The 57,671-nt window shown below is 49.4% G+C and carries 56 protein-coding genes (2 of these 56 cut by a window edge); 22 read left to right on the forward strand and 34 right to left on the reverse strand.

Annotated features, from left to right (window positions below; all coding sequences use genetic code 11):
- Nucleotides 1–510, forward strand: partial view of a Tex family protein gene (locus ABD852_RS10900; RefSeq protein ID WP_345028612.1) — the end only. The gene continues 1,608 nt to the left of window position 1, outside the view; only the last 510 of its 2,118 coding nucleotides appear in the window; the start codon falls outside the window, past its left edge; its stop codon occupies nt 508–510.
- A gap of 10 nt (nt 511–520) precedes the next feature.
- Nucleotides 521–928, forward strand: a complete 408-nt coding sequence (locus tag ABD852_RS10905) for a hypothetical protein (protein WP_345028613.1) — start codon at nt 521–523, stop codon at nt 926–928.
- Nucleotides 929–945: 17 nt separating this feature from the next.
- On the opposite strand, the gene ABD852_RS10910 is transcribed toward ABD852_RS10905, so the two are convergent.
- Both ABD852_RS10910 and ABD852_RS10915 read right to left on the reverse strand, forming a co-directional pair.
- The gene (locus tag ABD852_RS10910) at nt 946–1,782 is read right to left on the reverse strand and encodes an SDR family NAD(P)-dependent oxidoreductase (protein ID WP_345028614.1); all 837 of its coding nucleotides are present in this window, start codon (nt 1,780–1,782) and stop codon (nt 946–948) included.
- Nucleotides 1,783–1,904: 122 nt separating this feature from the next.
- Nucleotides 1,905–2,543, reverse strand: coding sequence for a 3-keto-disaccharide hydrolase (locus tag ABD852_RS10915; protein WP_345028615.1), 639 nt, complete (start codon nt 2,541–2,543; stop codon nt 1,905–1,907).
- A 353-nt stretch (nt 2,544–2,896) separates the two neighbouring features.
- Here ABD852_RS10915 and def point away from each other — a divergent pair, with 353 nt between their 5' ends.
- Together def and ABD852_RS10925 are read left to right on the forward strand one after the other, a co-directional pair.
- A complete protein-coding gene (gene def, locus ABD852_RS10920) occupies nt 2,897–3,493 on the forward strand; it encodes a peptide deformylase (RefSeq protein WP_345028617.1) in 597 nt (198 codons plus the stop codon).
- Between the two features lie 26 nt (nt 3,494–3,519).
- Complete coding sequence (locus tag ABD852_RS10925) at nt 3,520–4,314, forward strand: amidohydrolase (RefSeq protein ID WP_345028618.1); 795 nt, start codon at nt 3,520–3,522, stop codon at nt 4,312–4,314.
- Here the strand turns inward: ABD852_RS10925 and thiL are convergent.
- The gene (thiL, locus tag ABD852_RS10930; RefSeq protein ID WP_345028619.1) at nt 4,311–5,342 is read right to left on the reverse strand and encodes a thiamine-phosphate kinase; all 1,032 of its coding nucleotides are present in this window, start codon (nt 5,340–5,342) and stop codon (nt 4,311–4,313) included. The two genes, ABD852_RS10925 and thiL, sit on opposite strands and share 4 nt — an antisense overlap.
- Nucleotides 5,343–5,671: 329 nt before the next feature.
- Between thiL and ABD852_RS10935 the strand changes: the two genes are divergently transcribed.
- The 4 genes from ABD852_RS10935 to pgl all read left to right on the forward strand — a co-directional run bounded on the left by ABD852_RS10935 (nt 5,672) and on the right by pgl (nt 11,164).
- Nucleotides 5,672–7,171, forward strand: coding sequence for a tagaturonate reductase (locus ABD852_RS10935; RefSeq protein WP_345028622.1), 1,500 nt, complete (start codon nt 5,672–5,674; stop codon nt 7,169–7,171).
- Nucleotides 7,172–7,388: 217 nt separating this feature from the next.
- Nucleotides 7,389–8,801: an NADP-dependent phosphogluconate dehydrogenase gene (gene gndA, locus ABD852_RS10940; protein ID WP_345028623.1), complete on the forward strand. Its 1,413-nt coding sequence runs from the start codon at nt 7,389–7,391 to the stop codon at nt 8,799–8,801.
- Between the two features lie 11 nt (nt 8,802–8,812).
- Nucleotides 8,813–10,321, forward strand: a complete 1,509-nt coding sequence (gene zwf / locus ABD852_RS10945) for a glucose-6-phosphate dehydrogenase (RefSeq protein WP_345028625.1) — start codon at nt 8,813–8,815, stop codon at nt 10,319–10,321.
- 111 nt (nt 10,322–10,432) lie between these two features.
- On the forward strand, nt 10,433–11,164 hold the full coding sequence (gene pgl, locus ABD852_RS10950) for a 6-phosphogluconolactonase (RefSeq protein ID WP_345028627.1): 732 nt from the start codon (nt 10,433–10,435) through the stop codon (nt 11,162–11,164).
- Between the two features lie 157 nt (nt 11,165–11,321).
- Here the strand turns inward: pgl and ABD852_RS10955 are convergent, their stop codons facing one another.
- The 6 genes from ABD852_RS10955 to ABD852_RS10980 all read right to left on the reverse strand — a co-directional run bounded on the left by ABD852_RS10955 (nt 11,322) and on the right by ABD852_RS10980 (nt 14,832).
- Entirely contained in the window at nt 11,322–11,453 is a 132-nt protein-coding gene (locus ABD852_RS10955) for a hypothetical protein (RefSeq protein ID WP_345028630.1), read from the reverse strand.
- 37 nt (nt 11,454–11,490) lie between these two features.
- Entirely contained in the window at nt 11,491–11,625 is a 135-nt protein-coding gene (locus tag ABD852_RS10960; protein ID WP_345028632.1) for a hypothetical protein, read from the reverse strand.
- Between the two features lie 77 nt (nt 11,626–11,702).
- Nucleotides 11,703–11,834 carry a hypothetical protein gene (locus tag ABD852_RS10965; protein ID WP_345028634.1) on the reverse strand — a complete coding sequence of 44 codons (132 nt, stop codon included), beginning with the start codon at nt 11,832–11,834 and terminating at the stop codon, nt 11,703–11,705.
- Nucleotides 11,835–11,966: 132 nt separating this feature from the next.
- A complete protein-coding gene (locus ABD852_RS10970; RefSeq protein ID WP_345028636.1) occupies nt 11,967–13,214 on the reverse strand; it encodes a cation:proton antiporter in 1,248 nt (415 codons plus the stop codon).
- Nucleotides 13,215–13,364: 150 nt separating this feature from the next.
- Nucleotides 13,365–14,009 carry an OmpH/Skp family outer membrane protein gene (locus tag ABD852_RS10975; protein ID WP_345028638.1) on the reverse strand — a complete coding sequence of 215 codons (645 nt, stop codon included), beginning with the start codon at nt 14,007–14,009 and terminating at the stop codon, nt 13,365–13,367.
- 88 nt (nt 14,010–14,097) lie between these two features.
- A complete protein-coding gene (locus tag ABD852_RS10980; protein ID WP_345028639.1) occupies nt 14,098–14,832 on the reverse strand; it encodes a copper homeostasis protein CutC in 735 nt (244 codons plus the stop codon).
- A gap of 172 nt (nt 14,833–15,004) precedes the next feature.
- Here ABD852_RS10980 and ABD852_RS10985 point away from each other — a divergent pair, with 172 nt between their 5' ends.
- A complete protein-coding gene (locus ABD852_RS10985) occupies nt 15,005–15,226 on the forward strand; it encodes a DUF2795 domain-containing protein (protein ID WP_013927448.1) in 222 nt (73 codons plus the stop codon).
- Between the two features lie 151 nt (nt 15,227–15,377).
- On the opposite strand, the gene ABD852_RS10990 is transcribed toward ABD852_RS10985, so the two are convergent.
- A complete protein-coding gene (locus ABD852_RS10990) occupies nt 15,378–15,596 on the reverse strand; it encodes a hypothetical protein (RefSeq protein WP_345028646.1) in 219 nt (72 codons plus the stop codon).
- 366 nt (nt 15,597–15,962) lie between these two features.
- Here ABD852_RS10990 and ABD852_RS10995 point away from each other — a divergent pair, with 366 nt between their 5' ends.
- From ABD852_RS10995 to panB, 4 genes are read left to right on the forward strand one after another with little or no spacing between them, the layout of a single operon-like run.
- Complete coding sequence (locus tag ABD852_RS10995; RefSeq protein WP_345028647.1) at nt 15,963–17,747, forward strand: tetratricopeptide repeat protein; 1,785 nt, start codon at nt 15,963–15,965, stop codon at nt 17,745–17,747.
- Nucleotides 17,740–18,540 (forward strand): lipoprotein insertase outer membrane protein LolB1, encoded by an 801-nt coding sequence (gene lolB1 / locus ABD852_RS11000; protein WP_345028648.1) that lies wholly within the window; start codon nt 17,740–17,742, stop codon nt 18,538–18,540. The genes ABD852_RS10995 and lolB1 overlap by 8 nt, the downstream gene beginning before the upstream one ends.
- Before the next feature lie 19 nt (nt 18,541–18,559).
- The gene (locus ABD852_RS11005) at nt 18,560–19,888 is read left to right on the forward strand and encodes a murein hydrolase activator EnvC family protein (protein ID WP_345028649.1); all 1,329 of its coding nucleotides are present in this window, start codon (nt 18,560–18,562) and stop codon (nt 19,886–19,888) included.
- A gap of 58 nt (nt 19,889–19,946) precedes the next feature.
- Nucleotides 19,947–20,765: a 3-methyl-2-oxobutanoate hydroxymethyltransferase gene (panB, locus tag ABD852_RS11010; protein ID WP_345028650.1), complete on the forward strand. Its 819-nt coding sequence runs from the start codon at nt 19,947–19,949 to the stop codon at nt 20,763–20,765.
- Between the two features lie 8 nt (nt 20,766–20,773).
- Here the strand turns inward: panB and ABD852_RS11015 are convergent, their stop codons facing one another.
- Entirely contained in the window at nt 20,774–21,568 is a 795-nt protein-coding gene (locus ABD852_RS11015; RefSeq protein ID WP_345028651.1) for a queuosine precursor transporter, read from the reverse strand.
- Between the two features lie 38 nt (nt 21,569–21,606).
- Nucleotides 21,607–22,851, reverse strand: a complete 1,245-nt coding sequence (locus tag ABD852_RS11020) for a pyridoxal phosphate-dependent aminotransferase (protein ID WP_345028744.1) — start codon at nt 22,849–22,851, stop codon at nt 21,607–21,609.
- Between the two features lie 99 nt (nt 22,852–22,950).
- Here ABD852_RS11020 and ABD852_RS11025 point away from each other — a divergent pair, with 99 nt between their 5' ends.
- Entirely contained in the window at nt 22,951–23,370 is a 420-nt protein-coding gene (locus ABD852_RS11025) for an OsmC family protein (protein ID WP_345028652.1), read from the forward strand.
- A 79-nt stretch (nt 23,371–23,449) separates the two neighbouring features.
- Here the strand turns inward: ABD852_RS11025 and ABD852_RS11030 are convergent, their stop codons facing one another.
- From ABD852_RS11030 to ABD852_RS11065, 8 genes are all read right to left on the reverse strand, one after another.
- Nucleotides 23,450–23,923: a Spy/CpxP family protein refolding chaperone gene (locus ABD852_RS11030; protein WP_345028654.1), complete on the reverse strand. Its 474-nt coding sequence runs from the start codon at nt 23,921–23,923 to the stop codon at nt 23,450–23,452.
- On the reverse strand, nt 23,907–24,380 hold the full coding sequence (locus ABD852_RS11035; RefSeq protein ID WP_345028656.1) for a hypothetical protein: 474 nt from the start codon (nt 24,378–24,380) through the stop codon (nt 23,907–23,909). The genes ABD852_RS11030 and ABD852_RS11035 overlap by 17 nt, the downstream gene beginning before the upstream one ends.
- Before the next feature lie 98 nt (nt 24,381–24,478).
- On the reverse strand, nt 24,479–25,021 hold the full coding sequence (locus ABD852_RS11040; RefSeq protein ID WP_345028659.1) for an RNA polymerase sigma factor: 543 nt from the start codon (nt 25,019–25,021) through the stop codon (nt 24,479–24,481).
- Nucleotides 25,022–25,125: 104 nt separating this feature from the next.
- Entirely contained in the window at nt 25,126–26,082 is a 957-nt protein-coding gene (locus ABD852_RS11045) for a transketolase family protein (protein WP_345028661.1), read from the reverse strand.
- Nucleotides 26,083–26,162: 80 nt separating this feature from the next.
- Nucleotides 26,163–27,020 (reverse strand): transketolase, encoded by an 858-nt coding sequence (locus ABD852_RS11050; RefSeq protein ID WP_345028662.1) that lies wholly within the window; start codon nt 27,018–27,020, stop codon nt 26,163–26,165.
- 106 nt (nt 27,021–27,126) lie between these two features.
- On the reverse strand, nt 27,127–27,576 hold the full coding sequence (gene bcp / locus ABD852_RS11055; RefSeq protein ID WP_345028663.1) for a thioredoxin-dependent thiol peroxidase: 450 nt from the start codon (nt 27,574–27,576) through the stop codon (nt 27,127–27,129).
- A 69-nt stretch (nt 27,577–27,645) separates the two neighbouring features.
- On the reverse strand, nt 27,646–29,610 hold the full coding sequence (locus tag ABD852_RS11060; protein ID WP_345028664.1) for a M23 family metallopeptidase: 1,965 nt from the start codon (nt 29,608–29,610) through the stop codon (nt 27,646–27,648).
- Nucleotides 29,611–30,222: a fumarylacetoacetate hydrolase family protein gene (locus tag ABD852_RS11065; RefSeq protein WP_345028665.1), complete on the reverse strand. Its 612-nt coding sequence runs from the start codon at nt 30,220–30,222 to the stop codon at nt 29,611–29,613.
- Nucleotides 30,223–30,394: 172 nt separating this feature from the next.
- Here ABD852_RS11065 and ABD852_RS11070 point away from each other — a divergent pair, with 172 nt between their 5' ends.
- Nucleotides 30,395–31,093 (forward strand): C40 family peptidase, encoded by a 699-nt coding sequence (locus tag ABD852_RS11070; protein ID WP_345028666.1) that lies wholly within the window; start codon nt 30,395–30,397, stop codon nt 31,091–31,093.
- A gap of 74 nt (nt 31,094–31,167) precedes the next feature.
- Here ABD852_RS11070 and ABD852_RS11075 read toward each other — a convergent pair whose 3' ends face one another.
- Nucleotides 31,168–32,130 (reverse strand): electron transfer flavoprotein subunit alpha/FixB family protein, encoded by a 963-nt coding sequence (locus tag ABD852_RS11075; RefSeq protein WP_345028667.1) that lies wholly within the window; start codon nt 32,128–32,130, stop codon nt 31,168–31,170.
- Between the two features lie 114 nt (nt 32,131–32,244).
- Nucleotides 32,245–32,982 carry an electron transfer flavoprotein subunit beta/FixA family protein gene (locus ABD852_RS11080; protein WP_345028668.1) on the reverse strand — a complete coding sequence of 246 codons (738 nt, stop codon included), beginning with the start codon at nt 32,980–32,982 and terminating at the stop codon, nt 32,245–32,247.
- Nucleotides 32,983–33,074: 92 nt separating this feature from the next.
- Here ABD852_RS11080 and ABD852_RS11085 point away from each other — a divergent pair, with 92 nt between their 5' ends.
- Together ABD852_RS11085 and ABD852_RS11090 are read left to right on the forward strand one after the other, a co-directional pair.
- Nucleotides 33,075–33,404 (forward strand): tetratricopeptide repeat protein, encoded by a 330-nt coding sequence (locus ABD852_RS11085; RefSeq protein ID WP_345028669.1) that lies wholly within the window; start codon nt 33,075–33,077, stop codon nt 33,402–33,404.
- Between the two features lie 84 nt (nt 33,405–33,488).
- Nucleotides 33,489–34,253, forward strand: a complete 765-nt coding sequence (locus ABD852_RS11090) for a sulfite exporter TauE/SafE family protein (RefSeq protein ID WP_345028671.1) — start codon at nt 33,489–33,491, stop codon at nt 34,251–34,253.
- A gap of 14 nt (nt 34,254–34,267) precedes the next feature.
- Here ABD852_RS11090 and gatC read toward each other — a convergent pair whose 3' ends face one another.
- A complete protein-coding gene (gene gatC, locus ABD852_RS11095; protein ID WP_345028672.1) occupies nt 34,268–34,555 on the reverse strand; it encodes an Asp-tRNA(Asn)/Glu-tRNA(Gln) amidotransferase subunit GatC in 288 nt (95 codons plus the stop codon).
- Nucleotides 34,556–34,700: 145 nt separating this feature from the next.
- On the opposite strand from gatC, the gene gatB reads away from it, so the two are divergent.
- The 3 genes from gatB to proC are packed head-to-tail and all read left to right on the forward strand — an operon-like array spanning nt 34,701 to nt 38,152.
- The gene (gatB, locus tag ABD852_RS11100; RefSeq protein ID WP_345028674.1) at nt 34,701–36,179 is read left to right on the forward strand and encodes an Asp-tRNA(Asn)/Glu-tRNA(Gln) amidotransferase subunit GatB; all 1,479 of its coding nucleotides are present in this window, start codon (nt 34,701–34,703) and stop codon (nt 36,177–36,179) included.
- A gap of 3 nt (nt 36,180–36,182) precedes the next feature.
- Nucleotides 36,183–37,328, forward strand: a complete 1,146-nt coding sequence (locus ABD852_RS11105; protein WP_345028675.1) for a redoxin domain-containing protein — start codon at nt 36,183–36,185, stop codon at nt 37,326–37,328.
- Nucleotides 37,329–37,345: 17 nt separating this feature from the next.
- Complete coding sequence (proC, locus tag ABD852_RS11110) at nt 37,346–38,152, forward strand: pyrroline-5-carboxylate reductase (protein WP_345028677.1); 807 nt, start codon at nt 37,346–37,348, stop codon at nt 38,150–38,152.
- Nucleotides 38,153–38,154: 2 nt separating this feature from the next.
- Here proC and ABD852_RS11115 read toward each other — a convergent pair whose 3' ends face one another.
- The 10 genes from ABD852_RS11115 to ABD852_RS11160 form a co-directional block, all read right to left on the reverse strand.
- On the reverse strand, nt 38,155–39,993 hold the full coding sequence (locus ABD852_RS11115) for a BamA/TamA family outer membrane protein (RefSeq protein WP_345028679.1): 1,839 nt from the start codon (nt 39,991–39,993) through the stop codon (nt 38,155–38,157).
- 169 nt (nt 39,994–40,162) lie between these two features.
- Nucleotides 40,163–41,497, reverse strand: a complete 1,335-nt coding sequence (locus ABD852_RS11120) for a Gfo/Idh/MocA family protein (protein ID WP_345028680.1) — start codon at nt 41,495–41,497, stop codon at nt 40,163–40,165.
- 201 nt (nt 41,498–41,698) lie between these two features.
- Entirely contained in the window at nt 41,699–43,474 is a 1,776-nt protein-coding gene (locus ABD852_RS11125) for a hypothetical protein (RefSeq protein ID WP_345028682.1), read from the reverse strand.
- A 108-nt stretch (nt 43,475–43,582) separates the two neighbouring features.
- Nucleotides 43,583–44,134, reverse strand: coding sequence for a hypothetical protein (locus tag ABD852_RS11130; RefSeq protein ID WP_345028683.1), 552 nt, complete (start codon nt 44,132–44,134; stop codon nt 43,583–43,585).
- Between the two features lie 7 nt (nt 44,135–44,141).
- Nucleotides 44,142–50,324 carry an FG-GAP-like repeat-containing protein gene (locus ABD852_RS11135; RefSeq protein ID WP_345028684.1) on the reverse strand — a complete coding sequence of 2,061 codons (6,183 nt, stop codon included), beginning with the start codon at nt 50,322–50,324 and terminating at the stop codon, nt 44,142–44,144.
- 46 nt (nt 50,325–50,370) lie between these two features.
- Nucleotides 50,371–51,012: a T9SS type A sorting domain-containing protein gene (locus tag ABD852_RS11140; protein ID WP_345028685.1), complete on the reverse strand. Its 642-nt coding sequence runs from the start codon at nt 51,010–51,012 to the stop codon at nt 50,371–50,373.
- Between the two features lie 536 nt (nt 51,013–51,548).
- Nucleotides 51,549–51,896, reverse strand: coding sequence for a helix-turn-helix domain-containing protein (locus tag ABD852_RS11145; RefSeq protein WP_345028686.1), 348 nt, complete (start codon nt 51,894–51,896; stop codon nt 51,549–51,551).
- A gap of 788 nt (nt 51,897–52,684) precedes the next feature.
- A complete protein-coding gene (locus ABD852_RS11150; RefSeq protein ID WP_345028687.1) occupies nt 52,685–53,929 on the reverse strand; it encodes a hypothetical protein in 1,245 nt (414 codons plus the stop codon).
- A gap of 154 nt (nt 53,930–54,083) precedes the next feature.
- Nucleotides 54,084–54,764: a tetratricopeptide repeat protein gene (locus tag ABD852_RS11155; protein WP_345028688.1), complete on the reverse strand. Its 681-nt coding sequence runs from the start codon at nt 54,762–54,764 to the stop codon at nt 54,084–54,086.
- Between the two features lie 31 nt (nt 54,765–54,795).
- Nucleotides 54,796–55,377: an RNA polymerase sigma factor gene (locus ABD852_RS11160; RefSeq protein ID WP_345028689.1), complete on the reverse strand. Its 582-nt coding sequence runs from the start codon at nt 55,375–55,377 to the stop codon at nt 54,796–54,798.
- Nucleotides 55,378–55,541: 164 nt separating this feature from the next.
- Here ABD852_RS11160 and ABD852_RS11165 point away from each other — a divergent pair, with 164 nt between their 5' ends.
- Together ABD852_RS11165 and ABD852_RS11170 are read left to right on the forward strand one after the other, a co-directional pair.
- Nucleotides 55,542–55,685, forward strand: coding sequence for a hypothetical protein (locus ABD852_RS11165; protein ID WP_345028690.1), 144 nt, complete (start codon nt 55,542–55,544; stop codon nt 55,683–55,685).
- 248 nt (nt 55,686–55,933) lie between these two features.
- Nucleotides 55,934–56,077 (forward strand): hypothetical protein, encoded by a 144-nt coding sequence (locus ABD852_RS11170; RefSeq protein ID WP_345028691.1) that lies wholly within the window; start codon nt 55,934–55,936, stop codon nt 56,075–56,077.
- Nucleotides 56,078–56,330: 253 nt separating this feature from the next.
- On the opposite strand, the gene ABD852_RS11175 is transcribed toward ABD852_RS11170, so the two are convergent.
- Nucleotides 56,331–57,671, reverse strand: partial view of a CHAT domain-containing protein gene (locus ABD852_RS11175; protein WP_345028692.1) — the 3' portion only. Its footprint extends 1,272 nt past the window's final position; the window shows 1,341 of its 2,613 coding nt (coding positions 1,273–2,613); its start codon lies beyond the right edge, outside the window; it ends in the stop codon at nt 56,331–56,333.

Genomic DNA, 57,671 nt, shown 5'->3' on the forward strand with positions numbered 1-57,671 from the left:
TTCCTGAGGATAGAAAATGCCGAAAACCCGCTTGACAACAGCGCCGTTCACCCGGAAAGCTATGAAATTGTCACGGCCATGGCAAAAGACTGCAAAGCCTCGGTCGGGATGCTCATACAGGATGCCGGCTTGCGGAAAAGCATCAACCTCAACCGCTATGTTTCGGAAACGACTGGCCTCCCCACGCTGGAAGACATTCTCCGTGAACTGGAAAAACCATCCCGGGACCCCCGCGAACAAATGAAACAATTTGAATTTGACGATAAAGTAAGAAAGCCCGAAGACCTGAAAGAAGGAATGATCCTGGACGGCATCGTGACCAATATCACTGCGTTCGGAGCTTTCGTGGACATCGGCGTGAAACAGGACGGGCTCGTCCATGTTTCCCAATTGGCAGACCGCTTCGTAAAAGACCCTAATGAGGTGGTAAAGCTGCGTCAGATTGTAAAAGTGAAGGTGACCGAAGTAGACCTTTCCAGGAAACGCATCGCCCTGTCTATGAAACTGTAGCAAAACACCTATGAATATCCGGAAGCTCATTATAGGACTGGTGGCGATCGCCGGCATCTACTTTTTGTACGACGCGCTTTCTCAACCCAACCCGTCGGACCTGGAAGGTAATTTCAGGGAAACGGCAACCTACAGGAACGCGAACAACACCGGCCCGGTTGTACGTATATACGCCGTAACCGCAGACGACACCCTCTGGAACGAAGCACGGCTTTACGGTGACATGATGCCTTATACCAAATATGGAACCACCACAGTCTACTATTTTAACGGCAACCGGGCGCCGCAAACGCTTTCACCCCAGCCTCCTTTTTTTGATGCTGCTTTCGCCCCGGCCTGTTTCGCCAAATATCACAAAGACGCCATGGGTTTTGTGAGCGTGCAGCGATTTCCTTTCGGAAAATCGGTAGCAGAATAATCGCAGCAACCGGAAGGTCAGGCGCGGTAATGCCTGACAAGGCTTTCGCTCAACTCCCAGAGTTTTAACGCATTTTCCTTATTTTGTGCTGCCCGCGAAGCGCTGACCAGCTTCTGGTTTTCATAGTAGCCGCCGGTCTTGCCCCTCACGTCAGCAGAGGTCGCCAGGTAAAGACTCGTCAGCGCGCCCTGCTCTACATTTTTGAAAAAAGGCTTCCCCAGGTTCACGAACCACTTGACCAAGCCCCGGGAAGCGCCCCCGAAGCCGCTTGAGATCGTGCCCGGATGCAGGGCATTGGACGTAATCCCGTCACCCCTGTAGCGCTCCGCAAGCTCATTAGAAAACAGTACATTTGCCAGCTTTGAATTGGCATACACAATAAAATGAAGATACCGCGGCGGATTGACCAGCTCTTCTGCCTTAAAACGCGCAAAACGGTGTGCTTCTGAGGAAACATGCACAATCCGGGCATCTTCGCTTACCCTGAGTAAATCGATCAACTCAGTAGTAAGCAGAAAATGCCCGAGATGGTTACTGGCAAATGTCAATTCAATCCCGTTGACTGAAAAAACTTTTTCATCCACGATTAACCCGGCATTGTTCACGAGCAAATCGATTTGGTTACAGTGTTGCCGGATCATTTTTACAGTCTCCTTCACCGATTGTAAATCGGACAGATCCGTTTTCAGAAAAACGGCATCGGAAGGGTTACCTATTTCCCCGAGCAGGGCCTTGGCCTTGTCTTCGTTCCTTGCTACCAAAACAAGTCGAAAACCCAGCTGCGCCAGGGCCAGCGTAGTTACCTTTCCGATACCGGATGTTGGGCCGGTTATTACGGCTATCTTAGTTTTCATTCCAAAAGGGTTATAAAAAGGCGTCAGCCATCAGAAATCAGCCGCATCCCTCCCGAAATTCACTACTACGCCGTAATACCGGATCAAACCCGGAAACTATGCCGTCGGGCACGCCGCTGCCGCTATTTCAGCAGCTTCACTTGTATGTCTTTCAGATAGACAACGCTTTTGGGATCATGCCCCTGTATTGCAAACGTGCCGGGCTTAATCACCCTGGTTTTTCTTTCTTCCGTTACGCGGAGCGGGTTTTCGGGTTGGGTATAATCAACCACCACAATGTCGTTGATCTTAATAATAACGTGATTTCCCCTGACAATAATATGTTCGGTGAACCATTCGTCATCTTTTACGTATACTTCCCGCACATCGACCACCTCGTACAGGCTGCCTGTTTTTATATAATCCCCGTGGGTGTTGTTGATCTGAACCTCAAACCCGTGCAGGGGCCACCCCTTTTCCTGGTACAGGGTATGAAAGTAGATGCCCGAGTTGGACCCCTTGGTGGTTTTCACCCGCGCCTTGAATTCGAAATTCTTAAATTCGTGGTTGCTGACCGGCCCCATATAATACAAATGCGCCTTCGGACCGGCCACTTTAATCGCGCCGTCTTCAATGGAAAAAGTGGAGGCGTTGTCCCCTACTTTCCAGCCGTCAAGCGATTTCCCGTCAAAAAGAGAGATCCAACCCTTTTGCGCATGAGCCGCTCCCAGCGTCAGGACCATTAATAAAACAAATACCGGGCTTAGTTTTCTGCTTTTCATTTTTTTTAGCTTTGAGCCTTGAGTTGTGAGGGATTAGGCGGGTGGTCAGACTACCGGTTCACTGGTTAGGATGACTACGGTCTGTCTGCCGCTAAGACCTTACGACGCATGGCTATTTCGTTTTTTAATACTTCACTTGATTGATTAAGGTAAAATAGCGCCACGCTATTATTGTTATTAGTATACTGCAATTACCGGGTCAGGGACCACCTTCACGCAGCAAGTTATTTTCAATTTCAACACGGGAATCGGCCTCACCTTTCCGGTGCCAGGTAATAGTAATTCGGTAAAACCTTCGTTCTTTTTAAACATAATGTCGAAATTTGCAGCCAGAGATTCAATATATAGTCAAAATGATTTACCCGATTATCGCCTACGGCGATCCCATTCTCAGGAAAGTTACCCGCCCTGTCGAGCAAGGTGAGGCTGATATCAAGGCCATAGCCGAGAATATGTTTGAAACCATGTACAATGCTTCCGGTGTCGGGCTTGCAGCCCCGCAGGTGGGATTGGATATCCGCATTTTTGTTGTGGACGGCAGCCCGATGGCAGGCGATGACGAGGAGGAGGGCGACGACGATGAGCCATTGGAACACCCGGAGTTGGTCGGCTTTAAAAAGGTTTTTATCAATCCGCAGATCCTGGAAGAATCGGGCGAGCCATGGGCATTTGAAGAGGGATGCCTGAGCATACCGGGTCTCAGGGCCGACGTGCTGAGGCCCGCTGAGGTTAAAATCAGGTACCAGGACACCGATTTCAATACTTATGAAGAGGTGTTCACCGGCATTGCAGCCCGCATTATCCAGCACGAGTACGATCACCTGGAAGGAAAGCTCTTTGTCGATTACCTGCCGGCCCTCAAGAAACAGATGATCAAAAAAAGATTGACCAACATTTCGAAGGGAATTGTCGATGCAGATTACAAAATGAAATTTCATCTCCGAAAATAATCCCGGCCCCTGTAAATTCAGCATAAATGGAAACCGGCAACCACCTTCGCCTTGCGCTCGTTCAAACTGATTTGTTTTGGGAGGACATCCCGGCTAATCTGGCCGCGCTCGAAGAAAAAATTGCCGCGCACGAAACAGGCGCAGACGTTATTATTCTGCCCGAAATGTTTTCCACAGGCTTTTCAATGGAGCCTGAAAAACTTGCAGAACCGCTCAACCTCGTTACTACGCGCTGGATGCGGCAGGTCGCGCTTAACACCGGGGCACTGACGATCGGGAGCTTTATCGCGCGCGACGGCGCCCGGTTTTTCAATCGCCTGATGGCAGTGGCGCCGGACGGGCAATATCAATACTACGACAAACGCCATTTGTTCCGGATGAGCGGAGAAAACGATATCTATACCGCCGGCAACGAGCTGATCACGGTGGAATGGAAAGGATGGAAAATCCGGCCGCTGGTATGTTACGACCTGCGTTTCCCTGTGTGGAGCCGCAACAGCGGAACAGACCCGTACGACTTGCTCATTTACGTAGCAAACTGGCCGGCAGCCCGCTCCTTCGCCTGGGATACTTTACTGAAAGCCAGGTCAATAGAAAACCTCAGCTACGTAGCAGGCGTCAACCGGGTAGGATTCGACAACAAAGGGACCGGTCACGCCGGCGGTTCTGTGGTGCTGGATTTTCTGGGTCAGGAAATGCTGAATCTTAAAGGAGATTCGCGCATCGATACTGTGGACCTGTCGCTTCAGTCTCTTCAGGATTACCGCGCACGCTTCCCGGCCTATCTGGATGCCGATCAGTTTGAGATCACCAATCTCTAACTCAGGTGTTGCCAGCCCTGCGCCTGCATGGGCAGCACGGTTCCGCTTTTGGTCCGTAGCAGGATTTTGCCTTTGTCCGCAGTCAGATAGCCTATGAAGGTAATTTTCGGATTATTTTTCAATTTGGGGTGATCCTCCGGCTTAATGGTAAAAAGCAGCTCATAATCTTCGCCGCCGTTGGTTGCCGCCGTAATGGGCCCGAGATTAAGCGCTGACGCCTCATAAACAGTCTGGTCATCTATCGGCACATTTTCCTCAAATACCACAGCGCCGGTTCCCGACTGGACGCAAATATGATGGATCTCGGAGGAAAGTCCGTCTGAAACATCAATCATCGCCGTCGGCACTACCCCCGCCTCGGCAAGTTCGTACACCACATCCATTCTTGCTTCAGGCTTTAACTGGCGTTGAAGTACATACTCCTTGCCTTCAAAATCGGGTTGCATGTTGCTGTCTGCCTGGAAAACCTGCTTCTCGCGAGCGAGGATCTGCAGGCCGATATAAGCGCCGCCAAGATCGCCGGTTACACAAAGAATGTCATTGGCACCGGCGGTGCTTCTGTAGGTAATCTTGTCCTTCGCCACTCTCCCGAAAACGCTGACAGAAATAATCAACCCGCTTTTTGATGCGGTGGTATCCCCCCCTACGAGGTCAACCTTGTAATCGTCACAGGCCGACCTGATACCCTTATAAAGTTCTTCTACAGCCTCTACCGAAAACCGGTTGCTCAAGCCCAGTGAAACAACCACCTGCTGCGGGGTTCCGTTCATGGCGGCAATGTCGGATACATTGACGGCAATGGCCTTGTAGCCCAGGTGCCGGAGCGGGTGAAACGTGAGGTCAAAATGGATGCCCTCCGCCAGCATATCGGTGGTCAGTAACCCGTAATCTTCGCCCAGGTCTATAACCGCTGCGTCGTCGCCTATCCCTTTTACCGTACTGGAAAGCTGGTTGGAAAATGAGGCGGCCAGTCGGTTGATCAGTCCAAATTCTCCCAATTCGGCTATTTCTGTTCTATTTTCGGCCATTTTCTTGTTTAGTCAAATTGAAGCACCCTTCGTCAGGCGGAAGTTTTATACCTCCGCGCCATCCCGCAGCTTTACGCCCGACGTTTTTGCGCAAAGGCCAAAATTAACACTAAAGCGCGGAAGGCGCCCCAACCTGTCGGGCCAAAATTTCAGGTCGGCGGGACGTAGCCCGGCTTTTTATGCCGGGAACAAAAAACCCCGGCATAAAAAATGAGTATACGCGCACTTCATCCCGATAATTTTAAGTCAAGGCGACAGATTGGCGCCGGTTTCGCTAAGGGTAAAGCCCCCGAATTGACGTCCTTATCAATAAAAATTTCAATCAAGTCATGAGTTTACCATTGCTATCTCCGGAATTGTTGCAAAAAGACCCCGGGTTACTGCCTGAGTATGAACAGATCAGCCGTCTTCCGGAAAAAGTAATCCAATTTGGCACAGGCGTGCTTTTGCGGGGACTACCTGACTATTTTATCGATAAAGCGAATCGGAACGGCGTTTTCAATGGCCGCATTGTAGTCGTAAAGTCTACTCAAGCTGCCGGCGGCGATGCCTTCAAAGAGCAGCAAAGCTTGTATACCCACGCCATCCGTGGTATTGAAAACGGTCAACCGGTCAGTGAAACGCTGATCAATTCGGCTATCAGCCGTACGCTTTTCGCCGCTACGGAATGGGACCAGTTGCTTGCGGTGGCGGCGAGCCCCGACCTGGAAGTGATCATTTCCAATACTACCGAAGTGGGTATCCAATTGGTGGAAGACCAGTTAACGGCCAACCCGCCGGCCTCATTCCCCGGCAAACTTACCGCGCTCCTTTACAAACGTTTCGAGGTTTTCGGAAATGATCCTGAAAAAGGGGTGGTAATTATCCCCACCGAGCTACTCCCGGACAATGGAAAACTCCTGAAAAGCATTGTGCTGGAACATGCCCGCCGGGCAGAGCTGGGCGCCGGTTTTATTGACTGGCTGGAAACGGGCAACCATTTCTGCAGCTCACTGGTCGACCGGATTGTCCCCGGGAAACCGTCAGAAGAAGTACGCGCCTCGATAGCCACCGTGCAGGGCTATGACGACAACCTGCTCATCATGTCTGAACCCTACAGGCTGTGGGCAATTGAGGGGGGTGAGCATGTTAAGTCCAAGCTAACCTTTGCCCGGACCGACAATGGCGTCATCATAGCACCCAACATTGACATTTACCGGGAATTAAAGCTGCGGCTCCTGAATGGTACGCATACACTGAGTGTGGGACTGTTTTACCTCTTCGGGAAGAACACGGTTCGCGAAAGCATGGAAGCTCCCGCGCTGGAGAACTTCACGACCCGGCTTATGCTCGACGAAATAGGCCCGGCAATTCCTTATGACGTAGACGCAGCCCAATATATCCCGTTCGGCAACCAGGTACTCGACCGCTTCCGCAATCCATTTATCCGGCACCTTTTGCTGGACATTACGGTGCAATACACCGCAAAAATGAAAATGCGGAATATCCCGACGCTCGTGGAACACTACCGGGAAAACCGGTCGGTCCCGGCCAGGTTTGCGATCGGGTTCGCGGCCTATCTCGTTTTTATGCGGGCGACCAGTCAGCAGGACGGCCGGTATTTCGGTCTGCGAAACGGTGAAGAATACCAGATCAGGTGCGATTCCGCCCCTTATTTCTATGAAAAATGGCAAACATGGAGCACTGACCCGGCCGGACTGGTCAACTCGGTATTGTCCGACTCCGGTCTTTGGGGTATAGACCTTTGCGCCTTTCCCGGGTTTGAAGCGGCAGTAGCCGGGCATGTAGCCGCCATTCTAACTAATGGAGTTTCCCCTTTACTGGATTGATCCACCGGCTTTTCGAAGCGCTGTCAGTATTCCGATTTTAACAAAGGCGTTTTTTTCCGCCCGGATGCCCGCCCTATGGCGGGCATTTTAACGACAAAAAAATGGAGTTTTTAGGATTTCACTCCAATTCCTGAAAGTTAGCGCGCCATTTTCTGACATCCCAAAAATTAAATCCACTAATATTGCACTTTCTTTTGTGTTACAGAACCCTAAAAATATGTCGGTAAACAAATTTGATTTTGGTTTGGTTGGCCTGGGTGTAATGGGTAGAAACCTTCTGCTCAACATGGCTGATCATGGCTACTCAGCGATAGCCTTCAATAGAAGCGAAGAAAAAATAGCCGCGCTCAGAGCGGCAGCTACCGAAGGTACGGTGGTGGATGGTGTAACGGACCTGGGTGAAATGATTGCCCGTCTTAAAACACCACGCAAAATCATGTTGCTCGTACCTGCAGGAGCGCCGGTTGACGAAGTAATCGAGCAGGTGCTTCCGCATCTTGACAGTGATGATATTATTATCGATGGGGGAAACTCTCATTTCACAGACACGCTTCGCCGTGTTAAATATGTGGAAGGAAAGGGTTTTAACTTCATCGGCGTAGGTGTATCCGGCGGCGAGCAGGGAGCCCGTACAGGCCCCAGCCTGATGCCAGGCGGCTCAGAAAAGGCCTACAAAAGCCTGCAACCGATCCTGGAGGCAGTAGCCGCCAAAGTGCATGGCGAACCTTGCGTAGACTACCTTGGAAAAGGCGGCGCAGGTCATTATGTGAAAATGGTACACAATGGCATCGAGTACGGGATCATGCAGCTGATCAGCGAATCCTATTCGATCCTGAAAGCGGCCGGCCTCAGCAACGAGGAACTTCACGAGGTTTTCAAAAAATGGAATGACGGCGATCTCCAGTCTTTCCTGGTGGAAATTACCCGCGACATCTTCCTTCAAAAAGACGACCAGACCGGCAAACACCTGGTAGATGTGATTTCGGACAAAGCCGGATCAAAAGGAACCGGGAAATGGACTTCCCAGGATGCCATGAACCTGCCCGTCGCAATCCCGACCATTGACGCAGCAGTTGCAGGCCGTACCATCTCCGGGTACAAAGACGAGCGTGTTGCCGCAGCGAAAGTTTACCCGAGAGACAACGCCGACCTTGGCCTCAGCAAAGAAGAAGCTATCCAACTCGTACATGATGCGCTGTATTTCGGTACCATCATCAGCTACGCACAAGGGCTTTCTATGCTTTATCAGGCCTCAAGAGAGCTTGAAATGGACATTCCGCTTACCCGGGTGGTAAGCGTGTGGAGAGGTGGATGTATCATCCGGTCTTCGTTGCTCGAAGTATTCACGGCAGCGTACAATTCTTCTCCGGACCTTCCCAATATCCTGCTTAGCTCCCAGATTGCCGACCTGATCGGACAATCTGTCGGTAACACCAGGAAACTCCTGGCAAAAGCCATAACAGCAGGTATCCCGGTGTCCGCTCATACCGCCTCACTCGGATATTTCGATGCCTACCGTACGGCGTACCTGCCTACTAACCTCATTCAGGCGCAACGCGACTTTTTCGGTGCGCATACCTACCAACGTATTGACATCCCTGGCACATTCCACACGGAGTGGAACAGCTGAAAAAACGTCGTATGAACGCGAGTAATCATCCCCCGGCTTCCATCCTCTTTATTTTTGGTGGAAGCGGGGACCTTAATCATAGAAAATTAACGCCCGCACTTTACAATCTCTTCCTGGACGATTGGCTGCCGGAACAATTCCTTATCAGCGGTATCGGAAGAAGCCAATATGATGACGAGAGTTTTCGCGGGCATCTCCTGGACGGTGTAAAGCAGTTCTCAAGGCGAAAAGAAGAAATCAACGGAAAATGGGAAGCTTTCAGCCGACACATTGCCTACCTCCAAATGGACGGCGACAAGGCTGAAGACTATCAGAAAATTGCCCGGATCGTCCATGACAAAACCGAAGAATGGGGCGTCCGGCCACATGTGGTATTTTACCTTGCAGTAGCTCCCCAGTTGGTACCGGCCATCGCCAGTAACCTTGGCAAGCTTGACATTTGCGCAGACAAGACTACTTCCCGCATTGTGGTTGAGAAGCCCTTCGGCCATGACTTGAAGAGCGCACGCGAGCTGAATACCCAACTGCGCTCACTCTTCGCGGAAGAACAGATTTTCCGGATTGACCATTATCTCGGTAAGGAAACGGTCCAGAACATCCTGATGATGCGCTTTGCCAATGCCCTTTTTGAGCCGATCTGGAACCGGAACTACATTGACCACATCCAAATCACCGCCATTGAAAGTGTGGGCGTAGAAGGCCGCGGCGGATATTTCGAGCAGTCGGGTGCACTTCGTGATATGGTACAAAACCATATTCTCCAGATCCTTTGCATGATTGCAATGGAAGCGCCCGTATCTTTTGAAGCCAACGAAATCAGGAATAAAAACCTGGACGTTCTGAATGCATTGCGCCGGTATACCGACGCGGAAGTAGCCGAAAATGCGGTCAGGGGCCAGTACGGCGCGGGAAGCAACAACGGGAAACCTGTTTTGGCCTACCGTGACGAGAAAGGCGTAGCCGCTGACTCCAACGTGGAAACCTACGCGGCGGCACGGTTCTTCATTGACAACTGGCGCTGGCAGGGCGTTCCGTTCTTTGTACGGACCGGCAAAAGCCTTCATATGAAGGAAACTCACGTCGTTATCCAGTTCAAATCGCCCCCCCACAATACTTTCCCCCACGAGGCTGCCGAAAACTGGAAGTCCAACCGGCTCACCATTTCGATTCAGCCCAATATGGATATCAGGATCAGGTTCCAGGTCAAACGACCCGGCCAGACGATGAAACTCGATCCCGTGGAAATGGCTTTTGACTACACGGCAGCGGGTGAAAATGCGCCCGAAGCTTACGAAACACTTTTGCTGGACGCCCTGGAAGGCGATCCCACGCTGTTCATGCGTGGCGACCAGGTGGAGGCTGCCTGGGAAGTGATTATGCCCATCCTGAGTCATTGGGAAAAGAACAAAGCTGCTGACTTCCCGAACTACCAGCCCGGCAGTTGGGGGCCCCTCGCAGCCGATCAGCTAATCGAAGAAGAAGACCGGCACTGGGTAAATGTGCTGCAGTCGGAAAATTAAATGTAGTGGTGAGGTGTAAGTCGTGAGGGTCGAGGTGTGCGTCGGTGTAGCCCGATTTACGCGCTTGGTAACCTGACGGCCCACACCTCGCCGCTTAAACCAACCATCCAGATGAAAATGCATGTCGCGGCCGATACCGCCGCGTTGAGCCGGGAGCTGGCCGATTTTATACAGCAGGATATCGCTGAAGTCCTGAAAACGAAAGACCGGTATACGCTGGTTCTCTCCGGCGGAAATACCCCCAAGCAGCTGTATCAGTTACTGGCCTCTGAAGCCTACCGCAACAACATTCCCTGGGAAAAGCTTCATTTCTTCTGGGGCGATGAGCGGTTTGTACCTTTCGAAGACAGCCGGAACAACGCAAAAATGGCTTTCGAAGAGTTGTTGGACAAGGTTCCGGCGAGCCGTGACCACATTCACGTAATGGATACCAGCCTGAACCCGGAAGCCTCTTCAGAGCAGTACACCGAGGCGCTGAGCGCTTATTTCGGTAACGAAGGCGCCACGTTTGACCTCGTGCTGCTCGGTATGGGTGATGACGGCCACACGCTTTCACTTTTCCCGGGTACCGCAGTTGTGCATGAAAACGAAAAGTGGGTAACCGCTTTCTACCTGGATGCCCAGTCGATGTACCGTATCACACTGACAGCACCAGTTGTCAACCGTGCCTCAAAAGTTGCCTTCATGGCCGCCGGGAAAAACAAGGCGGAAGTATTGAAGCAGGTTGTCAACGGCGATCGCAACGTTGACCTGTACCCGTCACAAATCATCAAACCGGAAAACGGCGAATTGCACTGGTTCGTTGACGGCGATGCGGCATCGGCCCTTGCAAGCGCCCAATAGCTGAACTAACTGCGCATAGATGCGTCAATAACAGCGAAGCCGGGGAATTTCCTTTTTAGTTACGGAGATTCCCCGGCTTCACTGTTTATTGATCACAACAAGGGCGACCACTTGACCGGAAGGTCATTCCATCCGGACGGTAATCCCAACCGGACGGTCATCCCGTAGCGGAGGGATCTCCCGCTCCCCGTACCCAATCCCTTTCAGAGGGCTTTTTTATAGCAACAGGAGATCCTTCGACTCCGCTGCGCTCCGCTTCAGGATGACCCTCCGGCAGATGCGCTACCATTGACAACAACAGGTTTAGCGCCGCTCCAACCGGAGGGTCATCCCGACCGCAGCGGAGGGATCTCCCGCTCCCTGCACCCAATCCCTTTCAACGGGCTTTTTTCTTGCAACAGGAGATCCTTCGACTCCGCTGCGCTCCGCTCAGGATGACCATCCGGAAGATGCGCTACCATTGACAACAACAGGTTTGGCGCCGCTCCGACCGGAGGGTCATCCCGACCGTAGCGGAGGGATCTCCCGCTTCCTGCACTCAATCCCTTTCAGAGGGCTTTTTTATAGCAACAGGAGATCCTTCGACTCCGCTGCGCTCCGCTTCAGGATGACCGTCCGGGTGGTAGCCTCCGGCTACCATTGACTCCCATTGACAACATCTATTTGTCATCTCCGCTACAAGGTGTTTTGGCAAAAAAACTTCTTTCTCAGGATGACCGGCCGGCAGGACCATCCGGCTACATCCACTCAGTATTCCATCCCCACCCCTCCTCCTGTCACACCACCTTCACAAACATCAAGCCTACTCTCCACCTTCACTAACCTTCTTCACTACCTTCCCGATGGTAAGTCCCTGTACAAAAATGGAGAATACAACAATAACATAAGTGATAGACAAAAAGAGCTCCTTGTGCAGCCGTTCATCAATCGAAAGTGCCAGGGCCACTGAAACGCCGCCTCTGAGGCCTCCCCAAACCAGTATCCTTACTGTCTCCTTGTTAAACTTCGTTTTGAACGGAATGATCTTTGTCGGGATCCAGATCGATATCCATCGCGCAAACAGGACCAGCGCAATCGATATTACCCCGATCAGCCAATAATCGGTAATGTCCCGGATCAATATCAGCTCAAAACCTATAATCAGGAACAAAATGGCATTCATAATCTCGTCGATCAGCTCCCAGAACTTGTTCAGGTAATCGCGCGCTGTTACCGAAAGTACGTCGTCGCGCCTGGAGACGTTGCCCACCACCAGACCGGACGCCACCATGACGAGCGGTCCGGAAATATGCATCGAACGCGCCACCAGGTATCCCCCCATCACAATAGCGAGCGTTATTATGGCCGAAACGTTATGGCTGTCGATTTTCTTCATTCCTCTCACCCCGATCAACCCCAGCACAATACCGAGGGCGATACCACCCAGCGCCTCTTTGACAAACAGCCAGGTAACATTTGCAAACGACAAGTCCATTTCTTTACCCTGTGCCAATTGAAGCAACACTACAAAAACGACGACTGCCATTCCGTCGTTAAAAAGAGACTCCCCGGCCACCTTAGTCTCAAGGGATTTCGAAACGCCTACTTTTTTGAGAATTCCTAATACAGCAATAGGATCGGTAGGTGAAATCAGCGCTCCAAAAACCAGGCATTCTATCAGCGGGGCCGAAAGCCCCACCAAAGGCAAAATGTGATACAGGAGAAGGCCTACTACAAACGTTGAAATCAAAACACTGACGGTCGAAAATACTACGACCGGCCCCTTCTGCTCTCTCAGGTCCGACAACTTTACATGAATGGCGCCGGCAAAAAGCAGGAAATTCAGCATGGCCCCCATGAGCACGTCGGTAAAATCAAGCCTGTAAATAAAACTTGAAAATTCTTCGAACAGGTGGGGGTAAATCGTCCCGAAAAGCACTACGGCAATAGACCCCACCATGGCCATCAGCATGATCCCGATGGTCGAAGGCAGTTTTAAAAAGCGTTCGTTGATATAGGAGAAAATTGCGGTAAGAACAATGAGAATTGAAAAGGAGTAGTAAAGTTCCATTGCGGAGATGCCTGTAGGTCCAATTAAAATCTGTAATCCATAATAATCATTTTTCTGCAGACCAGCACCAAAAATCAATTTCAGGCAAAAAAAAAATCGCCTCTGCGCGATGCAGAGGCGATTTCACAGGGCGGAGTCAACGCCCGCCGTTTACTTCTTTTTGCCTGCAGTAGAATCTTTAGGCGCTTCCTTATCGCCTGAATCTTTCTTTTTGCTACGGTGCTCCTCGTTAAGGCCATTCAACACTTTTTCGGTAACGTCCAATTCCTTGTTCGCGTAAAGAATTCCACCTCCTTTTGAATACCCCAACACAAATTCAAATTCGTTTTCCTGGTTATAGCGGTCGATGTACTCATAGATTTGCGAATACAACTCTTCATTCCTGTCCAGTTCTTCCTTAGCCAGTTTCTGGGCCTCACGCTCCCTGTATTGAACGAAATCCTGTTGTTTCTTCATGAGCTGCTCTTCTACGGACCTTCCCTGCTCCATCGACATGGTAGGCGCTTTCTGTTGGAAAAATGCAATTTCGTTTTCCAACGACTTCCCCCGGTTATTCAATTCGTAATCCAGCTTGTAGCGACGGTTCTCCAGATCCTTGCGCACCTCTTTGAAGTATTCGTACTTGCTCAGAAGTGAATCTACCTGCACATACACGATCCGACGGCCCGCCAATGACGTAGAATCAGAAGCCGAAAAGCTGCCTCCGCTTTTTTTGCCATTGAAATGCAAAAAGAACAACGTCCCAACAGCAAGTGTCAGCAACACATTCCATATCAATGAAGTATTAGAATTCACGGTAAAAATGTTATTATAGTTATGATTATTTTAGCAAGGCGCAAATATAGTAATTTGTTAAAAGAACAATAGGCTTATTTTCTTTCGATTACCTTCCGCCCGCTCTTTTTACCACCTCCGTCAACACCGAGAGATCGCTGTACATCACCGATCTTTCGTCGGGTTGCTCGCCCGCCATGGAAACGGATTCCGGGAAAAACACCTGCCTACCCTTCCGGAAAGCCTTGCCAGTCAAGTGGATACAGTTCACACCGGCGGCAATCAATTGCTCCACATTGGATTGCTTTACCCCCCCGCCTGCCATAATTTCGATCCTGCCGGCCGCGTAGGCGACTACCCGCCGCAGCGTTTCCAATCCCAGGTCTACGTTTGCGTGCTGTCCGGAAGTCAGAATCCGCTCCGCCCCGGCTGCTATTATCGCCTCTACCGCGGCTTTAGGGTCGGGCGTGAGATCAAAAGCCCGGTGGAAAGTCACCCCCAGCGGTCCTGCTGCCTGTACCAACGATTTCGTCAGCGCCACGTCCACCGTCCCGTCCGGGAGCAGCGCACCTACTACGATACCGTCTGCTCCTGCTTTTCTGACCTGTTCTATATCCGTAAACATGGTCTCAATCTCCCTTTCATCGTAAACAAAATCCCCGCCCCTCGGACGGATCATCGCATACACCGGAATTTTAACGTGCTGCCTGACCTGGAGCAGCAAGCCGGTGCTCGGCGTAGTACCTCCCTCGCCAAGCCCGGCACAAAGCTCAATTCTTCCGGCTCCGGCGTTTTCCGCATTCTGGCACGACTCCAGAGAATAAGCACATACTTCAACCAACATAGGATTTGCCAAGTAAAGAAACCATTTGTTTTTCAAGAATTTAATGACCAAAATTCTCACAATTTTCCGGTAAAAAATTAATCCTCAATAAAAAGCTTCAAAATTTTGACGGCAACATTTTTTTTCTACTTTTGCACTCCAAATTTCGAAACATATTTAAAGTTTTAACAATATGTACTGGACACTTGAACTTGCCTCCTACCTGGAGGATGCCCCATGGCCGGCTACCAAAGATGAGCTGATTGACTTCGCCATTCGTACAGGTGCCCCGCTCGAGGTAGTGGAGAACTTACAGGAGCTCGAAGACGATGGCCAACCCTATGAAAGCATTGAAGAGATCTGGCCGGATTATCCGACCAAAGATGACTTCTTTTTCAACGAAGACGAATATTGATCCCGCAAGCGCCCCGAAAAGGGCGCTTTTTTATTTCCTTACCCGGCTTCTATGCCACAAATTCGAGCGAAGCGGCGCTGGCTGGCTTTGATTTAAATAAACAACCTTTAGCTTTTGACCTGGTTGAAGATCAGACATCCGGCAGATTGTGTTAAAGGGGTTCGACGGGCTCACCCGCCGTCCGGGTGGCAGCGGTCCGGTAGGCAGCCTTCGACGAGCTCAGGCGCCATCCGGCATCCGCCATCCGGTAGGCGCCATCCGGTAGGCAGCCTTCGACGAGCTCAGGCCCCATCCGGCAGGCGCCATCCGGCAGGCACCATCCGGACGGCGCCTGAGCCTGTCGAAGGCTGTTCTTTGGATACCCATTCAACAGAAGCCATGCGTTCCATTATCAGCCATCTGAAACTTTGTTGTACAGAATACACGAATAGGCCATTTCCGTTTGTACAGCAAAGCCTCACGACACCCCTCCTATTAAGACCTTCTCATACGTTTGCCAATCACTTCTTCGTTATTGCATAAGTATAACTCAACGCATGGCACTTGAGCCCGTAGCCGACAAGAAGGAAATAAATAAAGATTTCTGTCGAGCTATTGTTATATTTGTTTTCAAACGAAAGAGGGTGTACTGAGCCTGATCGCTCTGAATTTGCGCCGCGTAATCATAATGTTTTATCGCAAAAATTCACATACAGCTATTTCACCTGCCTGTCCTTCCAATCGGTACTCCCCAGCAATGCGCACAGAAGGTCCGGCCGGTTCTTTTTTTAGTTTAACCGGAAGCCACTCCAGGCTGCTGCTGGTACTGTTTTGTGCCTTTGCAGGGATTTTGCCGGTTCAAGGGCAAAAAACGGAAAAGAAGAAAAAAACAGAAACCGAAAACGCTGCTGCCACCCAAAAAACATCTTCGCTCAGAAGTGAAGAAGAATTGGTCATAGAGGGTATGAAGTACATGGTGCGGGGAGAAACGGACCGTGCACTGGCGATTTTTGAAGAGTTGGCCGGTCAGGCTCCTCAAAGTGCGACCGCTCATTATTTGCTGGCGACCGCACAGATCAAGCTCAATAAACCTGACGGCATTGAATCCGCAAAAAGGGCGTATGCGCTGGATAAGAGCAACGTATATTTTGGAAAGTTTTTGGCCGAAAACCTGGCAACCCAGAAAAAATACAAAGAAGCGGCGGTAGTCTATGAAGAAATACTAAAAATCGACCCGAACAATCTCCAGTACAATATGGAGCTGGCCGCTGTCTATTTTTTCTCAGACGAGCTGGAAAAAGCCATTTCTGCCTATGACCGGCTGGAAAAGAACATCGGCGTAACCGAGGAAATCTCTAAGGAAAAGCAGAAGCTTTACCTCCGACAGAACAAACTCGACAAAGCTATCGATGAAGCAAAAAAACTGATTGATTCGGACCCCGGCGAATCCTACTACTATGTGGAGCTCGCTGAATTGTACAGCGCCAACAATATGCTCGACAAGGCGACTCCTGTTCTCCAGGAAGCGCTCCGTATCAACCCGGATGAAGCCCAGGCCCATCTCCTGCTGGCAGATATCTACCGCAGGAACGGAGAAACAGAGAAGTGCAACCGTGAGCTTCAACTGGTATTCAGCAATCCCAATTTCGACCTTTCCCCGAAAATCATGGTGATGAAGGGCTATCTGGCAATGCTGAAAGCAAACGATGACCGGTCCGACGCAATTCACCTGTTGAAATTACTCATTGAAACCCACCCCAATGAGCCCAACCTATATGCCTGGTATGGCGATCTGTTGGTGCAAACCAACCAAAAGCAAAAAGCCAGGGATTCATACGCCAAAGCGGCGCGCCTCAACGGGTCTACCTACGAAGTGTGGGCTGCCTTGTTACAAATGGACCTGGAACTGGGCGACTTTGACAGCCTGTTGGTTCATTCTGAAAACGCGCTCGAAGTCTTCCCCAACCAGGGCGTTTTCTGGTTCTTTAACGGAACCGCCAACCTGGTTAAAAAGAGTTACCAGGAGGCCGTTTCCGCCCTGGAGGAGAGTAAGAAGCTCGTAAACAGCAACCCAACCATGCAAAAGCATATTTATGCACAATTGGGCGATGCCTATAATGGCGTAAAAGCGCACGAAAAATCGGACGAGGCTTATGAATTTGTGCTCAAGGCAGATCCGGAAAATGACCATGTCCTGAACAATTACAGCTACTTTCTTTCGCTCAGGAAAGAAAAGCTGGATAAGGCGAATGAGATGTCGGCAAAGCTGGTCAAAAAATACCCCGGCAATGCAACCTACCTGGATACACATGCATGGGTACTGTATATGCAGAAAGACTATCAGGGGGCTAAAACATACCTCGAAAAAGCCTTGCAGGACCCCAAAAATATAAGCGCAACCATTCTCGAGCACTATGGCGATGTGCTGTCCAAACTCGGCGAACGTGACCGGGCGATACAACAATGGAAAAAAGCCAGGGAAATGGGCGAAAAAAGCGCCAATATCGACAAGAAAATTGCTTCAGGCACCGTATATGACTAAGCAACTTATTGTTTATGCCCTCCTTATAGCAGCCCTGTTGACCGGCTGTAAGCGCCGTCAACCCCAGAAACTACCTTCGCTCACCACCCCGGAAGACACCTTCACCCGGGTTGATTCGCTTCCGGACAGTCTCTGGGACCAGACCCCGTTCGGGCACCTCACTACACGTTCTAAAATCTGGATAACCAGCCAACGGCAGAATATTGACAATGCGGGGGTATCGTTCCGGGTAAAAAAAGACAGCGCCATATGGCTTTCGGCCAGCGTACTCGGGCTCGAAGTACTTCGGGGTATTATTTCGGTCGAAGGTGTGCGGATCATCGACAGGGTAAATAAGATCTACCTTGACGCCAACTATGCCACGCTCGCGGGTAAGCTGGGTTTCCCCCTGGACTATCCGTTATTACAGAGTTTCTTCCTCGGGGAAATCCCCCGGTACCCCTCGCAAAAATTTTCGGTCAGGGAACAACCCGGAAAGGTCTTCGTCAGGCAGGACGATGGTTTTCTGGCCGTTTACAACGTCATAGAGCAGGCAATAGGAAAAACCAGGAGCATGGAAGCAATAGACCTCAAGACAAATAACCGGGCCATAGCCAATTTTGACGATTTTTTAACGGTAGACGCACGTTCAATCCCCTACAAAGTGACCTTGAACCTGTCCGTCAAACCCCATACACGGTCGGAATCGGCCCAACAGATTGCCATACGTCTCCAGCACACCAGCGTCAGTATAACGGACAGCGCCCTGGTGTTCCCCTTTCAGGTTCCAATTAACTACAAAAAAGCCTTTTAATTTTAAAACCTGATTAACTTTGCCAAAAAACAAGGAGGTCTTCTGCCCTATGCATTTTTATAAAAAGCTGATAAGCCTGTTCCTTCTGTGCGCTACCCTGTCAGTCGGCTTTTTCGGTGCCGCTCTCGGACAAACCAACCGCGAACAGCTGGAGAAAGACAAAAAAGCGAACCAGGACAAGATCAAACAGATACAAAGCGTACTCAAAAAGACTTCTTCCCAGAAGAACGTCAATATGAAGCAGCTGCAGGTGATCAATTCGCAGATTACAGCGCAACAAAAACAAATCGGCCTGCTGAACGACGACCTCAAATTACTTGACAATGAACTTCACACGCTCGGAATTGAGCGTAGAAAGCTTGACCAGGACCTGGAAAAGCTAAAAAAAGAGTACGCCAAAATGATCTACGAGGCATCCAAGCGGATGAACACCCTCAATAACCTGATCTTTCTTTTTTCGGCAAATACTTTCAACCAGTTTGTGCTAAGGTACAAATACCTCAAACAATATACCGACGCCCGACAAAACCAGGCTTCACAAATGGAAGCTTTGAAAGTTCAAATAGCGGCCCAGCAATCACGCATTACCTCTAAGAAAGACCAGCAAAAAGTAATTCTGAGCGACAGGATGTCGGAAGCGCAAAAGCTTACCGTCATGCAGACACAAAAAAACACGGTAGTAACCGAGCTTTCCAAACAGGAAAAAGAGCTGCGTGTCGAACTGGCCAAAAGCAGGCAACAGGCCGCGATGCTGGAAAAAAACCTAAAGGAAATAATAGAACGGGAACGTCGTGAGCGCCTCGCCCGGGAAAAAGCCGCACGGGAAAAAGCCGAAAGAGAACGTGCAGAACGGGAAGCCCGCGGGGAAGCGCCTAAACCCGAAACAGAAGCCGAAAAACTGGATTTAAGCGGCATGACAGACGAAGAAGTCAAGCTGGCCTCTTCCTTTACCGCTTCTAAGGCGAGGCTTCCCTGGCCGGTCCGCGGTTTCGTAACCGATCACTTCGGGCGCCAGGCTCACCCGGTCTTAAAAGGAATTATTGTTGACAATCTGGGGGTAGACATCCAGACCAACGCCGGCGAGCCCGTTAGGGCCGTTTATGACGGCCTCGTGCTGGATGTCAACAGCATGCCCGGCTATGGCTATGTAGTGGCCATTCAACACGGGGATTATATGACGGTGTATGCAAAATTACGCTCGGCATCTGTACGACCGGGCCAGCGGGTAAAGGCCCGTGACAATATCGGAGTGGTAGCCACCGACGGTGAAGGGACATCGGAACTACAGTTCCAGGTATGGCGCAACACCACCAAGCTCAACCCCGAATCCTGGCTGATAAGGCGTTAACAAACACTTCTGCCACACCTCCCCAAAGGCTATCTTTTACCATCTAGATCTCTGAAACATGTCTGTTCATAAAAAAGAAGTAAAACGCATCACCACTCATACCATCCAGGAAATGAAAATGCGCGGCGAGAAAATTTCATCGCTGACCGCTTATGATTATTCTCTGGCAAAACTGGTGGATGCCGCAGGAGTAGAAATTATCCTGGTAGGAGACTCCGCTTCAAATGTAATGGCCGGTAATGAGACCACCCTTCCCATTACCCTTGACCATATGATCTACCACGCAACATCGGTGGTACGCGCGGTAAAAAGGGCGCTGGTAGTGGTCGATCTGCCATTCGGCTCTTACCAGGGAAACTCGGCAAAAGCACTCGAATCAGCCGTACGGATTATGAAAGAGTCCGGTGCCCACGCGGTCAAACTTGAAGGCGGCGTGGAAATCAGGGAATCGGTTACGAGAATATTAAGCGCCGGGGTACCTGTAATGGGGCATTTGGGGCTTACCCCCCAGTCCATATACAAATTCGGGACCTACACGGTACGCGCACGTGAAGAAGCAGAAGCCGCGAAGTTAAAAGAAGATGCCGCCATGCTCGACGAAGTAGGCTGCTTCGCTGTCGTCCTGGAGAAAATCCCGGCAAAACTGAGCCAAGAAGTCACAGAAAGCATAAAAATCCCGACCATAGGCATCGGGGCCGGTCCCTATACCGACGGGCAAATCCTGGTCCTGCACGACCTCCTCGGCATTAACCGCGGGTTTAAACCCCGGTTTCTCAGGCAATATGCCGACCTCGCTACCGTGATCGAAGACGCCATTTCCAATTATGTGGTAGACGTAAAGGCGCAATCCTTCCCCAACGAGCAGGAATCTTATTGATCAGCTATTTATTGGTAAGAAGACTTTTCCGCGGCCCGGATCATCTTTTCGGCATTTTTCTCGCCCAGGTAGCGGTCTATCAGGAAATGTGCGATGTAAAGAAGTGGCGTCAGCAGGATTGCCACCGTGCCCTTGTAAAAGTAATTCACCATCCCTACCGCATAAATCTGTTTGAGCGACCAGTCCCCAAACACATAAAAGGCAATCCCGATCACGACGAAACTATCAACCAGTTGTGAGAACATGGTTGACCCGGTCGCCCGAAGCCAGATGTACCGGCCTCCGGTTGCTTTGCGCAGCCAGTTAAAAACCGAAATATCCAGGAGCTGCCCGATTAAAAAGGCAGTAATGGAGCCGAGCATAATACCCATTCCCTGTCTGAAAACCCTGGCGAAAGCTTCATTGATGTTGAATGCATTCCCCGCGTCGTCGACCGCATTCACATCCAGCCAGAACTGCGCAGGCGGCAACGCAGTAGCTATGTAAATCACCCCGAAAGTGTATACGATAAAACCGGCGGTCAGGAAGGATATTTGCTTAACCCCCTTCCTGCCGAAATACTCATTGATAATGTCGGAGGTAACGAATACAATGGGCCAGTTCACGACGCCTGCGGTCATGTTGAAATCGAGCTTTTGACCGCCCACGGGAATCTGGACCGGTGGCATCCCCAACAATTGCTCTACGGAAAAAATCTTCGAGCCCACTACCTCCGCTATCAGTGCATTGGTAAGAAATAAACCGCATAAAAACAGAAAAAGCCGTTGCTTTTTCTGTTCATAGTCTTTCAAATCCTGCGTCATGATGCAGACCGGAGGTTTAGGAAGCAAGTAGCAGATGCTCAGGAGAGCACTTCGTCCGCCGCAGGGACTGACAGCCTTCGCTTGGAATTCAAATAAGCTTCTATACGATCAATGGCCTCATTGATCTCGTCGATCGTCGGCAGGGTAACGATCCGGAAATGGTCGTTGCCTTTGTAGTTAAACCCGTTGCCCGGCACCATCAGTACCTTTTGCTCGACAAGCATATCATAGATAAACTGATCGTCATTACGGATGTCGAACTTGCTCAGGTCAATTTTCGGGAACAAATAAAGTGCTCCGCGGGGTTTCACACATGAAATCCCGTCGATGGCGGTCAACCTGTCGTAAATCAGGTTGGTTTGTTTATAGAGGCGCCCGCCCGGCATCACGAGCTCATTGATGCTCTGGTGCCCGCCAAGCGCGGTCTGTATACCAAACTGGGTAGGAACATTGGGGCACAGGCGCGCACTGGCCAGGAACAGAATCCCCTCAATATAAGACTTTGCGTATTGTTTTGCTCCACTGAGAATTAACCATCCGCCTCTTAGCCCCGCTGACCGGTAGTTCTTGGACAGCCCGCCAAAACTTACGCAAAGCGTTTCTTTGACAAAGGTTGCCGTGGGGTAGTGCGCCGCGCCGTCAAAAAGTATTTTATCATAAATTTCATCACTGAAAACTATCAGCTTGTGCGTTTCGGCAATTTCAGCGATTGCCTGCAAGGTTTCCTTGCTGTAAACGGCGCCGGTAGGGTTATTGGGGTTAATAATCACGATGCCCTTGGTTCTCGGCGTAACCTTGGCAAGAATATCCTGGATATCGGGGTTCCAGTCAGCCGCTTCGTCACATTCGTAATGAACGGGCACTCCACCGCTCAACGAGACCGACATGGTCCAAAGCGGATAATCGGGGGAAGGTATCAATATTTCGTCACCCGGGTTCAAAAGCGCCTGCATCGAAAGCAAAATCAACTCGCTTACACCATTTCCGATAAAAATATCAGTAATGCCTACCTCCTCTATACCTTTTGTCTGGGCATAATGCATCACGGCTTTCCGCGCGGAAAAAATACCGCGGGAGTCGGAATACCCCTGGGCATTCCGCATATTCATGATGATATCGTGCACGATTTCATCCGGGGAATCAAAACCGAAAGCCGCCGGATTGCCGATATTCAAGTTGATAATCTTGTAGCCCTGGCTTTCCAGCTCAAGGGATTTCTGATAAACCGGCCCTCTGATATCATATTTCAGGTGTTCCAGCCGCTCCGCTTTCTTGAATTCCATAGACAAATGGTTCTCCGTTTGTATTTTTACAAAAATAGGTATTTGGATCATTCCAGATACCGGTATAATACTTATTCATTCACCAAACTTACCACGATTATGATCAACAGGAAAGCGAATGCCATTTGGAACGGTACCGGGAAAGAAGGAAAAGGGACTGTCAGCACGCAAAGCGGCGTTCTTGACAAAGTTCAATATTCTTTCAACACACGCTTTGAATCGGGGATTGGCACCAACCCGGAAGAGCTGATAGCCGCCGCCCACGCCGGCTGTTTTGCCATGAAGCTCAGCTTTGATCTGAATGCTGCCGGATATACCGCAGATGAGCTGAATGTAGCGGCGACGGTCTCGCTTGATCCGGCAAAAGGCGAAGTTGTAAAGAGTCACCTTGTTCTTACAGCCAAAGTAGACAGCATCGCGAACGAAGAATTCCAGAAGATTGCTGCTTCGGCAAAGGAAAATTGCCCTATTTCAAAGCTGCTGAAGGCTGATCTGAGCCTTGACGCCACGCTTGCTTAAAAAAGGAAGCCGACAGCCGTCAAAGAAGAACTCTTTCAACTGCTGTCGGCTTCTTACCGATATAACTGCTGAGGCGCTGTTACTCCCTTTTCCGGTCTAAGCGCTGCAGCAACATATCGTTAAACGACTTTTCTGCGCTTTCCAATTCAGTAAGCTGGGAGGGTGTGATAACCGTCAGGAATTTCTCCTGGTACTGTTTCTCCAGGTCAACCTCACGCTGCTTGAGCTCCTGTACTTCCTTCAGATTTTCAAGAGCGGCTTTATCAGTCAGGCCGCCGTCGCGCCTTTGATTGATGATTTTCCGCTGAGCCCGCCTTAAACCCCGTCTTTTTTCCGAATACTCCCGGTACATGGGCCAGAATTTTTCGGATTGCTCCGGGGTGAGTTTAAGCCGGTTGGAGATCATGCTCACTTTGGCGTCCTGGATCTGGCGCATCTCTTCCTCGGAACGCTGTGCGCTGGCCGACAAAGCCCCCGTACACAGCAGACCTATCAGCAGCAAAATCCTCGGCCCGCGCCGGTTCTTGAAAAAGTAATTATATAGCTTCATCATACATCGTGTTTTCCAGTAATTGTTCGCGAATAACCGACTCGTCCACTTCATCCAGCAACGGCAGAAGCGTCGACTCGTCGGAAAATGCCTTCTGGACTACATCCTGGCTCGCGAGATATTCATAGTCAAGGTCCTGAGACGCCAGGTAGGTCAGGATAGCCTCATCGCTTACGGCGGCCAGCTCATCAGGTCCGAGCGGACCTTGCCGCACCGGCAAAGTAAACCAAATCAGCCCGCCCACCAGCGCGATACTGGCTGCAACCGCCGGAGCCCGCCACCAACTGCCGAAGACATTACGCTTCGGCGGAACCGGAAGCGACCTGGTGCCCGCCTCGTTTTCCAGTCGGGCGGCATTTTCCATAATTTGCGAGGAGAGCGTATCAAAGTAACCTTCCGGAACCTGAAAAGGATGTTTACGCGCTACATTTCCCAAACTGATGCGTTTGCGTTCGTCCATGATTATTTCCGCTTTAACTATTTTATTGCATTAGACGCTGTCCGGCACCTGTGCATCCGATTGCATTCGTTTGTAAGACTTTTTAAAAAGTACAAGGTTTAATCTTCTCCGTTTAAAAAATCTTCGACCTTCTTGACGGCCCAATGGTAGGATGCCTTCAAGGCCCCCACCGAAGTACCGGTGATTTCCGAGATCTCGTCGTAAGGCAGCTCTTCAAAATATTTAAGGTTAAATACCAGTCTTTGCTTTTCAGGCAATTTCAGCAGGGCCTTTTGCAGCTTGAGCTGGATTTCGTCCCCGCCAATCAGCGGATCGGACTCCAGTTTGTCTTCAAGCTCTCTTTCCACGTCTTCAAGAGGAACCTGGAGTTTCCGCTTTTTTTTATTTAAAAAATTAATCGATTCATTGGATGCGATCCGGTACAGCCAGGTATACAATTGCGACTCGCCACGAAAACTGTCAATACCGTTCCAGGCTTTAATAAAAACTTCCTGGGTCACGTCGTTGCTGTCGTCGTGATCAATGACCATCTTCCGCACCATCCAATACACTTTCTGGTGGTACCTTTTGACCATTTCATTGAAGGCTTTTGTCTTACCGCCTTCCGCCCTGAAAAGTGTTAGTAATTCCTGGTCGGTCATCCTAATATATAAACTGCCAACGTTTGTTGCGTTGGCAGTTCTGAACTTTCAGCAAAATTAACAGGATTTGCGAATTAATTCTATCCGCCCACCCGCTTCGATTCTTACCCTCTTCTGGCAATAGCCTTCCGTGCAGCTTCCACAATATTCTGCGCCGTCAGACCATATTTCTGCATCAATTGGTCAGGCGTTCCGCTTTCCCCGAAGCTATCGTTGACAGCCACATACTCCTGTGGTACCAGCAAATTCTTGATCAAAACCTGTGCCACACTGTCGCCCAGACCGCCCAGGCGGTTGTGCTCCTCTGCAGTTACTACCGCTCTCGTTTTCCCTGCAGACTTCAGGATCGCTTCTTCGTCAAGCGGCTTAATGGTATGAATATTGATAATTTCAGCATCAATTCCTTCCTGCTCCAGTATTTCACCCGCCAGAATGGCTTCCCAAACCAGGTGGCCGGTAGCAAAGATGGATACGTCTTTCCCCTCGTTTACCGTCCAGGCCTTACCGATTTCAAATTTCTGATCTGCAGGCGTAAAAACCGGGACAACGGGCCGTCCGAAACGAAGGTAAACTGGTCCTTCGTAGTCTGCGATTGCGATGGTGGCAGCTTTGGTCTGGTTATAATCACAAGGATTGATCACGGTCATGTGCGGCAGCATTTTCATCAGGCCGAGGTCTTCCAGTATCTGGTGAGTAGCCCCGTCCTCGCCGAGCGTAAGCCCCGCGTGAGACGCACATATTTTTACGTTCTTGCCTGAATAAGCGACGCTTTGCCGGATCTGGTCGTACACACGGCCGGTGGCAAAGTTGGCAAATGTGGATGCAAACGGGATTTTCCCGCCAATTGTAAGCCCGGCCGAAATACCAATCATGTTGGCTTCGGCGATACCGGTCTGGATAAAGCGCTCCGGATTGTCCCTTATAAAGGCTTCCAGCTTCAGAGATGCCACCAGGTCGGCGCAAAGTGCTACTACGTTAGGATTTGTATTTCCCAGGACCTCCATCCCGGCGCCAAATCCCGAGCGGGTGTCTTTCTTTTCGGTATATGTATACTTCTTCATGATCGGTTTCAAAAAAAATCAGGACCTGCTAAACGGTTCTCCTGACGGGTGAACAATTATTGGTTTGAGAATGCCCCGGTTCAATAGTCGCCTAAAGTCTCCGGTAGTTGTGCCAGGGCAACTGCAAGCTGCTCATCATTGGGAGCCGCGCCATGCCATTTGTGTGTTCCCATCATGTAGTCTACACCGTAGCCCATTTCGGTATGCAAAATTACGGCAACGGGTTTTCCTTTCCCGGAAGCTGCGCGGGCACGGTCAATACCTTCCAGAACCGACGGCATATCATTGCCTTTCGCCAGCTCAATCACTTCCCATCCAAATGCTTTGTATTTCTCTGCCAAATCCCGGTTGTCGAGTACGCTTATCGTAGGTCCGTCAATCTGCTGGCCATTATAGTCAATAAAGGCAATCAGTTTATCCATTTTGTGGTGGGGCGCAAACGCTGCCGCTTCCCAAACCTGGCCTTCCTGTTGCTCGCCGTCGCCCATCAGGACGAAAACGTTCGACTCATCCTTATTCAGTCTCTTAGCCAACGCTGCGCCTATTGCTACAGATAAACCCTGTCCGAGCGAGCCGGAAGCAATCCTGACCCCGGGCAGACCGTCATGCGTGGTAGGATGTCCCTGCAGGCGTGTGTTCAATTTTCTAAAGGTACCAAGCTCCGAAACGTCAAAATAGCCACGACGCGCTAACACACTGTACCAAACCGGCGAAATATGTCCGTTTGACAAGAAAAACAGGTCCTCTCCCTTTCCGTCCATCTCAAATGCAGGCTTGCCGTCCTTTTCCGCAAGTTTCATCTTCTCGAAATAAAGGGCTACTAGTAAGTCCGTACACCCGAGCGACCCGCCGGGGTGGCCCGATTTGCACCCATGAACCATACGGACGATATCCCTGCGGACCTGACTGGCAACATCTTTTAGCTGATTGATCTCCATTATAAATAGGTTACTTTATTTGCTAACTAACTGATTTACTTTACCTGTATGAAAAGCATTAACCCGACCCAGCCGTAATCCTCTCACCTCATTGCTCAGACCTCCGTTACCCCAGAATCTGACTGGTATGGTCCTTACTTTTTACCTTTGAGATTATTTCCAGGATCTTTCCTTTCTCATCAATGACAAAAGTAGTCCTAAAAACGCCCATATAGGTTCGGCCATACATCTTTTTCTCGCCCCAAACACCGTATGCCTCTATCATACGCCGCTCAGTATCTGCTAAAAGCGGAAATGGCAACTCGTATTTGGCGATGAACTTCCGATGTGATTTTTCGTCATCCGGGCTCACCCCTAGGATCTTGTACCCCTGCTTCAGCAGGGCCTCATAGTTGTCCCTCAGATTACAGGCCTGGGTGGTACACGTAGGAGTTGCATCCTGGGGGTAAAAATACAAAACGAGTTTACTTCCCCGAAAATCCGACAATTTTACCCAGTTTCCATCCTGGTCCTTTTCTCTGAAATCAGGTGCTTTTTCACCTACCGACGGCATCATTATCCTTAATTATACAATATTCTGCCCTTTCGGGTCTATCATCAATAAAAAAATTGCTTCCAGGAAAACCTACCTCCTTGATTTTGACCTGGTCTTCCGGGGCGGCGGCTCCGCAATCGGCGCTTTCACAATGGTAATATTTCCTGCCCGGTCGGTGACCTCCAACTCCAGCTCTCCTTCGAAAGGCACTGCATCCTCTATCTTTTCGGACCAGATGAGATTACGCTTGTACTCATAATTCATCAAAACCCATGTCCCGTTTACTTTGGCCTTAAAGCTGGCGATACCGGACAGGTTGTCTGCAATCCTGGCACTGATCATTTTCGGCGTGCTCTGCAGCAACCTGACCTGCGGCGGTTCGGCATCCGCCATGGGGTAGAACGTGCCAAGCTCGCGGGTGTCAAACCTGATGCCTTGTTCTGACCATTCGCCGCCAATAAACTGGTCCCTTCCGTTGACAAGACGATAAATATGCGTCTTTCCCTTCACATTTTCTTCCACGTCGGGACGATATGATACGGTAATCGGGCCCCGGAGCGGTTCGGTATAATCATTAATCTGCAGGGTATTGCCGACCCGGCAAACGTTCAAATAAAGTGTATCGAACAGGCTTCTGTCTCCAAAATCTATTATTGCGTCCTTCCCTTCATACCTCCGGGCAGCTCCCGGCGCAATCCTGCCCGCAAAATTCAACTTTTTAACGGAAGCGCCTATGCGAACCGAGTCGGGTAAGTGCTGTTTCAGACTCGCCAGGAAAACGGAACGACCACCGTCTTCATAGGCAGCCTTGAGCGGAATCTCCCGCCCGGACTCATAGAGTACACCCGTATTACCTGCTGCGGTCAGCTTGAGAATATGGCCGGAAACGTCGGTTGTTACCAGCTCCGTATTACCTTTTTGCGATGTTGCCGCCCTTAAGTCACTCTTTTCTCCGCTCAAAATAAAACGCAATCCGCTCCAGTTTTCAAATGAATCAAATATCTTGATTTCAACGGTATGGGATAGTGTGTCATTCAACCGAATTTTTCCTCTTCCCGCGTCGGTCTTATAAATATCAAGCTTATTCCCCTCCGGGTTATAGCATTTGTAGTACCGTTCCCAATCTGCTACACGCGCTTTGTAGTTGATCAGGTAGTTATAATCGCGCGCTACATCTATCGGGAACTTTTCCATATTGAAGGCAAACACCTCCTTCCCGTCAATCCTGACCTCAATGCAATTGAGGCCATAGTTGAACCCCGTTCCATCCATCCTGTCAAAGGCCTGCAATTCGAGGCCCAATACCCCGGCAGCACGAATGGTGTCCTTAATTGAAACCCATCGTCCTTCCTCTCCGGTTCCGGGTTTAGGTTTGGGGTCCGGCCTGAAAGCCTGCCGGTCAATGCGCCCGTTTACCCGGCTGTCCATATCAAGGGGGCTTAGCGCAATGCTCACAAAGCGGGGCGGTGTGGTATCCTTTATCTCCGGGAAATTAAAGAAAAGCGGGTTCAGACAATTGTCGCGCGAGTCCCGGATTTCAAAATGCAGATGTGGACCTTCGGAACCGCCCGTATTCCCGGATATCGCAACCAATTGTCCCTTTGAGACCGGAAATCTCCCCTCCTCGGGGGTCAGGTTTATTTCAAACGACTGCTGTTTATATTGTTCCGCGCGTACATACTGGTCAATCTGGTCGCTGAACCGCATCAGGTGTGCGTAAACGGTCGTCATACCGTTGGGGTGCCTGATATAAAGCACCTTTCCATACCCACTCCTTTGAACCGCTATTTTTGATACAAACCCCTCGGCAGCAGCCGTTATCGGAAGTCCTTCTTTCTGCCGTGTGCGCACATCGATGCCGGCATGGAAGTGATTGGTACGAAGATCGCCCAATGCACCGGAAAGTGAGTTAGGCTGCCCGGGATAAACCGGCAATGCAAAATAGTTAGCCGGGTAATTGGCTTTTTGCGCCGGAACCGGGTGAAAGACTGAAAGAATGGATAAGCCAACCACACAAGCGAACAAGCGCCGCATCAGACAAGAAAAAACAACCATTTACTTAATATTCAACCTTAACATTTCCGCCCCGTTCAGCTTTCCGATCAGCAAATCCCCGCTCTTTACCGCCCCCACACCCTTGGGCGTGCCTGTAAAGATCAGGTCGCCGGTCTTCAGGGTAAAGTATCGAGAAACAAAAGAAATCAGGTAGTCTATCCGATACAGCATCATGGAAGTATTCCCGATCTGCCTGGGTTCACCGTTGATCTCAAGCGAAAAATCAAGTTGCTGCAGGTCTCCCAGATCGTTTTTTGAAATAAAGTCCGAAACGGGCGCCGAACCGTTGAAACCCTTCGCCAGCTCCCAGGGAAGCCCTTTCGCCTTCAGCTTACTTTGCAGGTCTCTCGCTGTAAAATCTATCCCGAGACCTATTTCATCGTAATACTTGCGGGCAAACTGCTCTTCAATATATTTGCCCATCCGGCTGATTTTGACCACCACTTCGATTTCATGGTGGATATCCTCCGAAAAATCCGGGATATAGAAGTCCTCTCCGGGCCGCAAAAGGGCGGAGTCGGGTTTCATAAAAATCACGGGGGCATCGGGCCGCTCGTTATTCAGTTCTTCAATATGGTCGGCGTAATTCCGACCCACGCAAACAATTTTCAACGATGATGGTTATCTGATTGGAAACTAGTGACAAAACTACGGAATGTAGCTGTTTTTAGAAAAAAATAGCGGCATTTTAACAAGGAGCGGCAATTTTTCGGCAAAACTTCGTTTTCTTTATGTTACCATACCTGCCAACTATTCAGTCGTCGCGACCAGCCTGGTATTGTCCATGAAAAGTTTTATCAGCACCAGATTATTTATACTTCTGTTATTTACGTTGACTTCCTGTGAAGTTTTTAAAACAACGCCCCGTTCGTCGCCGGAATACCGCGGCGCCGGAAGTAAAAACAAAAACAGTGTACACAAGAAAAAGCCTGGCGGCAGAAATGCCTCAGGTCGCCCTACTTTAGTCGGGAGCAGCAACCGAAATAAAACGCAGCCATCTTCCCGAACGGGCAACCGCGGCAACACACCGGCACGCACTACGCCCGAACCCCGTAAAAGTTTGGCTGTAAAACCTGCGGGTGAGTATGCGGCCAGCGTACCTGAGGTCGTTCAGATTGCCCGTACCTTCACCGGGACCCCATACCGGTCCGGCGGGAACGACAAGGCAGGGATTGATTGCTCCGGCCTGATCTGCCAGGTTTATACCGAAATGGGCATTAAAGTGCCGCGCATTTCCTGGCAACAATCCGAATTCGGCAACGAAGTGGAACAAATAAAGGACCTCCGTCCCGGCGATTGGATCTTTTTTGTCCCGGAAGGAGGTAAAGAAGGTTATGTCTCCCACTCGGGCATTATTACCGAAATCCGCGGCGAAGGCGACATTCTTTTCATCCATGCCTCTTCATCCCGCGGAGTTACTGAAGATAACCTGTTTTCCAATTATTTCAGAAACCGGTTTGTGAAGGCAATAAGGCCGTTTTGAGGAAATCGGATGTGGGAAGTCGGAAATCGGAAGCAAACGGAGCCGATTTCTGATTTCTGATTTCCGACTCCCCTCTATTCCCCTTTAACTGCTTTCGTCAATTTCGGCAGTATCTCGAAAACATCGCCCACGATTCCGTAATCGGCCGCTTTAAAGAACGGTGCTTCGGGGTCTTTGTTAATTACCACAATACACTTTGAGCCGTTTACCCCGGCAAGGTGCTGGATAGCACCTGAGATACCGCAGGCGATGTAGAGGTTCGGCGATACCTTTATTCCGGTCTGGCCGATATGCTCGTGATGAGGGCGCCAATCCAGGTCGGAAACCGGTTTGGAACACCCGGTTGCAGCCCCGAGCGCCGCTGCCAGGTCCAGGAGCGGCTGCCAATGCTCCGGCCCTTTCATACCTCTGCCGCCCGATACAATAATATCGGCATCGGTCAGGGAAATATCCGAGCCGGACTTTTCAACACCCGTCACACTGGCACGAAAGTCCTTATCTTCGAAAGACACCTCAAAAGGAGTTACCGTGGCCGTACCGGCGCCCTCCTGCACCTCGATCGCATTTTTTCGGACAGCGATAATTTTAACCGGCGTTTTTAACGCAACAGTTGCAAAAGCTTTTCCCGTATAAATGCTTCGCTTCACTTTGAAGCCGCCTTCCAGATCTGGAAGTTCCGTCGCACCGGAGACAATACCTGCCTTCAACCGCGCTGCCGATCTCGCCGCGACCGCGTCGCCGATGCCCGACTTCGCCAGTACGACAACCTCTGCCGCCGACTTTTTGACGGCCTGTACCAGCGCAGTCGCGTACGCCAGGCTATTTTCCTGGTTGAGCCGGGAATCCGCTACATGTAATACTTCGGAAGCGCCAAACTGCCCGGCTTTGGCCAATTCGCCGGTATTAACCTCTCCCAATGCCAGCGCCGTCACGGTTCCCCCGATTTTAGATGCAACTGCTGCTGCGTAGGCAATGGCCTCCTGGGACGTTTTCTTGATCGACCCCTTCTCTATTTCTAAAAAAACTAATACTGACATTTTCTGTTCTTGAGTTGATGACCCGTTCCGGAATAGCACCGCTCCTGTCCGCTTGCCTGCTCCCTGATGATCGCCCCGGGTCGGTGAATGATTTTGAATATCTTCGGCTCCCGGTTACAATACCTTGGCTTCCGTTTTCAGCAGCCTGATCAGCGTTTCCGCCTGGTCGGCCGGTATCATCTTGCAGGCTCCTTTCGCCGGCGGCAGCTCGTATCTTTCCAGAACGCTCATCTCATCGGTGGCCACGGGTGGAAGAACCTGGAGCGGCTTGGTTCTGGCCGTCATAATCCCACGCATATTGGGAATTTTCCACTCCGCAATCGGCTCCTGGCACCCCAGTACCAACGGAAGCGACGCTTGAAGAAACTCCTTTCCGCCATCTATTTCCCGTGTAAACCGGGCCGTGCCGCCCTCAATATCAAGTTTCATTACCGGTGAGTAGGACGGGATATCCAGCAACTCACCCACCAGGCCGTGCACGATACCACTGTTGAAATCTATTGATTCGCGACCCATCAGAATGAGGTCATATTGATTCTGGCGCGCTATGTGCGCGATTTGTTCCGCCACAAAAAAAGAGTCAACCGGCTCTGCATCTATCCTGATAGCGTCGTCAGCGCCAATTGCCAGCGCTTTCCTGATCTGCTGCTCCCCTTCGCCCGTCCCGACATTCAGTACTGTGAGCGTGCCGCCGGTTTGCTCTTTCAGCTCTACACCGCGCGCAAGCGCGTAGTCGTCATAGGGACCAATGATGTATTGAACACCTGTTTTATCCAGCCTGGTATTGCCGTCGGTAAACGCGATCCGGGCAGTAGTATCCGGCACGTTGGTGATACAAACGAGTATTTTCATGCTCCGCTGTTATTTGATTATAGGATCTGTCAACATAGATTGCGAATATAGTCAGAAAAAAGTAATTAGTATGCAAGCATAACATTTTATTTATGTCAACCCCTACACGACTTGAACTCCTGCTGGAATACTACCGGGAAGACCCCAACGACCCGTTTAATATTTATGCACTGGCGATGGAATACGCCAATACAGATCCTCAGAAAGCTTTGTATTACCTGGAGGGTTTGCTAAAGTGGCACCCAAACTATTTGCCGGCCTACTACCAGGCGGGGAAGCTCTACACTGATTCCGAACAATTCGACCAGGCACTTGAAACCTATCAATTGGGACAGAAACTGGCGGATGCGCTTGGCCAGGCAAAAACACTGGAAGAATTGAAACGGGCCGAGCGGATGCTACGGGATGAAATGGAAGAATAGCCCTAAAAATAGGATGCAACTTTTCGGGGTGCTGAAAGGGAAATCTTACATTCGCATCTTCAACTTTTTAACGAACCGCTCCGAGTGGAATTTCTACACCTGCCGGAAGGCCTCCTGCACGGCCGAACCGAGTATTTGCTTTTTTATACCTGCGCTGTGCTGATTGGCATGTCAAAAACCGGTATTCACGGGGTAGGAACGCTTTCTGTACCGATACTGGCTTATCTTTTCGGCGCCAAAGCGTCTACTGGCGTACTGCTCCCGATATTGTGCATTGCAGACGTTATGGCGGTCGTTTACTACCGCCGGGAGCTAAGACTGAAAAACATTTTCGGGCTTTTGCCGTGGACCGTTCTGGGGTTGATCCTGGCATTGGTGGTAGGCAATCATATTGCACCTTCGTCGTTTCGTGCCCTGATGGCAGTTTGTATCCTGCTCGGCCTGGTCGTACTCGTCTGGTCGGAACGGAAATCGAATATCGAATCGGTGACTTCGTCGAAATACTATTCGCCTTTCTTCGGCTTACTGGTCGGCTTTGCCACCATGATCGGGAATGCGGCCGGACCGATCGTCACGGTTTACCTGCTTTCCATGCGCCTGAATAAAATTGCATTTGTGAGCACCGGCGCCTGGTTTGTCATGACCGTAAATTTCATCAAGATGCCGCTCCAGATCTGGGTTTGGGACAACCTTGATCTTCCAACCCTGCTACTGGGGCTCACCACGATCCCGTTCATTGCCGTTGGCGCGCTGATTGGTATCAAGCTGGTAAAAATTCTTCCCGAAAAAGAATTCCGGCAGGCCATGATCATACTAACGGTCGTGGCGACATTGATGCTTCTTTATTGAGGCACAAAAAGGAGCTATTCAATCACCTTAGGCACTTTGATGTAGGCTTCGTTACGATCCGGAGCAAGCTCGAGGGCAACCTCGCGATCGAGGCTATTGAAGGCCAAATCTTCCCGCCAGATATTGTATTCACCGTTGATATGGGTCAGCGGTTCAACCCCTGTAGTATCTACTTCTGTCAACTGCTCCATCCAGTTCAGCACCTCGGCAAGTCCCGCAGCCAGCTCGGTTTCTTCTTCCGGTTTGACCTCCAATCTCGCCAAATGGGCTATCTTTTGTAACATTTCGGGCGTTATTTCCACTTCTCCGGCTATCGCTTTTAAGTTCCTTCTTTTTTGCGTGCAAAGTTAGAAAGTTTAAATCACCAAGCGACGATTCCGCTCCAATTTGTCTTTTTCCCTTCCGATGCCGGTCAAAAACGTTTTTTGTTGTATTTTTGAACCAGTTATGCATCAGAATAATTCTCAAAATCAGTCAGCCCGCGTATCCGATCGATACGAAACTGTGATAGGTCTGGAAGTACATTGTCAACTACTTACTGAATCTAAAATTTTCACTCCGGACGACAACCGCTTCGGTTCGGCGCCGAATACCAACATCGGGTTTCTTACGCTGGCTCTGCCGGGAACACTACCCCGGCTGAATAAAAAAACAATTGAACTGGGCGTACGTCTGGGGTTCGCATGCGGAAGTTCGATCAGCCGGACAACGATTTTTGATCGCAAGAACTATTTCTACCCCGATCTCCCCAAAGGATATCAGATTACGCAGGACAAGGCACCTATATGTGTTGGCGGTGGTGTAAAAATCACGAACCGGGAGGGAGAAGAAAAGACCATTCGTCTTCATCATGCCCACCTGGAAGAGGATGCGGGCAAATCGGTACATGACGGAAGCGAGACCGACACCCTCCTGGACTACAACCGGGCCGGCACCCCGCTTATCGAAATTGTTTCCGAGCCCGACCTCCGCTCGGCCGAGGAAACCGGGTTATATCTTACCGAGGTAAGACGGATCGTCCGGTACCTTGATATCAGCGACGGCAACATGGAAGAGGGTTCTTTCAGAGCGGACGTAAACATCTCGCTGAGACTGGTTGGCGCAAGCGAATATGGCACAAAGGTGGAGATCAAAAACATGAACTCCATCCGGAACATCATGCGCGCCATTGAGTACGAACAGTCCCGGCAGGCAGATTTACTGGATAAAGGGGAAAAGATTGTGCAGGAAACCAGAATGTACGATGTAGACAGGGAACGGACCTACGGAATGCGGCTGAAGGAGACCCTCAATGACTACAGGTACTTCCCGGATCCGGACCTGAGCCCGGTCGTCCTGTCAGACGAGTGGCTTGCAAAAATCAGGAGTGAAATGCCCGCGCTTCCCTGGGAAGTAAAGGAAAGGTTCGTCTCGCATTACGGATTGCCGCAATACGATGCCGGGTTGCTGAGCGATGAAAAAGAGCAGGCGTTTTATTTTGAAGAAGTTTGCAAGCATTGTCAGCATTTCAAAACCGTTTCCAACTGGCTGATAGGCCCAATACGTTCCTACCTTAATGAAAATGGATTGAGTATTGCTGAATTCCCGATCCAACCGAAAACAGTGGCTGACCTGGTCGAACTGATTGAGTCGGGTGTCATTAACCACACCATCGCTACGCAAAAATTGTTTCCCGCATTACTGGAAAACCCGGAAAGTGCTCCCCAAGACCTGGCGCAGGCAAATAACTGGATCCAGAACAGCAATACCGGAGAACTTGAAACGTTGATAGAGCAGGTATTAAACGGCATGCCCGACAAGGTAGCCGCATATAAAAAAGGGAAAAAAGGGCTGATCGGTCTCTTTGTAGGCGAAGTCATGAAAAAGACCGGCAGTACAGCGGATCCCAAAGTCGTCAATCAGATTTTAAACGAAAAATTAGCATAGGGAATGAAAGGATCGTACCATCATTGGCTGCTTGCGTTATTGTTTTCCGGATGGTCGGCAGTAGCCGCTCAAGACGGCCTGCAACCCAAACCTTTTACGATCAAAGGCACTTTTAAAAACGGGGTGCCGGGAACAAAAGTTTATCTGCAGCTCGGCGCAACCCAACAACCGGTGGTCCTCGACTCCACCACGCTGGCAAAAGACGGCACGTTCAGCTTTACCCGGACAGAGGCAGATGGCGGAAACGTATACCAGATTAACCTGGCCAACCGGCAACGACTTAACTTCCTGGCGGAAGGCGGTGAGCAATTTACCCTCGCCGGCGATGCAAATGACAGTAATGAAGACGGGGTTCAGACTTCAGGCACCATTACCGGTTCTACCAACATGACGTATTACCACAAAATACTGCAACAGGTAGGTGGACTACGCGAAAAGGTAGCGCTGTGGAATACTGAATACGAAAAGGCAAGCCAGAAAAACGACCAGAAAAAAATCAACGAAATACAGGGCAATTTCGAAAAGGCAGAGCGGGAGCTGATGGCACAGATCAAAACCATGCTTCCCGAGATGGGCTCTTCTTTTATTGCGGTATTTACCGCAAACAACTTCCTAAACAGTCAGCAGGATCTGCCTGTTCTCGAAGCACTGGCCGATAAATTGCAGAAAGAAAATCCCAATCCGAAATATGCACAGGCATTTATTGCCGGCGTAAAACGAATCAAGGGGATCAGCGTGGGCGACCTGGCCCCGGAATTTTCACTGAGCGACCCTGACGGCAAGGCCGTTACGCTGTCATCGCTCAGAGGCAAATACGTATTGCTGGATTTCTGGGCATCCTGGTGCGGCCCCTGTCGCCGCGAGAATCCCAACGTAGTCAAACTTTATGACCGTTACAAAAGTAAAAATTTTGAGATCTACGGTGTTTCGCTGGACAAAGACAAGGAAAAGTGGATCCAGGCAATCAAAGATGATAACCTTACCTGGGTGCACGGCTCCGATCTGAAATACTGGAATTCCAATGTTGCGGCCATGTACGGTGTCAATGGAATACCCGCCACTTACCTGCTGGACCAGGAGGGCCGTGTTATTGCGAAAGACTTGCGGGGCGCTGCGCTGGAGAAAAAACTGGAAGAGCTCTTAAAATAGAAAACCCCTCTCCATAGATGAAAATTGCGATAGTTGGCTGCGGCAATATGGGCATGGCCTTTGCCAACGCTTTTCTGAAATATGACCTTGTTAAAACGTCCGACTTCCTGTTGGTCGAAAAAAGCCCGGACCGAATGGCGGGACTCCGTGAAAATTTCAGGCCTGGTGTGCTTACGGGCGTAATTGACACCCAGGTAGGCGATTACGATTTGGTAATCCTGTCGGTAAAACCGCAGGATTTCAATACAGTCGGGGCCGCGCTGAAAGAAGTACTCAAGGAAAACCAGATTGTGCTGTCCATAATGGCCGGAATCGGCATTGAGCGCATTCAGACAACACTTGCTCACACCCGAATCGTCAGGGCTATGCCCAATACGCCAGCCATGCTGGGGATGGGTATTACCGCTTATACAGCTACTCCGGAAGTAGAAAACAGCCAGCTGAGAAAAGTAGAGAACCTCATCAATGCCACCGGCCGATCCGTATACCTGGAAAGTGAGGAAATGATCGATGCCGTGACCGCGTTGAGCGGCAGCGGTCCTGCTTATTTTTTCTACCTGGTTAAATCCATGATTGAAGCAGGGAAAAAGATGGGATTTGAGGATTCGGTTTCGGCATTACTCGTGAAACAGACCATGCTCGGTTCTTATCACCTCATCAATAATGCCGAGAAATCGCTCGATGAATTGATACAGGCCGTTGCCTCCAAAGGCGGCACTACCGAAGCCGCTCTGAAGCGTTTTGGCGAAGGCGAAATTGACGAAAACCTCCAGGAGGGCATTTTTGCCGCGCGGGACCGGTCACAGGAGCTCGCGAAGGGGTAGTCCTATCGGAAAGGCGTTATTTCAGGCGCCCCCATATCGAAATCCTGCAACCTCAGGGAGGTATGACCTGAGATCCGGAAACGCCAATCACTCGACAAGGTAGGGATATTGGGGTAGAAGCCCAGCCTGAATTCAATGGTATTAAAAGTAAGGTGCTCGTTTCTCAAACGCACCCCCAGGCCGTATGCCTGGTAGAGCTTCCCTTTCCAGAGCCGGTCGGTATTGGCTATCATGCCAAAATCTGCAAATACAAAATGCGCCGCCCGAAACCCGAGAAAGCTACCGGGGGAAAAAAGTACCGTTTCCATACCCATATTGAGCCGCTTTTTTCCGACCAGCTGATCGGAGAAGACGCCCCTGATGCCATATTCATCCGTCAGGTTGATGTATTCAAGCGCGTCCCGTCGAAACCCCTGCGTATAACGGAAATTCACAAATTGCCGGAACTGCGACAACCTTAAGTGCATCAAGGGTGTAAAGTAATTGACCGTCGTACTGATAACGCTCTGATGCAGTTTATTTAACTGCACATAACTTCCTGCATCCAACAAACCGTATAGGTAACCTGATTTTCCGGGTAAATACCCTCCCTTTGAGAAGCGGGCGCCAACGTATCCGCGACCACCGAATTCCGAATTATCCCTTCCGGCGGTAAAAGTCATCATGCTTCCGATCGGCACGTCTTCCGTTCGCCCGAAGCCAAAGATGAGAAGGTCTCGCTTGTAGTTCCGGTTAGAATAACCAACACTGAAAAGCAGGGTATTTTTATTCCAGAAAAGGCGATTACTATCTGCCGTAACCTGCGGGCGCTTCAGAAAGTGATTTTTATAGTATCGTGCGGCTACAACAATTCGTTTGTTTTGGTCATTGCGATTACGATTGAGCCGGAATGCCCGGCCGTACCAAATGTTGTAATAGCCAAACTGCGTGAGAAACGTAATAGTTTCCTTTACGTTGTCTGCCTCTTTCCGGTATTCCCGAACTTCTCTCAACCCGGTTTCAAAGGCGCCTGCATGCACGGTTTCGACAGACAGAAACGGTCGCGAAAACCTGAGAAAGGGCTGCTTCAGATCGCGTTCCCAAATTACCCCCATTTCACCTGTAATAAAGGTTCTTCCGATATAAGGCACCCTGTAAATCGCCCGCACGCCCAGTTGTTGCAAAGTATCTTCCGCTCTCCACCGGGCTGAAACAGTGTTCGAGTGGCTCCATCCCCGCACATTATGATTGGTAACACCGGCTCTGAAGTTATCAAAACCGCCAAAACTCCCTTCCGGTATAATCGGCCATACGTCCTGGGTCAACACCAGCACATCCACCCGGTTCAAGTCGTTTTCAATCGGAACTATTATGATACGCGCATCCAGAAGCACCTCACTCTGCCTGAGAATACGCTCGTTGTCCTTAAAAAGAACGGGGTCAACCAGGTCTCCTTCCGAAAAAAACAGCATGGAATTCCTGATCACCGACTCATTGGTATTGCGGTGCAGCTTATTGCTGACGAAACTTTGAAACTTATTGCTGACCCGATTGGTGTCATGCACCGAGGTCCCCAGCATATTCAACTGGCGGATGGTAATGTTCCGCACCGTCCAGCCTTCATAGGCCGCAAAGGGATTGGAATCTATGCTGACAACTTCCCCGGATTGCTTTTTTCTATTATAAACATCATTAAAAAAAAGCCTGTAAATACTCTTTGTAATCTTTCGTTTGTAAAAGCGCTCCTTTAAGCGGGTATAACGAATGCTGTCTTTTTCTGCAGGAGAAAGCTTAGGTTTCTCCTGACCATTCGCCCAACCACCGACACACAGGAACCCAAAAAGTAGCAACCACTTACCCATAAATCTGTCTCTGATATTAACAAATTTAGGTTTTTGCGGAAATATTCAACAGCCGGACCAGTTAAACTCTTTCCGGCTTACTTTAAAGATTGATGACTGTAAAGCAGATTCGACTCGCTATGCTGAATAACTTGCCCCATCCGAATGCATGCGAACACAATCGGACCAACTAAACCTTTGGCAACTTATAGCCGTTGTGGTAAGCTTTTTCCAGGTATTTGCGGTTCACGCCCTCATCGGTAAACCCTCCTTTTTCTTTGCTCCATGTTAACTTCTGGCCGGTTCTGTAACTTATGTTGCCCATTTGGGATACGGTCGCTACATGGGCGCCAGCCTCAATCGGGCATGTAAGTATTTCAGGCTTCCGGCGTTTTACCGCCTCTACAAAATTTACCCAGTGATTGTCTAACCCGTTGTCGCTCCGCTCCACGAATGGCATGCTTACTTTGCTCTTGGCTTGCTTTTCCTCAATTACCTCCCACCCGCTTCGATTTAGAATGAGCGTTCCGTTATTACCGATATAGGCGATTCCATGGTCCCGGCCATAAGAGCCGTTATCGATTCCCATAGCGGAGTCCCATACCATATTAAATCCGTCAAATTCGTAAAGCGTGGTCAGGGTGTCCGGGGTTTCTTCGTACAAGTCGGGATAGGCGAATCGCCCGCCTAGCGCGGCCACACTCTTAGGTAACTCAGCTTTCATTCCCAATAGTGCGTAATCGATCAGGTGCACACCCCAGTCGGTCATCAAACCTCCGGCATAGTCCCAAAACCATCGGAAATTAAAATGAAACCTGCTTTCATTAAACGGCCGGATCGGAGCCGGTCCCAGCCATTGTTTATAGTCTACTCCTTTGGGTGGTGCGCTGTCCGGTACAACCGGACCGGGTTTCATCCACCCCTGGTAACACCAAACCTTAACCGTACGAATATTCCCAAGCTGACCGCTTTGGACAAAGTCCACCGCGTCTCTGAAATGTTTCTGGCTCCTTTGCCACTGCCCGGCCTGCACCACCCTGTCGTAACGCTTCTGCGCCGCGACCATGCGTCGGCACTCTACTATTGAATTACCAACGGGCTTTTCTACATATACATCTTTCCCGGCTTCGCATGCGTGGATCATCTGCAAGGCATGCCAATGGTCCGGCGTACCTATAATCACAGCATCAACATCTTTGTCGTCCAGGAGCCGCCGGTAGTCATCATATTTCTTGACCCCGGAAGATGCCCCCACCTTTATCTTGTCGTAGTCCGACATCCGTTGGGCGATTACATTCTGATCGACATCACACACCGCGACCAGATTTACACCCGGTACTTTAACAGCGGCCCTGACATTGGACCACCCCATTCCTTTGATACCGATTGCCCCTATATTCAACTGATCACTTGGGACAGCCCCCTTTTTGAATAGTGCCAGCGCCGGACCATTCGCCGCGGCTCCCAGTAAGGCTCCCCCGGCAAGGAGAGATGTTTTTTTAATAAAGCTACGTCGGGTATTCATAAGGGAAGTCGTTAGGATAGAATAGTTATTCAGACAGTATGCTTACAAGAGAATAAAAACAAAAATAGATTTATTCTACTGTGCACCGACTTATTCTACCGTGTCCAACCATATACTCAGTTAGTGGTTATTGCGAACCCACTAATCACCCTGCTTTCCCCGACTCACCTGCAGGCTACCTGCCAGGAGGCGAAAACGTGATCAGCCTATTGTAAGACCTGCAAGCCTAAGCTCGACTTCCCCGAGCTCTTCCATCATTTTTAAGCGGTAAGCTTCCGTCTGGTTCGCAATCCGGGGAATCAACCCCTTGTAATAACTGATTCCATTCTGCATCTGCTCTCTAAACCGATTCAAATACTTCACCTTCTTTTCGTTCATAGACAGGACATTTATTTCTATCTCTTTTTTCAGGTAATCGAAGTAAAGGTTCAGCTCGTTTATAAACATATTAGGGCGTCCGGCCTGGCGAAGTACATCCAGCTTACCATAAATATGACCTACCATTTCATCGAGGGAGAATACGCCGGAAAAATAGGCCAGGTTAGGTCCCGGGCAGATTGCTACTTCTGAGGTATTCATTTTTTTCGATATACCCAGTTTCAGGTAAGCTGACGTCACCAGTCCTTCGCAAAGACATAGCTTCTCCATAACATCGGACGCCTGGCGCGCATACTCTGCGTCGGTGAGGCCCGCCTTTTTCAGCGCGTTGAGTTTCAGCTCCTGATATTTCCGGGATGCAGTACAGATGGGTTCTTTGGTAAACTCTGTATTAGACACGAGATATTTTTTTGTACAGGGACTGCCGGGCTTGCCTTTCGCTATCCGCTCGAGGCGCTGTTTTTCTGCCCCGCTTGGCCTGAAATTGTTGAACGGCACACCCAGCGGAGAGGCTCCGCTCACATAAAAATCTTCCTTTTTGGCATGAGCCAACATGCCCAATGTCTGCTCGTCCACGTTCACCGCCTCCGGAACCAACAGGAAGGGACTTCCCCAGCCGGTAGCGTCGAGCAGATAGTGCTCAAGAAGGAAGCTATTTTCCGCTGCCGTGCCAATTCCGCCTTGCACCGAGATCTTCGTCTCCGGGATCTTCAAACATCCTGATTCTTCCCCGGCAAGCGCTTTCAGATAAAGCGCAAAAAGTTCCTGGCGCAATTCTTCACGCTTTTCCTTGAATTCTTCCAGGATGGGCCCGAGGAGAAGGCCTTCTGTTGCGAAAGCGTGCCCACCGCAATTAAGCCCAGACTCTATCCGGAACTCCGACACCCAGATTCCTTTCTTTCCAAGGAACTTGGCTTGTATCAGAGCCGAACGGTAATCGCTGACTTTCAGAATCACCTTTTTTTTCAGGTTCCCATTTTCATCGGGAAAAAAATCAGGGAAACTCTCCAGATAGCTGAACAACCGGGGGTTCATTCCGGCCGATAGCACTACAGAAGACTCCAGTTCGCTCTCAGCAAATCCCTTAAGCGACTCAAGCGCATCACTGGTCGCTATTTCTCCGGTTGACGTCAGATTGAGCTTGTCTACTTTCGCCATAATATTGACGTCAACCGATCCATGCTCCATTCTCCCTTTCATTTCACGCTCAAGGAGATTTTTCTCTTCCCCTTCCTCCATAACCTGCCATTTCCTGTAAAGCAGCTTCAAAAATGATTGTTCCGGCAGCAGCTCAAAGTACCGCATCAACTGTCCCCCGTCTGACAATGCCTCCATCTTAACCTGTTCAAAACGTTCCTTAACCAGGCGCCACATCAAGTTCAGGTAAGCAGTTACCCGTTTGGCGCGGAAGTTCTCTTGCTTGTCGGGAATGGCTTCAAAAGCCCAGCCTTCCCGGGTGGCATAATAAGCCCGCATGCGCTCCAATAGCACGTCGTCGACAATAGAAGCCACAGAGGAAATTCCAAGCGGCGCTACCTTAACCGGTGTGTCCACGGAATACGCCAGTCCGAGTACAGGAATATGAAAAGAATGAATCATGTCTTTAGAAAAATAAATCAGGGGCGAATTACACATTCCCATGAGCGACAGCCTATGATTAATGTCATAAGAATAAACGATCTCAGTTCACCCCGCTTCCTCCTTGTATCACCTGATCCACTTATTAGAACTGTCCGGCTTAGTCTCCAGCCTGACAAACCGAAGCGTATCAAAACGCTCGGTAGGTTCCCGGGTCTTGGAGGAATACGAGAACTTACCGCCGGCCTTTCTCTTCGCCAGTCTCCTTTTTAACAGCAGGGTCGTATCGTTCAGAGCTTTTCCGTCCAATTGCATGACCGGGTAGGCGTAATCCGCGCTGGTCCATTTCTCAATCCTGAAACTTTCGGCGTTCATCGCATAAATACCCCACCAATACGGAGCGGCTTTATGGCTATTTCGATAGCGTTCATCAGTAAAATAGTCCTTCCAGGCAATAACACTGTTCCTTCTATCACTTTCAAGCATCAAAAGCGCACCATCGCGATAGAAAACAAGAACTTGAGTATAACTGGATGCGTCCTTTTCGAACTGGCCGAAATAAAATCCGGTGGTAAGAAAAGCATTGCCCGTATTGCTTTCCCTAACAAGGGATAGCGGACGGGTTCCCCTGCACCCGATTACTAATGCGAAAGTAATAAGACCAACAGCGAGCATTTTCATAAGTAAGTCACCAATTGCTATAAGGATTTAACGCGGGATAGTACCCGCCATAGGGTCTATTCGGGCGGTATGGGGACGCAAGCCAGGGAATCCAGTTCTGTGGTTTTATTTTACCATGGGCAAGCCAGTTTTGAAATGCGTGCCCGAATAAGTAGTGATCCCATCCCAGACGGTGTCCTTTATATCCGAGAAAAAGGGGTGCGAACAAGTGGTCATGTATTTCAGGGTTCATTACTCTGCCGTGAGGAAAGCCCGTCTCCGGCCCGCCAACAAGTCCCAGATCCCGGTAACCGGTAAATATTCTGGTACCGATAGAAAAGTCTCCCCGGCTAATCGTAAAGGCTGCAGAACGATAACTGTCTGTACCTCCACCAGCCCAGCCGCCAAAAGGCACGCCGTCATTTTCATAGCCGATTCCCCATTCTTTATAACGCAGTACAAGATTCCCGGCTCTGTTCCCGGTTGCTCCGCCCCAGGCGGTTGTCCCGATACCACCTCCCCAATTACGCGAAAAATAGCCCACACCAGCACTCCACACCCCGCTCCATTCAGAAAACTGCCCCGTTTTCCCACCGGCGTCCAGATGGTTATAACCATAAAAATAACTGGTGCCGAAACTGAAATCACCTGCGCGATAGTTAATCGTTCCTCTCAGTCCCGCCCTGCCCCCGTGAGAACCGGCGGACATACCCAAGCCGGCACTTATAGTTAGCCGGTTACCTACCGAAATCTGGGCAGCGGATGCCTGGCTGCTGATTTGTGCGCCGGCAACTTTTTCAGTAACCTTCCAGGCTCCGCAGTCACTGCATCCCATCCCTATCATGGCGCCGGCCCCTACGGACATACCCAACCCGATCCAATCCCAGTTGCGAAAAGACTTTTCCCGCGCCAGGTGAATGCCCGTGTAGATGGCGCCGCCTGTCACGCCTCCGATTACGGCACTCCAGAGTTCACCATCGGGATCGGTATAGAGAAGTGGGTTATTTCTCGCATAAGTGTACCGGTTGTAGTCCTGTGGATAAGACGGATCAGGCACATGGTTGTCAGGACTCAGCATTCTTGCCGTTGTCGGGTCATAAAGCCTGCCATTCATATTGATCAGCCGAAAATGATCCCAATGCTCGTGGCCTGTAAACCCTCTGGAAAGCCACGGAGGTTGTGCGACCGAAGATGAATCAGATAATAGCGACCATGAAAAAGCATCTCTTCTTCTTCCCCATGCGTCAAATGACTGTTCAACTTCTAATGAGCCGGCTGGGTCGGTCGCGGTAAGAATGGAGCCGAGGTGATCAGTAAAGGTATAGTGAATGGTATGTTGGTTAGCCCTGCTTTCGACAATTCCAACCAAACCCGGCGGGCCGTTCACGTACTGCACAAACGTCTGTTTGCCCTCACGATGTTCCATTTCAAAACCCGCTTGAAAGTAGTACCGGGAAAACCGCACTTTGCCGCCTTGACGAAGCTCACTTTTGATACGCTGATGATCCGCACCATACCGGAGATCCATTTGAATCGTACCCAAACCCCTGCTATCTCTTTTTATTCTAAGGGGCTGCGAAAAATCAGTAAACATAATTTCCTGACGAAAAGAAGGCAATCCAAATGGGTCCGACACAGACACAACCGCATTAACACGCTTTTCGTCATACTGATAAACACCCACATCACTTTTGAAATCCACATTCCCGTTTGCATGGTAGCTCACTTCCTGATTCTGCTCCTCCGGCCGTCCGGCAAGTGTTAGCCTGTCAAGGTGATCATAGGTAAACCATTCAGCTTTTCTCTTCCTGTCGTCACGCCGACCGGACAAAGTACCCCTGGAGTAGTTCCAGGAAAAATGCAAATCCTGTATTTCTGGCGTAAAATACCTGACCGGGAAACCGTGTTCGTAATCTACCAGAGACGTCTCGATATTCCCTTTTTTATAACGTGTCACCTGGCCCAAGCTATTGACTGCCAGCGTCTGATAGATAATCTCTGCATTCTTTCTTATCATCTCAAGATATCCGCTGGAATTGTAGTCATAGCTGATTACCAGTCCGGAAGGATAGGAAATCGAGGCTATGTCTCCATTGGGTGTATAGGTATATCCCGTTTTGAAGACACCCAGCTCATTTTCCTCGTGTATGAATGCCAACCTCCCCTGCCAATCATATGCATATCCGGTTACATCCGTTACCGTCGGCCCAGTTACCTGTTTTATTTTTCCTCTCCTGTCTCCCGCTGAATTCGCGACGCCATATGAAAACGTGACTTCCCCCTCTGGTCCCAGGCGACTTATCAACTGTCCACCAGGGTTGTATGCCATAAAGTACTCTTTGTCGCCACTGTTTTTTTGCCATACCAACTGGCCAAAGGCATCATATTGATATTGTATGCAACCGGCATTCCGGTCTTTCAACCCGGTTTGCCTACCCGCCTCATCATACTCGAACTCCATCAATGCCTTGCCCCCCGAACTAACCTGCTTCAATCCGCCGTGACTAAAGTATTGATACAAAAGAGTTTCTTCCTTATCAGACACCCGGATCAGCATACCTGCAGCATCAGTCGTCCTTGTTATGCCTTTGCCTTCCAGAGTAGTCGTAATTGTCTGCTCCCCGTTCTTTGCTTCATAGTCGAATGTCGTAGTACCCAGAACGCCACGATTAATGGATGAGGATCTTCCCAGCTCGTCGTAGGTATATATTGTCGGATCAAAAGGCTCGCCCGGCTTATGTGAAGAAGTCCGGGACGACAAATTTCCCCGCAAGTCGTAGGTAATTAAATTCATTGACCAGGACCCGTCAAAGTTTTGCATCTCTTCTTTGACTACGCGCCCTGCAATGTCGTAATACGCCCTGAAACCAGGCTGCCCTTCTGTTTTCAGCTCACGATACCAAACCGCACCTCCCTCGGTTGTCCAGCCTTCAATTTCCTTTTTTGTGCGCCCGTCGGGCGGAATGGTTTCTTCAAGCCTTCCGAAGCCATCGTATCGAAATGAGGTAGCCAGTTCATCAATATCTTCACGCAGAAGAGGAACACCCCATCGTAAATCGTAGCGGGTAAAACTGCTGAATCCCATTTCATCGGTCATCACCACCGGGAACCTCCCCTTTTCATCAAACCGGCTTGATGTTTCCCGCTCCGAAGCACCGTCGGTCACAAGAGTACTCGTTAAATTGCCGAACCCATCGTAACTGTAGCGAAAGGATAACCCAGGGGTAGTCCCGTGAAAATCAGTTTTTAACTCCAATTGTCCGATCGGGTTGTACTGAAATACGGTTGTGACAGCAAAAGCCTCTTCCCCTTCCCTCTTGCTACTTACTGAAAGCAAGGTAGGTTTATTAGCAACCGTACCGCCGAATTGCTCGTACACGGTATTTGTTTCAGTCTCAAGAACTTTGGGTATGGTTTCGACACTTTTTGTAATATTTCCGTAAGCATCAAAAACCCGCCCAATCGCTTTGGTGACCCCACGGATCTCGTCACGCTGCCTGATATTACGTATGCCCGCCCAATAGCGTTTTGTCCCGGCTCCCCTCACTTCGTGCTCGTATACGGTCGAAGAAACTTCCCGGCCGCTTGCAAGGGAAACCCTTGTTTTCCAGGGAAGCAGAACGGAATAATAGGTATCGATAATGTTCTCATCGACTTTGACAGTCTCTGATGCGCGATCTTCAATGCGTCGTTTTGCAAAGCCAAGGAAACCTTTTCCCCCTTTATGGAAAACGGCACCATAATAACGATACCCGATAGTACTATTCCCCGACGCCCCGTTCGAACGACTTATTTGCGACACCAGCGAAGCTACCGGATTTTGTATCACGAGCGGAAATTCGGAACGGAACCCGTCGTTGTTAAAAAAGCTGCTGTTGCCCACGGTTTTCTGGTACTGCCATTCAATTTCATAGCCAACCCCATTCTTCACCCGATGCAGCTTGCCTTCAGCGCCATCCGGATGAAAATATCTGCAATACAACGTTCCGCCCAGAGCAGAAAACAAGTCGGTACGCCCGTCGCCATTCAGGTCGGCAGGAGTAGGCTCAATATAAGTTCGGGAGATTGCTTTTACCGGAGAAATGTTAGGCGAGTAAGGCCCCTCTACGTAGCTATCATAACTGACCTGACGATAAGTAAATGAATCGCCCGTACTATAGTAAAGATCATTGCCGGAATATACATATGTGTAAGCCGCGTCGGGAAACATCACATAATTAACTCGATCCCAATCATAAGAAAGGTCACTTCTGCCATCCCCGTTAAAATCCCCTACTTTGAGCATGTTGGTTCCGTTCACTTTCACCTCTGCAGGCCAGGAGGGTTGAATCGAAAGAGACCTCCGGAGAACACTTCTTCCTGTTGAGGTGTAAAGGGTCAAAGCCATGGTGGCACTGTTAAACAACACGAAATCCGTTTTACCATCGCCGTTGAAATCCCCCGGAAGTATTTTTTCATCCATATCCAACGTCGGATGCTGGTAAAGGCTCCGGATCTGATTGTCTGAAAAACTAAAGATTTCAAAATAATTGTCCTTGATCAAAAGCAAGTCGTCTTTACCGTCGCCGTCGAAATCCAGGACTTCTATCTTTTCGACATTCTGCCACTGTGCAACAGGAATGCCGAGTGATTCATCCGGGTCAAGCGGCAGGCAGGTCCATACCTCCGTCGCATTTTCTCCGATAAAAATTCTTTTCGACTGGTTGTGACTGGTCAGGAACAAAAGATAGCTCATTCGACCAGTTCCCCTGAAGTCTCCGGTCACGATCCAGTGCCTGGCGCCGGTCACCCCTGCCAGGAAGTCCGTCGGTAACGGAAGCTGTTGGATTTCAAAAGGAGAGGACTGATTTTCCACCTTCCGATAAAGCGTGAGGTCGTCTATATAAAATACCCCTTTGGGATTGGTAACAATTCTAAGCGTGAGTATGTCGCTTAGGCCATCGCCGTCAAAATCGCGCAGACTGACCGGCGCACTATGCCCCCGTACATTTGCGGGGCCGTTGATAATAGTTCTCGCGGGAAGCAACTGTGTTGCCAGAAGAGAATAGCCTTGCGACATTGGAGATTGCTTCGCCCATATTTTGAACTCGGAAGAAAATTCATATCCGTTCTCCGGTTTACCAGTGCTCGTAACCAAGTCATTTAAACCATCTCCGTTAAAGTCGGCAGCAAATGAAACCAATTCATCACCGAGCGGCATATCTTCCGTGGAACTAATGCAGACAGCCCCGGCTTCCCCATATTGAAAAACAGTCGGGTTGAGCAGATCTGTAGGTTCCGCGCCATACTCCCGGATTAGCTTCAGATAAGAATTCGCTTCGTCATGGCCGTATTCAAACTGATAAGACCGAACAGCCATTGCTTCCGCATATACTTCTATTGCTGACAGCAGCCATTTGCTTTTGACAGCAGATCCGGCAATGTAGGAGGTTCTCTCATCTGAAAATGCACCTTCTTTCTTCGGTAAATAAGTAAAGCGAACTTCGTTGTAAGGAACCAGGCCGGCCTCGGCATTACCGGTGTACAAAATTTTAAGAATCCTGGGATCCCGGCCGCCATCATCATATACGTAATCTATATAATTCCCATTGGGATAGATCATTCTATTCAACATCCAAAGCAAAACGGCAGATCCGTCTTCAGTTGCAAATCTGGCATTGGCGACACTCCCGTACTCCATTCTGACTCCGTCGCTGGTGACCATTTCAAACCATTCCGGCCCAGTTGCCTGCGTTTTTTTGAGAGTAACAATAGAAAAATCTTCTCCTTCAGTTCCGTAAGTAGAACCTTTGGTACCATAAGCCCCCGCAATACTGACCAGACGCCTGCCGTCAAGCGAAAAGCGGTCATTAATCCCCAACCCGACAGGGCTGGTAATACCGTCAAAATATCGGGATTGAGAAATACGTCCAATTACAGACGGTCCGGACAGATGCCAACCCATTCCGGCTATTCCCGGTCCGGCGTGCGAGTCGTACTCGAGTGACAGTGTTGGTTGTATCCCTCCTGTCCCGGGCGGCAACAGTATCGGAACTGAATAGGTCGCTGAACCGGAAAGCGAAACGTCGGAAAGGCCGGCGGTACCTCCGACAGTAAGTGTTTTGTCTGGTCCTCTACTGTCAAATTCATCTCGGCTCAACAAGCCTGAATGGTTCTGGGCTTGCAGGAACAGAGAATAGGTGGCCAACACCAGGATAATAAAAGATTTCATAATTGTATAGTATGATTGGTACAAGAAAGCGAGCATTCAAAGGGATCTATTCCTTCACAATTCGATAGGTACTTGTTTTGCCGTCGGTCTCCGTCAAACGAAAAAAATACAGCCCCGGGGGAAAACCCCGGAGATCAATGGGGATCCCGGACGATAAACGGGGAATACTAAGCAGTTTTTTACCATCCGGTGCGAAAAGATCCAGCGCGAAGGTATCTTTGATCCCGTACACGGACAGGGCGTCCGATACAGGATTGGGTCCGAAACGGATTTCACCCTTAAAAGGTACATTACGGATAGGTGTATATTCTTTCGTCCCATCCAAATCCATGATCCTGATCCGGTACCAATTGCTCCCCGCTACAGGATGAAGGTCCAGCCAGGTATAGCTTTTCGCGGTTTCAGAACTTCCGGCAGCAGTGACTACAGCAAGTTCATTCCACGACTTCCCGTCAGAGCTTCGCTCTATCCCGAAATAGTCCGACTGGTCTTCCGTTGCCGTCCGCCAGGCCAGTGTTACCGCATTTTCTGCCCGGCTGGCGTTAAAATACACAAGTCTTACGGGAAGCGCACCGTCGCGGACACTTAGAATCTGATTTCCCGCATGATCATAAGAAAAGTTAACCAACTGAGCGTTGGACTCGATGGCCGGAATACAGGCCATCCACAGTAAACTCTGTACGCGCATAGTATTTGTCCATTAAGTATAGTAGATGCTGAAAACGGGTAATAAAAATTACTTTGGAGATGTGATTGCTCACAAAATCCATCCAGCGAATGGACATGCTCTGCTACAAAAACTGATCATCAGAGCATGTCACATTCACCTGTGAACGCCGTGAAACTAGTTTGCCACCACTCTTACGGAGTCCTGATCATATAGTATGTATAGTGTGCGCATCAATTTCTTACAACGTGTACGTGCCGGAAGACCAATACCTGGTTCGCTCCATCTCAAACCCGGCCCGCATAAACGATACTTAGAATACTGACTTTATGAAATAGATCAACTTCTATACCCAAGCAAAATTCTGTTCAAGTTGTAAAGATTCAGCCGAAAAAATAACGATCAAATCTATATATCCATAGACAAAATAACCTGCTTACAACCACTCGGCTACACAACTATAGAACCGCTTCTTCCAAAAATCGATTTCTAAACAAAAATATCAAACTTTAGAATAGAATAAAAACAATCCGTACCTCAATTTTGATAAAGTAGGTTCAAATACTACCAAAACCATTGAGCCGATCCGGAGAAACATGCCTGTCGAAAACGATACTGATCCGTTCCTGGAATGATTTCAACTCAAAGAGACGGAACCAATGAAACAATATCTCCTTTTTCTCCCTGGCAAAGTGATCGAGCATCATATACCCCCGCTTCATTAACTTTTTGCCAATCCTGTTTTTACTGTTATGAACGCTCTTGGTCGTCAGACACAATTTCTCACCGATTTCACCGGCCGACTTCCCCTCAGCCAGTAATAACAAAACCTGCCACTCTCTTTTCGTGATGGTTGCCAACCGCACCCGAATGTCTCTGCTTTCATCATTTTCGTATAGTACCATGTCTGTAAACTTATATTGTAGGAGAATAAATTTAACGTAAAACCCGGCATGAAGCTAAGCCCGGTGATGCATCGGATATCCTTCAGCAATTGCAAAAAGCTGGTCAAATCAGTGAAGACAGATCGAAAAAGAATAACCGAACACGTCATAAGCACAATTTTGGTTAATAAAAAAAACCCGGCAAACAGTTAAAGTTTCCAGATACGTTGAGCAAACGTTTTACTAACTAGGAGTGCGGTGTTCAAATTGAGAAAAAAATTGGCCTGAGTTAGTAACTCAGACCAATTTCGTGATACACGGTAAATGCTATGCTCATTTCCATGTATGTATAAGGTGTTTGCACTTTAGCCACTGAATCCAGAGATCATATGCTAATAATAGCTAAGGCCCCCCAATACGACCTCTTTCTCCAGGCTTAAACTTAGGTAATTAACAAAAACATTATTTAATCTAACCTGATTGCTTATAGGTAACAGACTTTCCGACTTTTTTTTCTTTTTTTTCATTTACTTGAAAAAAGACGCCGTTCTTCCCTCCAAAACCGAATAACAGGTGTCACAATCCTTCTCCAGAGGGCGGGTCGGGCCAGTACACGTGCCTAGATACTTCCTTTGCCATTTCCGCGACCCTGCCGCAAGGATCTCCCAAACCCTCGGTAGAAATTGCTTTGACAGCCCTCTCACGAAAAACGTGGTCCAATTTTATTTTTTTCTGAAGAGCCCGGTATTCGTCTTTGGTCAAATAGCCATTTTGCGCCTTTTCCAACAATGCCTCGATCGATTCTCTCTTCATTTTACAAATAAGTCATAGTATCCATTTTCAATCAGAATGTCGCGTAGCTTCTTCAGGCAAGGTTTTTCAATATCGTTCATTCTCAGTGTCTCAAACGCTTCTTTCCCGTCGGTCTGGATTCCAAAAAACTCCCATTGAAAATAAGACCGGCAGGCGGGTTCCAATTTATTAACATAGTAACGCAAAAGTCTGTTTCGTTCGCTGTTGCCGGAGGAAGAAAAATCCCTGGTTTGGCTTACAGCCGCACTTTTCTTAGGTCTTACAGACACATCGTCGTCATACTGGCTATCCTGTCCGCAGCATTCCTCCTCATCAAACTGCTCATCCATTCGCTTTCTCTTTCCCCAAAACCGCTGAATACGCTTGCTGCTCAGAATATTCCCGATAAAAAAAGTATCCAATCCGGTATCAATCCAGATCTCATCGGGCACTTTGCTATAAGCATTCCTGCGCTTGATCAGGTAATCGAATGTTTCGCCCACAATCACTTCCGCGAGATCTTCATGGTTGGGAGGCAGGCGCGTACTCACGAAATTGACCAGCTGCTGCCTCCGTTCAAGGAAAAAATGGGCTTCCTCCTGGTTTCTAAAAAGATAGATATAAAGGCACAGCTGCTCATATAAATATTTATCAAACACCCGACCCCAAAGCGAAAGGCGAAGATCAGGCGTAAACCTGAACAAGTATTCCTGTTTTGATTTCCTGTTGACTCTGAGTGTAACAAAACATCTCAATGCACGGATCAGAATTGCATGCGCGTCACCGTCCGTATAAGGAGCGGCCAGGTACCTGTTTACGAGATGTCTGCGGGTGCTCGCCTTTTGATCCTGACTATAGCGTGTAAAATAATCAGTCAGTCCTTTAAGGAACCCTAAACCTTCTTCTGCGTACCGGTTGACAACGTCACGATAGTAAGTAGGTTCTTGTAATATGGCGTTTTTCCAGATACAGGCTTTTACCAGGTCGGGGATGGCTTTTTCTACAAGTTCGACGGTCCAGAACCGCCAACTGCTCCGTGAGCAGCGCAAAATATTACACAACTCATCCAAAACCTGCCATTCCAGCGGATTGATCCGGCAGCCGGCAGGCAATTCGTTTTCATCCGTGGCTTCGACGCAAACGGAAATTGTCCTGCCGAATATTTCACCAACACGGTGGTGCCAGTATTTTAGATCTTCCTCCTGCCAGGCGCCAAAAACGCGGGTAAGGTTAGGAGATTTGAATATTCTTGGATATTGCATGTCCCGATCAGACTAGACCCGATGAGCGGTAGCCATCTCGTGGCCCAACTGCCTCCGGATAGCTGAGCCCACCATGTATTTTGTTCCCGCTTTGCTGCCGACCGGAACTACTCCCGGTCAAAACCCTGCGATTTTTCCCGGGTGCCGAAAAAGCCTACGACAACGCGCGTGAATATTGTATTTGCAGCCAGATCTTCCAGCGGTTCACTTTTGAAACCTGGTATTCACAATCCTGGCATTCATTAAACTGGCGATACAGCTGATCCGCCTTACTGAGGCTTCCGCTTTTCAGATAGGCCACTACCAGGTGCCATTCGGCGGCTTCCCGGAAGTAGGATCTCAAATCCTGATTCTCAAGAACAGTTTCAAAATCCCCCACGGCAGCGGCATATTGCCCTTCGGCTATATGCGCCTGACCGGCAAAAAACCGATCGAAAACAGCCCTTCGATCCGGTCGCATCACGCTTTCATCAGCACCCCGGATGACTGTAAAATCATTTTCGGAATCCGGGAAAACCGGGAGGCTCGTCAACAAAAAAGAAAGGCAGCTTACCGCGATTACGCATGCTGCACCGGCGTACTTCAAAACTCTTCTGTAAATTGTCCACCTTCTCTCCTGTCTCTGTAAAATCCGGATTTGGTTTCTCAATTTTTCTTCGGTAAAAACCTCATGAAGAATATTCCTGGCAACAGCCTGCTCTTCCAGCTGGCCGGCCAGTCCGTTATCTTCCAGGACAGCCGCTTCAAAATGTCTGCGCTCATCACAGGACATCGCATCCGAAAGGTATTGGTCGATCCAATCGGTGATGTCTTCGGGGGTTCCAGGTTTTTTCATTTGTTTTTAGTATTAGCTTGTATGTCAGAGATTATATGGTGCCAAGGTATTTCTTTATCAGTCCCCTGAGTTTTAACATGGTGCGGTGCTTCATCATTTTAGCAGCATCCGTACTCTTCATATTCAATTGAGCGGCAATCTTCTCCAACGGCTCTTTACTGTCATAGTATTGCCGCAGCAACTCCTGTTCAATCGGGCTCAGCTTAGAGAAGACGGCCCTGAAAGTATTGGTCTCTTCGCTGTCCAGAAAAACCATGTGGGGATCGGGGTCGGTAACTTCAGTTCTGACAAAAAACTCCGCAATCCTCCTGGTATCTGCATTTCTACGGCTCAGAATAGTAATCCACTGGTTCATCGCCATCCGATAAATGTAAGTCGACAGCCTTACATTTTCCTGGTGAACGAATTTTCCCGAAAGAAGCTGCGAACGGAATGTAAGCAGCACTTCCTGAACAAGGTCTTCAGCATCATGCAAATTCCCTCCATTGGTGCAGACGATTTGTGTGATCATCTGCCCACAGGTTTTGTACAAGCGCTTCAACGATTCGCTTACCAAACGATCGTCTTCCGACAGCATGCCTTCGATGATATCGCTGTCCGAAAAACTATTCATACCCTTGAACACTCAATTGCTGTTAATAGGTCCTGACACCTCTGAAGTAACAGATTACTCCAAAAAAAAGCCTGGATTAAAAATATTTATTAAAAAAACTCGGCTGTTAACTAAATCCTGCCACTTAATACCTTCAGAAACATAAACATTCAAACACGAACACAATGAAAAAGCTCCTTTTACTATTTTCTGCTATTTTACTTCTCAACGCCTGCTCGCAACAGAATATCGAGCCTTCGTCTGTTAACGATGAACCGAAGCCTCCCAAAACTACCTGCGGCGGCGCTGAATGTGCTCCGGACCGGTAATCCTGCTTTTTTCAAAATCATATTTTCCCAAATCTTATCCAACTACAAGTTTTTACTCATCATGAAAAAGCTTTTCTTTTTCGCAGCAACTCTGCTCCTATTTAGTGCCTGTTCCCAGCAAAACATCGAGCCATCCTCGGTTAACGACGAGCCGAAGCCTCCCAAGACGACATGCGGTGGTGCTGAATGCGCTCCGGACCGGTAATCTCATTCCTTTCAAAAAATATTAATCATATATCAGACTCATCATGAAAAAGCTTTTTTTCTTCGACACAACGCTACTTCTGTTTACCGCCTGTTCCCAGCAAAACATCGAGCCTTCGTCGGTTAACGACGAGCCGAAGCCTCCCAAAACTACTTGTGGCGGTGCCGAATGCGCTCCGGACCGGTAATCTCAAATCTCTCTAAAAAAAACATATTATTCTACCATAATCTAACACTTCATGAAAAAGCTTTTTTTCTTCGCCACCACTCTGCTCCTGTTTAGTGCCTGTTCCCAGCAAAACATCGAGCCTTCATCTGTCAACGATGAGCCGAAACCTCCCAAGACGACCTGCGGTGGCGCCGAATGCGCTCCGGACCGTTAACAATATACTACGCACACTCAGTTTGGTCGCAAATCTCCGGTTTTGGCACGCGTATGTCCTACCCCCGCGTTACGCGCAAACGTACCCACTTCCGATAAAGAAAGAGGCATAAACCGATGATCAGCGAGATTAATCCGAGGTACCAATATCTGGAAAAAGACAGTTTCTTGTGATAAACCGGTGAATTATTACCCAGCAAGCTAAGGTTTGCCCAGAAATAAGGATGATCATACCGACCGTATTTGCGGTCCTTCCTTAAATCAAGTCCCGCTTTCCGGACGGCAACATCCAGGGGCAATCCTTCGTCGATATACTCGGCCACGCGCAGCGAAAGAAAACTGATGGTATTTTCGTTCGCCTCCCATGTGGTTGTAATCAGCGATGGACAACCCGCATTCGCAAACGCGTAGGCAAGTGATACCGTCCCTTCGCCGGCATAACTTGCGCCATCATTCCCGAAACAGCTGCTGAGCATCACCAATCTGGTTTTCTCCAGCCGCATTTCCATTATTTCATCCATGTACAGTTTGCTATCTATTCCGGGATAAAACTGAACATACGAAGAGTTGGGGTTTTTAAGGTCAGCAAATGCATGGGTGGCCAGGTTAAGGATATAATGATCAGTGCCCTGCTCATTGAAACGCTGCTTGGTTGCCTCCCGCCCGGAGACGTGGCTTTGACCAATTGCTTTTACCTCTTCCATACTCGATACCGGGCGCCAGCTGTCAAAAATGCTACCATCGCTGTTGTCCTTTACAAACGGTGCAAAAACGAAAGTGTCACGCTTGCGGGGAAGCTGTTGCTTCAAAAACGGGTGATTCCAGAAAAAAGCGGCGGAATACGTATAGGCAAATGCATATTCGTCGGCCAGATAATGTCCGGCCTGCTGCTCAAGGACTTCGAAGGGAAGTGAAGAAAATGTCCAGTCTCTCGCCACGATCCACCGTTTGAAACCGCTGGTCAGATCAGCAATGGGGCGCAGCAGAACGTCATAACATTTCTGGGCGGCGGCAGATCCGGCGTACGCCCCCAAACCAGGGTTTACCTTCACTTCCAGCATCAGCGCTTCAAGGTCGGCCTCAAACTTTTTCCGGTTAACCGGCCATTTCCGCACGTGGGCTCCGCCTTTCGATATAACAAGAACAACAAGCTGATTATCAATAAGTTTATAAGAAATATATACAGATTGCCCCCCGATAAGCTGACGGACATTCTCAATGCTCATTGGCTCGGGCAGTTCCAACTGCCTGGTAGCATCAGTGCCGGTTACCTTATCCATCAGGTAGGTGGTATTAGCGTCCTCCATCCGGTTGAAAAGGGTGTTTAATACGCCTGCTGTCTGCTTCTTCTGAAAAAACTCGAAGCCATTCAAGATTGCAGACTCCATGTCCGAGCGGGT

The sequence above is a fragment of the Ravibacter arvi genome (assembly GCF_039540405.1).
GTDB classification, from domain to species: Bacteria; Bacteroidota; Bacteroidia; order Cytophagales; family Spirosomataceae; genus Ravibacter; species Ravibacter arvi.

Excerpts from the sequence above, each read along its gene's own strand:
- ABD852_RS10905 (WP_345028613.1), top strand. The coding sequence starts at position 521 with ATGAATATCCGGAAGCTCATTATAGGACTGGTGGCGATCGCCGGCATC.
- ABD852_RS10910 (WP_345028614.1), bottom strand. The coding sequence starts at position 1,782 with ATGAAAACTAAGATAGCCGTAATAACCGGCCCAACATCCGGTATCGGA.
- ABD852_RS10915 (WP_345028615.1), bottom strand. The coding sequence starts at position 2,543 with ATGAAAAGCAGAAAACTAAGCCCGGTATTTGTTTTATTAATGGTCCTG.
- def (WP_345028617.1), top strand. The coding sequence starts at position 2,897 with ATGATTTACCCGATTATCGCCTACGGCGATCCCATTCTCAGGAAAGTT.
- ABD852_RS10925 (WP_345028618.1), top strand. The coding sequence starts at position 3,520 with ATGGAAACCGGCAACCACCTTCGCCTTGCGCTCGTTCAAACTGATTTG.
- thiL (WP_345028619.1), bottom strand. The coding sequence starts at position 5,342 with ATGGCCGAAAATAGAACAGAAATAGCCGAATTGGGAGAATTTGGACTG.
- ABD852_RS10935 (WP_345028622.1), top strand. The coding sequence starts at position 5,672 with ATGAGTTTACCATTGCTATCTCCGGAATTGTTGCAAAAAGACCCCGGG.
- gndA (WP_345028623.1), top strand. The coding sequence starts at position 7,389 with ATGTCGGTAAACAAATTTGATTTTGGTTTGGTTGGCCTGGGTGTAATG.
- zwf (WP_345028625.1), top strand. The coding sequence starts at position 8,813 with ATGAACGCGAGTAATCATCCCCCGGCTTCCATCCTCTTTATTTTTGGT.
- pgl (WP_345028627.1), top strand. The coding sequence starts at position 10,433 with ATGAAAATGCATGTCGCGGCCGATACCGCCGCGTTGAGCCGGGAGCTG.
- ABD852_RS10955 (WP_345028630.1), bottom strand. The coding sequence starts at position 11,453 with ATGGTAGCGCATCTGCCGGAGGGTCATCCTGAAGCGGAGCGCAGCGGA.
- ABD852_RS10960 (WP_345028632.1), bottom strand. The coding sequence starts at position 11,625 with ATGGTAGCGCATCTTCCGGATGGTCATCCTGAGCGGAGCGCAGCGGAG.
- ABD852_RS10965 (WP_345028634.1), bottom strand. The coding sequence starts at position 11,834 with ATGACAAATAGATGTTGTCAATGGGAGTCAATGGTAGCCGGAGGCTAC.
- ABD852_RS10970 (WP_345028636.1), bottom strand. The coding sequence starts at position 13,214 with ATGGAACTTTACTACTCCTTTTCAATTCTCATTGTTCTTACCGCAATT.
- ABD852_RS10980 (WP_345028639.1), bottom strand. The coding sequence starts at position 14,832 with ATGTTGGTTGAAGTATGTGCTTATTCTCTGGAGTCGTGCCAGAATGCG.
- ABD852_RS10985 (WP_013927448.1), top strand. The coding sequence starts at position 15,005 with ATGTACTGGACACTTGAACTTGCCTCCTACCTGGAGGATGCCCCATGG.
- ABD852_RS10995 (WP_345028647.1), top strand. The coding sequence starts at position 15,963 with ATGCGCACAGAAGGTCCGGCCGGTTCTTTTTTTAGTTTAACCGGAAGC.
- lolB1 (WP_345028648.1), top strand. The coding sequence starts at position 17,740 with ATGACTAAGCAACTTATTGTTTATGCCCTCCTTATAGCAGCCCTGTTG.
- panB (WP_345028650.1), top strand. The coding sequence starts at position 19,947 with ATGTCTGTTCATAAAAAAGAAGTAAAACGCATCACCACTCATACCATC.
- ABD852_RS11015 (WP_345028651.1), bottom strand. The coding sequence starts at position 21,568 with ATGACGCAGGATTTGAAAGACTATGAACAGAAAAAGCAACGGCTTTTT.
- ABD852_RS11020 (WP_345028744.1), bottom strand. The coding sequence starts at position 22,851 with ATGGAATTCAAGAAAGCGGAGCGGCTGGAACACCTGAAATATGATATC.
- ABD852_RS11025 (WP_345028652.1), top strand. The coding sequence starts at position 22,951 with ATGATCAACAGGAAAGCGAATGCCATTTGGAACGGTACCGGGAAAGAA.
- ABD852_RS11030 (WP_345028654.1), bottom strand. The coding sequence starts at position 23,923 with ATGATGAAGCTATATAATTACTTTTTCAAGAACCGGCGCGGGCCGAGG.
- ABD852_RS11035 (WP_345028656.1), bottom strand. The coding sequence starts at position 24,380 with ATGGACGAACGCAAACGCATCAGTTTGGGAAATGTAGCGCGTAAACAT.
- ABD852_RS11040 (WP_345028659.1), bottom strand. The coding sequence starts at position 25,021 with ATGACCGACCAGGAATTACTAACACTTTTCAGGGCGGAAGGCGGTAAG.
- ABD852_RS11045 (WP_345028661.1), bottom strand. The coding sequence starts at position 26,082 with ATGAAGAAGTATACATATACCGAAAAGAAAGACACCCGCTCGGGATTT.
- ABD852_RS11050 (WP_345028662.1), bottom strand. The coding sequence starts at position 27,020 with ATGGAGATCAATCAGCTAAAAGATGTTGCCAGTCAGGTCCGCAGGGAT.
- bcp (WP_345028663.1), bottom strand. The coding sequence starts at position 27,576 with ATGATGCCGTCGGTAGGTGAAAAAGCACCTGATTTCAGAGAAAAGGAC.
- ABD852_RS11060 (WP_345028664.1), bottom strand. The coding sequence starts at position 29,610 with ATGGTTGTTTTTTCTTGTCTGATGCGGCGCTTGTTCGCTTGTGTGGTT.
- ABD852_RS11070 (WP_345028666.1), top strand. The coding sequence starts at position 30,395 with ATGAAAAGTTTTATCAGCACCAGATTATTTATACTTCTGTTATTTACG.
- ABD852_RS11075 (WP_345028667.1), bottom strand. The coding sequence starts at position 32,130 with ATGTCAGTATTAGTTTTTTTAGAAATAGAGAAGGGGTCGATCAAGAAA.
- ABD852_RS11080 (WP_345028668.1), bottom strand. The coding sequence starts at position 32,982 with ATGAAAATACTCGTTTGTATCACCAACGTGCCGGATACTACTGCCCGG.
- ABD852_RS11085 (WP_345028669.1), top strand. The coding sequence starts at position 33,075 with ATGTCAACCCCTACACGACTTGAACTCCTGCTGGAATACTACCGGGAA.
- gatB (WP_345028674.1), top strand. The coding sequence starts at position 34,701 with ATGCATCAGAATAATTCTCAAAATCAGTCAGCCCGCGTATCCGATCGA.
- ABD852_RS11105 (WP_345028675.1), top strand. The coding sequence starts at position 36,183 with ATGAAAGGATCGTACCATCATTGGCTGCTTGCGTTATTGTTTTCCGGA.
- proC (WP_345028677.1), top strand. The coding sequence starts at position 37,346 with ATGAAAATTGCGATAGTTGGCTGCGGCAATATGGGCATGGCCTTTGCC.
- ABD852_RS11115 (WP_345028679.1), bottom strand. The coding sequence starts at position 39,993 with ATGGGTAAGTGGTTGCTACTTTTTGGGTTCCTGTGTGTCGGTGGTTGG.
- ABD852_RS11120 (WP_345028680.1), bottom strand. The coding sequence starts at position 41,497 with ATGAATACCCGACGTAGCTTTATTAAAAAAACATCTCTCCTTGCCGGG.
- ABD852_RS11125 (WP_345028682.1), bottom strand. The coding sequence starts at position 43,474 with ATGATTCATTCTTTTCATATTCCTGTACTCGGACTGGCGTATTCCGTG.
- ABD852_RS11130 (WP_345028683.1), bottom strand. The coding sequence starts at position 44,134 with ATGAAAATGCTCGCTGTTGGTCTTATTACTTTCGCATTAGTAATCGGG.
- ABD852_RS11135 (WP_345028684.1), bottom strand. The coding sequence starts at position 50,324 with ATGAAATCTTTTATTATCCTGGTGTTGGCCACCTATTCTCTGTTCCTG.
- ABD852_RS11140 (WP_345028685.1), bottom strand. The coding sequence starts at position 51,012 with ATGCGCGTACAGAGTTTACTGTGGATGGCCTGTATTCCGGCCATCGAG.
- ABD852_RS11145 (WP_345028686.1), bottom strand. The coding sequence starts at position 51,896 with ATGGTACTATACGAAAATGATGAAAGCAGAGACATTCGGGTGCGGTTG.
- ABD852_RS11150 (WP_345028687.1), bottom strand. The coding sequence starts at position 53,929 with ATGCAATATCCAAGAATATTCAAATCTCCTAACCTTACCCGCGTTTTT.
- ABD852_RS11155 (WP_345028688.1), bottom strand. The coding sequence starts at position 54,764 with ATGAAAAAACCTGGAACCCCCGAAGACATCACCGATTGGATCGACCAA.
- ABD852_RS11160 (WP_345028689.1), bottom strand. The coding sequence starts at position 55,377 with ATGAATAGTTTTTCGGACAGCGATATCATCGAAGGCATGCTGTCGGAA.
- ABD852_RS11165 (WP_345028690.1), top strand. The coding sequence starts at position 55,542 with ATGAAAAAGCTCCTTTTACTATTTTCTGCTATTTTACTTCTCAACGCC.
- ABD852_RS11170 (WP_345028691.1), top strand. The coding sequence starts at position 55,934 with ATGAAAAAGCTTTTTTTCTTCGACACAACGCTACTTCTGTTTACCGCC.